The organism is Thomasclavelia cocleata (assembly GCF_900102365.1).
Classification (GTDB): domain Bacteria; phylum Bacillota_I; class Bacilli_A; order Erysipelotrichales; family Coprobacillaceae; genus Thomasclavelia; species Thomasclavelia cocleata.
Genome location: NZ_FOIN01000005.1, coordinates 57672 through 114202, shown reverse-complemented (window position 1 = coordinate 114202; position 56531 = coordinate 57672). Strand labels below are relative to the sequence as shown.

The 56531-nt window shown below is 27.0% G+C and carries 51 protein-coding genes, 2 pseudogenes and 1 CRISPR repeat array (1 of these 54 only partly in view); of the genes and pseudogenes, 10 read left to right on the top strand and 43 right to left on the bottom strand.

The features are described 5' to 3' along the window. Together BMW96_RS04040 and BMW96_RS04035 are read left to right on the top strand one after the other, a co-directional pair. On the top strand, positions 1–600 hold a 600-nt coding region (locus tag BMW96_RS04040), incomplete at its 5' end, for a PD-(D/E)XK nuclease domain-containing protein (RefSeq protein ID WP_177165810.1). A gap of 78 nt (positions 601–678) precedes the next feature. Then, the gene (locus BMW96_RS04035; protein WP_092352757.1) at positions 679–1197 is read left to right on the top strand and encodes a GNAT family N-acetyltransferase; all 519 of its coding nucleotides are present in this window, start codon (positions 679–681) and stop codon (positions 1195–1197) included. 47 nt (positions 1198–1244) lie between these two features. Here the strand turns inward: BMW96_RS04035 and BMW96_RS04030 are convergent, their stop codons facing one another. The 4 genes from BMW96_RS04030 to BMW96_RS04015 form a co-directional block, all read right to left on the bottom strand. After that, positions 1245–3470, bottom strand: coding sequence for a RelA/SpoT family protein (locus BMW96_RS04030; protein WP_092352755.1), 2226 nt, complete (start codon positions 3468–3470; stop codon positions 1245–1247). 43 nt (positions 3471–3513) lie between these two features. Next, positions 3514–4032 carry an adenine phosphoribosyltransferase gene (locus tag BMW96_RS04025; RefSeq protein WP_092352753.1) on the bottom strand — a complete coding sequence of 173 codons (519 nt, stop codon included), beginning with the start codon at positions 4030–4032 and terminating at the stop codon, positions 3514–3516. 73 nt (positions 4033–4105) lie between these two features. Then, a complete protein-coding gene (recJ, locus tag BMW96_RS04020; RefSeq protein ID WP_092352751.1) occupies positions 4106–5743 on the bottom strand; it encodes a single-stranded-DNA-specific exonuclease RecJ in 1638 nt (545 codons plus the stop codon). A gap of 37 nt (positions 5744–5780) precedes the next feature. Beyond that, complete coding sequence (locus tag BMW96_RS04015) at positions 5781–6071, bottom strand: post-transcriptional regulator (protein ID WP_092352749.1); 291 nt, start codon at positions 6069–6071, stop codon at positions 5781–5783. A gap of 67 nt (positions 6072–6138) precedes the next feature. Between BMW96_RS04015 and BMW96_RS04010 the strand changes: the two genes are divergently transcribed. Next, the gene (locus BMW96_RS04010) at positions 6139–7440 is read left to right on the top strand and encodes an oligosaccharide flippase family protein (protein ID WP_092352747.1); all 1302 of its coding nucleotides are present in this window, start codon (positions 6139–6141) and stop codon (positions 7438–7440) included. A 19-nt stretch (positions 7441–7459) separates the two neighbouring features. Here BMW96_RS04010 and BMW96_RS04005 read toward each other — a convergent pair whose 3' ends face one another. After that, complete coding sequence (locus BMW96_RS04005; RefSeq protein ID WP_092352745.1) at positions 7460–8458, bottom strand: C45 family autoproteolytic acyltransferase/hydolase; 999 nt, start codon at positions 8456–8458, stop codon at positions 7460–7462. A 337-nt stretch (positions 8459–8795) separates the two neighbouring features. Here BMW96_RS04005 and BMW96_RS04000 point away from each other — a divergent pair, with 337 nt between their 5' ends. Together BMW96_RS04000 and BMW96_RS03995 are read left to right on the top strand one after the other, a co-directional pair. After that, positions 8796–9488, top strand: a complete 693-nt coding sequence (locus BMW96_RS04000) for an iron-sulfur cluster assembly scaffold protein (RefSeq protein ID WP_092352743.1) — start codon at positions 8796–8798, stop codon at positions 9486–9488. Between the two features lie 15 nt (positions 9489–9503). Beyond that, the gene (locus tag BMW96_RS03995; RefSeq protein ID WP_092352741.1) at positions 9504–10502 is read left to right on the top strand and encodes a GGGtGRT protein; all 999 of its coding nucleotides are present in this window, start codon (positions 9504–9506) and stop codon (positions 10500–10502) included. Positions 10503–10598: 96 nt separating this feature from the next. Here BMW96_RS03995 and BMW96_RS03990 read toward each other — a convergent pair whose 3' ends face one another. From BMW96_RS03990 to BMW96_RS03935, 12 genes and pseudogenes are all read right to left on the bottom strand, one after another. Next, complete coding sequence (locus tag BMW96_RS03990; RefSeq protein WP_092352739.1) at positions 10599–11315, bottom strand: Fic/DOC family protein; 717 nt, start codon at positions 11313–11315, stop codon at positions 10599–10601. Further along, on the bottom strand, positions 11308–11493 hold the full coding sequence (locus tag BMW96_RS03985) for an antitoxin VbhA family protein (RefSeq protein ID WP_092352737.1): 186 nt from the start codon (positions 11491–11493) through the stop codon (positions 11308–11310). Before BMW96_RS03985 ends, BMW96_RS03990 begins: the two co-directional genes overlap by 8 nt. 368 nt (positions 11494–11861) lie before the next feature. Next, positions 11862–12839: an IS1380 family transposase gene (locus BMW96_RS03980; protein ID WP_092352735.1), complete on the bottom strand. Its 978-nt coding sequence runs from the start codon at positions 12837–12839 to the stop codon at positions 11862–11864. Between the two features lie 606 nt (positions 12840–13445). Next, positions 13446–13585: pseudogene (locus BMW96_RS14765) on the bottom strand (IS256 family transposase); the annotation flags it as partial. A 167-nt stretch (positions 13586–13752) separates the two neighbouring features. Further along, complete coding sequence (locus BMW96_RS03975; protein WP_092352734.1) at positions 13753–14349, bottom strand: hypothetical protein; 597 nt, start codon at positions 14347–14349, stop codon at positions 13753–13755. Positions 14350–14364: 15 nt separating this feature from the next. Then, a complete protein-coding gene (locus BMW96_RS03970) occupies positions 14365–14877 on the bottom strand; it encodes a matrixin family metalloprotease (protein WP_092352733.1) in 513 nt (170 codons plus the stop codon). Positions 14878–15062: 185 nt separating this feature from the next. Next, positions 15063–15434: a type II toxin-antitoxin system RelE/ParE family toxin gene (locus tag BMW96_RS03965; RefSeq protein WP_092352731.1), complete on the bottom strand. Its 372-nt coding sequence runs from the start codon at positions 15432–15434 to the stop codon at positions 15063–15065. Next, the gene (locus BMW96_RS14045) at positions 15418–15585 is read right to left on the bottom strand and encodes a hypothetical protein (RefSeq protein WP_169924276.1); all 168 of its coding nucleotides are present in this window, start codon (positions 15583–15585) and stop codon (positions 15418–15420) included. The genes BMW96_RS03965 and BMW96_RS14045 overlap by 17 nt, the downstream gene beginning before the upstream one ends. A 606-nt stretch (positions 15586–16191) precedes the next feature. Further along, complete coding sequence (locus tag BMW96_RS03955) at positions 16192–16482, bottom strand: PrgI family protein (protein WP_335755441.1); 291 nt, start codon at positions 16480–16482, stop codon at positions 16192–16194. Between the two features lie 128 nt (positions 16483–16610). Continuing rightward, complete coding sequence (locus BMW96_RS03950) at positions 16611–18752, bottom strand: tetratricopeptide repeat protein (RefSeq protein WP_092352727.1); 2142 nt, start codon at positions 18750–18752, stop codon at positions 16611–16613. A 729-nt stretch (positions 18753–19481) separates the two neighbouring features. After that, complete coding sequence (locus BMW96_RS14040) at positions 19482–20072, bottom strand: PBECR4 domain-containing protein (protein ID WP_257606872.1); 591 nt, start codon at positions 20070–20072, stop codon at positions 19482–19484. 576 nt (positions 20073–20648) lie between these two features. Beyond that, a complete protein-coding gene (locus tag BMW96_RS03935) occupies positions 20649–21044 on the bottom strand; it encodes a PadR family transcriptional regulator (RefSeq protein ID WP_092352723.1) in 396 nt (131 codons plus the stop codon). 206 nt (positions 21045–21250) lie between these two features. Here BMW96_RS03935 and BMW96_RS03930 point away from each other — a divergent pair. Together BMW96_RS03930 and BMW96_RS03925 are read left to right on the top strand one after the other, a co-directional pair. Next, positions 21251–22256: pseudogene (locus BMW96_RS03930) on the top strand (C39 family peptidase). 107 nt (positions 22257–22363) lie between these two features. Further along, a complete protein-coding gene (locus tag BMW96_RS03925) occupies positions 22364–22960 on the top strand; it encodes a hypothetical protein (protein WP_143050706.1) in 597 nt (198 codons plus the stop codon). A 158-nt stretch (positions 22961–23118) separates the two neighbouring features. On the opposite strand, the gene BMW96_RS03920 is transcribed toward BMW96_RS03925, so the two are convergent. The 3 genes from BMW96_RS03920 to BMW96_RS03910 all read right to left on the bottom strand — a co-directional run bounded on the left by BMW96_RS03920 (position 23119) and on the right by BMW96_RS03910 (position 25910). Next, positions 23119–23577, bottom strand: a complete 459-nt coding sequence (locus BMW96_RS03920) for a VOC family protein (protein ID WP_092352717.1) — start codon at positions 23575–23577, stop codon at positions 23119–23121. A 649-nt stretch (positions 23578–24226) separates the two neighbouring features. Further along, on the bottom strand, positions 24227–25027 hold the full coding sequence (locus BMW96_RS03915) for an ABC transporter permease subunit (protein WP_092352715.1): 801 nt from the start codon (positions 25025–25027) through the stop codon (positions 24227–24229). Next, positions 25020–25910, bottom strand: a complete 891-nt coding sequence (locus tag BMW96_RS03910) for an ABC transporter ATP-binding protein (RefSeq protein WP_092352712.1) — start codon at positions 25908–25910, stop codon at positions 25020–25022. The genes BMW96_RS03915 and BMW96_RS03910 overlap by 8 nt, the downstream gene beginning before the upstream one ends. A gap of 525 nt (positions 25911–26435) precedes the next feature. On the opposite strand from BMW96_RS03910, the gene BMW96_RS03905 reads away from it, so the two are divergent. After that, a complete protein-coding gene (locus BMW96_RS03905; protein ID WP_092352710.1) occupies positions 26436–26828 on the top strand; it encodes a polyketide cyclase in 393 nt (130 codons plus the stop codon). 280 nt (positions 26829–27108) lie between these two features. On the opposite strand, the gene BMW96_RS03900 is transcribed toward BMW96_RS03905, so the two are convergent. The 4 genes from BMW96_RS03900 to BMW96_RS03885 form a co-directional block, all read right to left on the bottom strand. Then, positions 27109–27765 (bottom strand): MmcQ/YjbR family DNA-binding protein, encoded by a 657-nt coding sequence (locus BMW96_RS03900; protein ID WP_092352708.1) that lies wholly within the window; start codon positions 27763–27765, stop codon positions 27109–27111. Positions 27766–27888: 123 nt separating this feature from the next. Next, positions 27889–29013: an aldo/keto reductase gene (locus BMW96_RS03895; RefSeq protein WP_092352706.1), complete on the bottom strand. Its 1125-nt coding sequence runs from the start codon at positions 29011–29013 to the stop codon at positions 27889–27891. 166 nt (positions 29014–29179) lie between these two features. Then, entirely contained in the window at positions 29180–29536 is a 357-nt protein-coding gene (locus tag BMW96_RS03890) for a hypothetical protein (protein WP_092352704.1), read from the bottom strand. Between the two features lie 98 nt (positions 29537–29634). Further along, positions 29635–32694, bottom strand: coding sequence for an ABC transporter ATP-binding protein/permease (locus tag BMW96_RS03885; protein WP_092352702.1), 3060 nt, complete (start codon positions 32692–32694; stop codon positions 29635–29637). Positions 32695–33193: 499 nt separating this feature from the next. Between BMW96_RS03885 and BMW96_RS03880 the strand changes: the two genes are divergently transcribed. Further along, positions 33194–34987 carry a flavin reductase gene (locus BMW96_RS03880; RefSeq protein WP_092352700.1) on the top strand — a complete coding sequence of 598 codons (1794 nt, stop codon included), beginning with the start codon at positions 33194–33196 and terminating at the stop codon, positions 34985–34987. 868 nt (positions 34988–35855) lie between these two features. On the opposite strand, the gene BMW96_RS03875 is transcribed toward BMW96_RS03880, so the two are convergent. The 4 genes from BMW96_RS03875 to BMW96_RS03860 all read right to left on the bottom strand — a co-directional run bounded on the left by BMW96_RS03875 (position 35856) and on the right by BMW96_RS03860 (position 40346). Next, positions 35856–36260: a hypothetical protein gene (locus tag BMW96_RS03875; RefSeq protein ID WP_092352698.1), complete on the bottom strand. Its 405-nt coding sequence runs from the start codon at positions 36258–36260 to the stop codon at positions 35856–35858. Beyond that, on the bottom strand, positions 36260–37579 hold the full coding sequence (locus BMW96_RS03870) for a M18 family aminopeptidase (RefSeq protein ID WP_092352696.1): 1320 nt from the start codon (positions 37577–37579) through the stop codon (positions 36260–36262). The genes BMW96_RS03875 and BMW96_RS03870 overlap by 1 nt, the downstream gene beginning before the upstream one ends. Before the next feature lie 72 nt (positions 37580–37651). Continuing rightward, complete coding sequence (locus tag BMW96_RS03865) at positions 37652–39073, bottom strand: amino acid permease (protein WP_092352694.1); 1422 nt, start codon at positions 39071–39073, stop codon at positions 37652–37654. Between the two features lie 148 nt (positions 39074–39221). After that, complete coding sequence (locus tag BMW96_RS03860) at positions 39222–40346, bottom strand: metallophosphoesterase (RefSeq protein WP_092352692.1); 1125 nt, start codon at positions 40344–40346, stop codon at positions 39222–39224. Between the two features lie 98 nt (positions 40347–40444). Between BMW96_RS03860 and BMW96_RS03855 the strand changes: the two genes are divergently transcribed. Then, positions 40445–40945, top strand: a complete 501-nt coding sequence (locus tag BMW96_RS03855; protein ID WP_092352690.1) for a nitroreductase family protein — start codon at positions 40445–40447, stop codon at positions 40943–40945. A 232-nt stretch (positions 40946–41177) separates the two neighbouring features. Here the strand turns inward: BMW96_RS03855 and hydF are convergent, their stop codons facing one another. The 15 genes from hydF to BMW96_RS03785 all read right to left on the bottom strand — a co-directional run. Continuing rightward, a complete protein-coding gene (gene hydF / locus BMW96_RS03850) occupies positions 41178–42365 on the bottom strand; it encodes a [FeFe] hydrogenase H-cluster maturation GTPase HydF (protein WP_092352688.1) in 1188 nt (395 codons plus the stop codon). A 2-nt stretch (positions 42366–42367) separates the two neighbouring features. Further along, positions 42368–43789 (bottom strand): [FeFe] hydrogenase H-cluster radical SAM maturase HydG, encoded by a 1422-nt coding sequence (hydG, locus tag BMW96_RS03845; protein ID WP_092352686.1) that lies wholly within the window; start codon positions 43787–43789, stop codon positions 42368–42370. A gap of 28 nt (positions 43790–43817) precedes the next feature. Further along, positions 43818–44876, bottom strand: a complete 1059-nt coding sequence (gene hydE / locus BMW96_RS03840) for a [FeFe] hydrogenase H-cluster radical SAM maturase HydE (RefSeq protein WP_092352684.1) — start codon at positions 44874–44876, stop codon at positions 43818–43820. 1 nt (position 44877) lies between these two features. After that, the gene (locus tag BMW96_RS03835; protein ID WP_092352682.1) at positions 44878–45123 is read right to left on the bottom strand and encodes a TM1266 family iron-only hydrogenase system putative regulator; all 246 of its coding nucleotides are present in this window, start codon (positions 45121–45123) and stop codon (positions 44878–44880) included. A gap of 324 nt (positions 45124–45447) precedes the next feature. Next, positions 45448–46455: direct repeats of the CRISPR family, unit length 30 nt; unit sequence GTTTCAATACATCTTATGTTGTTATTAAAC. Positions 46456–46779: 324 nt separating this feature from the next. Next, positions 46780–46914, bottom strand: coding sequence for a hypothetical protein (locus BMW96_RS14620; protein ID WP_257606870.1), 135 nt, complete (start codon positions 46912–46914; stop codon positions 46780–46782). A gap of 51 nt (positions 46915–46965) precedes the next feature. After that, on the bottom strand, positions 46966–47949 hold the full coding sequence (locus BMW96_RS03830) for a D-isomer specific 2-hydroxyacid dehydrogenase family protein (RefSeq protein ID WP_092352680.1): 984 nt from the start codon (positions 47947–47949) through the stop codon (positions 46966–46968). Positions 47950–48094: 145 nt separating this feature from the next. Next, on the bottom strand, positions 48095–48427 hold the full coding sequence (vapD, locus tag BMW96_RS03825; RefSeq protein ID WP_092352678.1) for a VapD family protein: 333 nt from the start codon (positions 48425–48427) through the stop codon (positions 48095–48097). Then, positions 48408–48722 carry a hypothetical protein gene (locus tag BMW96_RS03820; RefSeq protein ID WP_092352676.1) on the bottom strand — a complete coding sequence of 105 codons (315 nt, stop codon included), beginning with the start codon at positions 48720–48722 and terminating at the stop codon, positions 48408–48410. The genes vapD and BMW96_RS03820 overlap by 20 nt, the downstream gene beginning before the upstream one ends. Before the next feature lie 271 nt (positions 48723–48993). Beyond that, positions 48994–50136 (bottom strand): Coenzyme F420 hydrogenase/dehydrogenase, beta subunit C-terminal domain, encoded by a 1143-nt coding sequence (locus BMW96_RS03815; protein ID WP_092352674.1) that lies wholly within the window; start codon positions 50134–50136, stop codon positions 48994–48996. Then, a complete protein-coding gene (locus BMW96_RS03810; RefSeq protein ID WP_092352672.1) occupies positions 50136–51656 on the bottom strand; it encodes an oligosaccharide flippase family protein in 1521 nt (506 codons plus the stop codon). Before BMW96_RS03810 ends, BMW96_RS03815 begins: the two co-directional genes overlap by 1 nt. Beyond that, positions 51653–52729 carry a polysaccharide pyruvyl transferase family protein gene (locus tag BMW96_RS03805; protein ID WP_157796134.1) on the bottom strand — a complete coding sequence of 359 codons (1077 nt, stop codon included), beginning with the start codon at positions 52727–52729 and terminating at the stop codon, positions 51653–51655. Before BMW96_RS03805 ends, BMW96_RS03810 begins: the two co-directional genes overlap by 4 nt. 170 nt (positions 52730–52899) lie before the next feature. Beyond that, positions 52900–53904, bottom strand: a complete 1005-nt coding sequence (locus tag BMW96_RS03800; RefSeq protein ID WP_092352668.1) for a glycosyltransferase family 2 protein — start codon at positions 53902–53904, stop codon at positions 52900–52902. 123 nt (positions 53905–54027) lie between these two features. Further along, on the bottom strand, positions 54028–55011 hold the full coding sequence (locus BMW96_RS03795) for a glycosyltransferase (RefSeq protein WP_092352665.1): 984 nt from the start codon (positions 55009–55011) through the stop codon (positions 54028–54030). A gap of 16 nt (positions 55012–55027) precedes the next feature. Continuing rightward, a complete protein-coding gene (locus BMW96_RS03790) occupies positions 55028–56116 on the bottom strand; it encodes a glycosyltransferase family 4 protein (RefSeq protein WP_092352663.1) in 1089 nt (362 codons plus the stop codon). Then, a protein-coding gene (locus BMW96_RS03785) for a hypothetical protein (RefSeq protein WP_092352661.1) crosses the window boundary here: on the bottom strand, positions 56113–56531 show its end. It continues 862 nt past the right edge of the window; 419 of the gene's 1281 nt are visible here — the last part of the coding sequence; its start codon lies beyond the right edge, outside the window; its stop codon occupies positions 56113–56115. Before BMW96_RS03785 ends, BMW96_RS03790 begins: the two co-directional genes overlap by 4 nt.

The following is a 56531-nucleotide window of genomic DNA, read 5'->3' as shown; positions in this document are numbered from 1 at the left end:
GAAGATATGAATGATGATATATACAGTTTTTTATTGTATACAGGATATTTAAAGATTCAAGACAAGGTATATGATGATAGTGGAAAACAGATAACAGATACTTATAAGCTGGTTATACCAAATAAGGAAATAAAAACAATTTATGACAATATATTTATGAAATGGTTTGATGAGTATCAAAGAGTAAAAAGAAATACATTTATTAATGAACTGATTAATGGAAATGTTATAAATGCGATTGATTATTTATCAGATGTTTTGGAAAACAGTATCAGTTATTATGATAACTATGAAAGTTTTTATCATGGATTCATGATAGGATTCTTAAAAGCAGATGGATATGAAGTTAAATCAAATAGAGAAAGTGGAAAAGGGAGATTTGATATAGCGCTTATACCAGCTAGAAAAACAAAAACATGTATAGTTATAGAATGTAAACACAGTTTTCATGAAGATGATTTAATAGAGGATAGTCAAAAAGCGGCAAAACAAATAGAGACAAATGATTATTTAAAATCATTTGAAAGCAAAGGGTATAGACAGGTATTAGGGTATGGAATATCATTTTATAAAAAACAATGTTATGTTACAAAAGTATAGTTATCATAAAATATCATTTACTTTTACAAATGGTAATAAGTATAATGATAAATTAAAATTCACAAAGGAGCGTAATTGATGATTTTAAGAACAGAAAGATTATTAATCAGACCTTTCAAAGAAAGTGATATCAATGATTTATATGATATATATAGTGATACTAAAGTATGTAAATATTTGCTTCATGATGTATGGAATGAAGATAATAAATTAAAAGAATTTCAACAAAAACTTAAATATAATAAGTTAGAAGAAGGAAAAATCAATTTAGCCTGTGTTTTAGATAAAAAAGTAATTGGCGATATCTCAATTTGTTATACAGAGATGAAAGAAACTGTTGAAATTGGTTATACATTTAATTCTAGATATTCTGGTAAAGGATATGCTTATGAATCTGTTAAGACAGTTGTAGAATATATGTTTAAAAATTATGGAGTTCATAGAATTATAGCTAATTTAGATTCAAGAAATCTATCATCTGCTAAGTTGTGTGAAAGAATTGGAATGCGAAAAGAAGCACATTTTATAAAAGATTATTGGAATAAAGGGGAATGGACTGACAGCTATATATATGGGATGCTTGCTTCTGATTTATAATTAAAAAAGATTTCTCTTTTTAAACGGAGAAATCTTTTTTAATTAACTTAATGAATAACTCTTTTAACTTCAAATATACCTTGAATCTTAGTAATATTATCAATTGCCTGTTGTAACCTTGGGGCATCTTCCACTGAAATTTTAAGTTTGATAATAGCTTTCATGTCAATCACATCAGCATGAATATTTAAAATATTAATCTTCATTTGTCCTAATGATGTAATTACATCATTTAATAAATTAGTTCGATCCAAACCAACTATTTCAAGGTCTGCCTGAAACCTCATAGTTGAAATTGAAGCAAAATCCCAATAAACATCTATTAACCTAGATTTTATTTCCGGCACTTGAATATTAGGGCAGTCTTTACGATGAACTTTAATTCCTTGTCCCTGTGAAACAAATCCTTGAATATCATCCCCAGGAATTGGATTACAGCATTTAGACAATTGTATTTTTAAACCATCTATTCCTTTAACAACAACACCTGAATTGCTCCTTAATGACTGTTGTTTTTCATTAGCTTGATTATTTCTTTGAAGCATTTTAGAAATACTGTCAAAAAAACCACTCTTTTTAGGAACTATTCGATCAATCAAAGTCATTGCTGGTAAACTCTTTTTACCAATAAAATAAAGAATATCATCAAATGAGCGAGCACCAAATGATCCTAAAAAAGTTTTATAAGTATCTGGATCTAAATATTTTTTTTCATCTAACTGACGCTTTCTAAGCTCATCTCTTAAAATCTTACGACCTTCTTCAATTGCATCTTTTTTAGTTTCTGCCTCTTTAGAAGCAATAAATTGCCGAATTTTATTACGAGCACCAGCAGTACGAACAAATTTCAACCAATCCTCACTTGGACCTTGAGATTGTTTATTTGTCTTGATTTCAACTACATCACCAGTATTCAATTTAGTATCAATTGGTACCATAACATTATTAACTAAAGCACCTACAGCTTTATGCCCTACTTCTGTATGAATCCGATAAGCAAAATCAATAGGGGTTGAACCATTGGGTAATTCAACAATTTTTCCTTGAGGTGTTAAAACATAAACATTAGCTTCAAAAATATCCCTTCTCAATGAATCATAATATTCTTTTGCGTCACCATCTTTAATATCATCACTTAAAGAAATAAATTCTCTTAACCATTGTAATTTTTCACCAATTTCTTGTTGTTCTTTTTTAGAAGAATAACCTTTATTTTCTTTATAACGCCAATGAGCTGCTATTCCCAATTCTGCTAATTCATCCATCTCTTCAGTACGAATCTGAATTTCAAAAGTATTACCATCTTCACCAATTACAGAAGTATGCAAAGATTGATACATATTGGGTTTAGGCATAGCGATATAATCTTTAAACCTTCCTGGAATCGGGCGATAATGATCGTGAATCAAACCTAAGATACCATAACAATCCATCTTATCTTTAGTAATGATCCTTAAGGCATATAAATCATATAACTCATCAAAACGTTTCTTTTTAACAAACATTTTCTTATAAATACTATAAATAGATTTAGCTCTTCCTAAAATTCGATACTCATATTTATTTTCATCAAGCATATTTTTAACAAATTCCATCATTTTAGCAACAGATTCTTTTCTTTCTTCCTGTTTAACTGCTAAAAGATTAGAAATATCTTCAAAGGCTACAGGATCTAAATATGATAAACTTAAATCCTCTAATTCTGTTTTAATATCATTGATTCCTAAACGATGAGCAATTGGTGTATATACTTCTAAAGTTTCTCTTGCAATTCTTTTTTGTTTATGAGGAGGCATAAACTGTAATGTTCTCATGTTATGAAGTCGATCAGCAAACTTTATCAATATAACTCGAATATCCTTAGCCATGGCAATATAGATTTTCCGATGATTTTCAGCATAAACATCTAGTTCATCTTTAAAAGGCATTTTGCCAATTTTTGTAACTCCTTCAACTAATGTTGTTATTTCCTCTCCAAAACGTTCAACCATTTCTTCACGACTGACATGACAATCTTCCATTACATCATGAAGCAATCCTGCTGTAATCGTAGCTGGTCCAGTCTGTAAAGTTGCCAAAATATAAGCTACCCAAATCAAATGATTAGTATATGGTTCACCACTTTTTCGTTTTTGATCCTTATGCTTTTCCATAATATAATCATAAGCCTGATTTATTAAATTTAGGCTTTCTTGACTAGTAATATATTTACTACATACTTCTAGAACATCTTTTATTGAAACACTATCTCTTGCATTTTTGTATTCCATCATTTTAGCACCTCCCTTAATTATTAAAAAAGAGCTATGCTCTTTTTTAATATTTCAACATTGAATAAATATTATAACCTTCTAGTTTATCTCGTCCTTTTAATTCTTCCAATTCAATTAAAAAAGCAATACCAATTACTTCTCCACCTAATTTTTCTACTAATTTAATAGTTGCCTCAACAGTTCCTCCTGTTGCTAATAAGTCATCAACAATAATTACTTTTTGTCCTTGTTTAATACTATCAGCATGAATATGAACTTCATTAGTTCCATATTCTAAAGCATATGATTCACATACCGTTTCTCGAGGCAATTTACCTGGTTTTCTAACTGGTACAAATCCTGCATTAATACTATAAGCTACAGGACACCCAAACAAAAAACCTCGTGCTTCTGGTCCTGCAACAATATCAACTTTTGCCTCTAAACTATTTGCCCAAATAACAAATCGATCTATCGTTTCTTTAAAAGCATTATGATCTTTCATTAATGGTGTCACATCTCTAAAAATAATTCCTTCTTCAGGAAAATCTTTTATATTAGCTACATATTTTGTCAAATCCATTTTATATACTAATTCTCCTTTACAATTATGCGTTATGATATTTAATTATACCATTTTTATGTATTAAATAAAACTATTTAATAGCTTCAATAATTAGATTAACTGATTCCATATTATTATAGACATTAATATTAAATTTACCAATAACATTTATCTTTTGAACATCTTTATATTTTTCAAATATATCACCATGATTAAAAAACAATGCCTGTCCTCTTGTATTAGGTAAATCAAGATCAAAACGAAGATGTTTTCCATTTGATAATAAAATTACTCTCTTTACTGGTAAATCTTTTGCATAAAAATACATTTCCTCATTACCATTACCTAGTGGTTCTAACTGTTCTAATTGTTTTACACTAATTTGACTGATTTCATCACTTGAAACTTCTAATACACTAGTCAATGGTGGTTGATAATTTTCTAACTGATTATTTAAATAATCAGTTAACTTTTGTTTAAGCTTTTCAACATTATCAAACTTGACACTAAACCCTCCTGCCAAAGCATGTCCCCCATAACTTTCTAAAATATCTTCAACTTGTTTAAAAATATTATTTAATGATAATCCCTCAATCCCTCTAGCACTGCCTTTATAAATATTTTTATTAGTATCTAAACTCATTACAAAGCTAGGTCGATTATACTGACGAGTATATTTTCCTGCTACTAATCCAATCAATCCTTCATGAATCTCATTTTGATAACTATATAAAAACTGCTCATCTGAATTAAGTGTTGTTATAACATTTTGGTATTGTTTATTTGTCATTTCTTGTCTTTTAGCATTGATTTCAACTGCTTTTGAACTAACTGCTTTTAAAATTTCAATCGATGCATCTTGTCGAAAATATTTAACCAAATGATTTGGATTGATTAAATCACTTAATCTTCCAAAAGAATTGATTTTAGGTGCAATGATAAAACCAATACTTGTAACACTATACTTTTGATTATTGCCTAATAATAGTTCTAACTGAGTAAATTTGTTTTCTTTCATAAATTCCAATGCTCGTTTAACTAGAGCACGATTTTCATCAAGTAATGGCATCATATCAGAAATAGTAGTGATAGCGGCTAGACAAAACAAATATTTATCATGTTTTTTTAGTAAAGCACTAGCTAATTTATAAGCTACAAAACCGCCTGATATTTCTTTATACGGATAATCAGGAGAAATTTTAGTATGGATGATTGAAAATGCTTCAGGAAGTTCTTCTTCACAATTATGGTGATCAGTAATAATTACATCCACTCCTAATTCATTAGCTCGTTCGACTGCATCATAAGCCTTTACTCCATTATCAACTGTAATTATTAAACTATATCCTTTACTTGCAATCTGTTCAACTCGCTGACAGTTCAAACCATAGCCATCTTCTAAGCGATTTGGAATATGATATCCGACATCAACCCCTAATTGTCTAAATGCTTCTACTAAAATTGATGTTGCAAGTATCCCATCACAATCATAATCACCATAAATACAAATCTTTTCTTTATTTTCAATCGCCTCATAAATTCTTTCTAAAGTTATTTCTGCTTCAGAAAACAATGAAAAATCATGATAAATCAAACGATTAGATAACATTAATTCAATTTGAGATTGAGAATAATTCTTATAAGCAAAAATCTTTGCTAAAAGAGAATTTATATTGTATTTTTGCATATAGTGTTTGTAGTCCAAATCATTTATAATCTGCCACTCCATAAATACTCCTTTCAAATAAAAATAGTTGCTAAAGCAACTATTTTGAAATTAAATCTGTAAAATCATTTATACTCAAACGCGATGCTTCTTTTACAACTTGTAAACTCAAATAGTCAAATATTTCAGAAAAATCAAGACTCATGATATCATCTATTATTTCACACATAGGAATAGCATCTTTTTTTCGCCATTTACGTTCAAACAAATAATCCTTTATTTGCTGCTCAGTAATATTATGAATATTTTGTTGTTTAAAGTCACGGGCTTTTAATTTAATTAAAAAATTAAGGTCACGTTTATTAAATTTAAAATCGTCAATCGATTCCACATTCAGCCCTCCATTTCAAAGTCACTTACATATTATATGACAAATTTCATCAGAAAGGAAGTGCTTTATGAAAAGAAAACTAATAAATTCTTTTATCATTCTTTCCGCTAGTTCTGCCATTGCTAAATTATTCAGTATCCTTAATAGAATGATTTTAGCACGTCAATTAAGTAGTGAAGCAATGGCTTTATATATACTAGTTATGCCTACTGTTTCCTTATGTATCACCTTAGGACAACTTGGTATTCCTTCAGCTGTTTTTAGATTAGTTGCAAACCCTAAATACAATAATAAAAAGATTATTATATCTGCTTTTACTATCTGCCTTTTTACCTGTGTTATTGTAATGAGTACCTTATTATTTGCTTCAAAATTTATTAGTCATGATCTATTAAAAAATGAAGGTGCTTTTTATCCTTTATTATCCTTAGCACTATTCATTCCCCTTGTTGGAATCAGTGGTATTATTAAAAATTATTTTCTTGCTCGACAAAATGTTTTTCTTGTAGCTAAAGCTGGGTTTGTTGAAGAAATAGCTCGTTTAGCTTTTAGTTACTTTATGATTAGAAAATTTTCTTTTTTAGCTGATACCTATTTAGTAAGTTTTGCAACTTTTGCCATGTCTATTGGTGAACTAAGCTCAATTATTTACTTATCCACTCGTCTAAAGGATCACAAAATTACAACTTTTAATAAAAAAAGTATCGTTAATAACCTCCAAATAAAAGATATGTTAAATATCGCTATGCCATTAACAGGTTCTAGATTATATCATTGTGTTGTTTCATTTCTTGAACCAATTACATTAGTATTTGTTTTAACTAAATTTAATTTAAGTGAAAGTACTATTCACCAGCAATATGCAATCATTAGTGGTTATGTAATTTCTTTATTAGTTACCCCTACCTTTTTTAATAATGTTATTTATCGCTTATTTTTACCTATTATAACAGATGATGTAGTTTATAAAAAATTCTCAGCTGCTAAAAAACATATGTTTTTAGCATTACTTGGTAGTTTTCTAATCAGTGTCCCTTTTACTCTTATTTTTTATTTTATACCTGAATTCTGTTTAAAAATTTTATATAATACAACTAGTGGTGCTAATTATTTAAAATATATGGCAATTCCTTTCACAATCTTTTATTTACAAACTCCTCTTAGTGCTCTTCTACAAGCATTAAATAAAAATAAATTAATGTTTATTATCAGTATTATTGAATGTACTTCAGAAATAATTTTAGTTTATGTATTAAGTCATTATATAGGAGTCTTTAGTATTGCTGTTAGCCTATTAACAGGATTATTAATTACTCTAGTTATTAGTGCAGGTGCCTGTTATAAATATCTGTTTTGTACAAATAATTGAAACCCTCTAAAATGAGGGTTTATCTAAACTTAAATCTTTTATCTTCAACAAATTTCTTTCGAGATGGATTTCCTTCAACTCGATATATCTTTTTTTGCTTTAAATCATAAATTACTGACCAAACAGTATCTTTACCTGTTCTTCGTTCATATTGGCAAAGAAAACCATATTTTCCTGATAACAAATCAACTACATCATCAAAAGAATTAATTTGTTCTTTCAATACCGCTTTTGCTATTGTTTGATAACGTAATTCTCCATTCCAATCATCAATTTCATAGTTATTATACTTTTCCATTTTCTTTGTATGAAATAAATTAGTTGCCCACACTGTTTTACTATTACTAACTATTTCAGTTTTTTCAGCATTACACTCAATCAAAGCATTATTGCCACTTGTATCAGCTAAAATAAAAGTTTGACTTGATGCAATTGGCAATGTCTTAATTAATTCAATAACTTCATTAACAGTCTTACATTTTTCTAAAAATAATCGCAACATCATCCCTGCATTCAACCCAGGCTTTTTTACAGTTGGATAAACAGATGTTAATCCAACTGCTAAACCATATTCATTTATGCCATCTTCAATTTCTACACATGCTGTTGTATTACCATTAAAAGCATACGATTCATTGCTAAATTGATAAATACAATTAGTATATAGTTTTTCAATTTCTGTCAAAAAATCACTATTACGTCCTAATAATATCTCTTTCTGGTTTCTTAATACAAAACAAGAACAATGTATTTCTGGAATAATACAATACATACTAAAAAGAACAGAACAAATAGATTCAAATGAACATTCTTGACCATCTGCTATTCCTTGTATTTCTTCAACTACTTCAGGAAAATATTCTTGATAATATGGTAAACACTGTAATGCAAATTCTTTTCTTTCTTGTGTTAATTTAAATGGGACATTATCTAAAAATAAATGATTATTTTTAAATAACATTTTTCCCCACTTATACCCAATTTGGTAATGGGTTCCTTTAAATCTTGAATGATACATAATTTTTCGCTCCTTTTTAAAGAGCTACTGGTAACTCATAAATCAAGCATAAATCAATAAAATTTTATTGTCAATCAATTAAAATTCTTTATCTCACTAATATTAACATATTATTAAATACATATTTACTTAATAATTTATAATTACTAATATCATCAATCTTTCTCCTTGTAACTTTTAGAATATTCATTAGCTTTTGTCGAATTTATTAGATAATCGTTGATGTTTCATTGACTTTAACCCTGCTTTATTCTATACTTTATTCAGGTGATTTTAGTTCGCCTTAAATAGTGTAACTAGCTATTTATAATCGAAAACACGAAGGGAGTTAGAAAAAATGATTTATTCACATGAAGTAGAAGAAATGTGTTGTGTCAAACAAGGCGCTTCACATGGTTGTGCTCCAATTCCAGAAGAAGGAAAATGGGTATATTCTAGAGAAATTAAAGATATCTCTGGTTTAACACATGGTATTGGTTGGTGTGCTCCTCAACAAGGTGCCTGTAAATTAACATTGAATGTTAAAGAAGGGATTATTGAAGAAGCACTAATTGAAACTATTGGTTGTTCAGGGATGACTCATTCTGCAGCAATGGCTTCAGAAGCATTAGTTGGTAAAACTTTATTAGAAGGTTTAAATACTGACTTAGTTTGTGATGCTATCAATACTGCAATGAGAGAATTATTCTTACAAATCGTTTATGGACGTACTCAATCTGCTTTCTCTGAAGGTGGTTTACCAATTGGAGCTGGATTAGAAGACTTAGGAAAAGGTTTAAGAAGTATGACTGGTACTTCTTACTCTACAAAAGCTAAAGGTCCTCGTTACCTAGAATTAACTGAAGGTTATATCAATAGAATCGCTTTAGATGAAAATGATGAAATCATCGGTTATGAATTTACAAATTTAGGTAGAATGATGGATATGGTTAAAGCTGGAAAAGATGCTAATGAAGCAATCAAGGAAGCTACTGGTACTTACGGTAGATTTAATGATGCTGCTAAGTACATCGATCCAAGAAAGGAATAATAGGAGGGTACTAAAATGGCATTGTTTGAAAGTTATGAAAGAAGAATTGATCAAATTAACGCTGCATTAGCAAAATTTGATATTAAATCAATCGAAGAAGCTAAAGCTATCTGCGATGAAAAAGGTATTGATGTTTACGAAATCGTAAAATCAACACAACCAATCTGTTTTGAAAATGCTTGTTGGGCTTACACTGTAGGTGCAGCTATGGCTATCAAAAACGGAGATACTAAAGCAGTAGATGCTGCCAAAACAATTGGTATTGGGTTACAATCTTTCTGTATTCCAGGATCAGTTGCAGATGACCGTAAAGTAGGTTTAGGACATGGTAACTTAGGTTCTATGTTATTAGATGAAGGAACTGAATGTTTTGCTTTCTTAGCAGGACATGAATCTTTCGCAGCTGCTGAAGGTGCAATCAAAATTGCAGAAAAAGCTAATAAAGTTAGAACTAACCCATTAAGAGTTATCTTAAACGGTTTAGGAAAAGATGCTGCTAAAATTATCTCAAGAATTAATGGATTCACTTACGTGGAAACTCAATTCGATTATTTTACAGGTGAAGTAAAAGAATTATCAAGAACAGCTTATTCTAATGGTCCTCGCGCTAAAGTTAATTGCTATGGTGCTGATGATGTTAGAGAAGGTGTTGCTATCATGCATAAAGAAGGTGTAGATGTATCAATTACTGGTAACTCTACTAACCCTACTCGTTTCCAACATCCTGTTGCTGGAACATATAAAAAAGAATGTATTGAACAAGGTAAAAAATATTTCTCAGTTGCTTCAGGTGGAGGAACTGGGCGTACTTTACACCCTGATAATATGGCAGCTGGGCCTGCTTCTTATGGTATGACTGATACTATGGGACGTATGCATTCAGATGCTCAATTTGCTGGTTCTTCATCAGTTCCTGCTCACGTAGAAATGATGGGATTAATCGGTATGGGTAACAATCCAATGGTTGGTGCAACTGTTGCTGTTGCAGTAGCGATTGAAGAAGCTTGTAAATAATTACGGTTTTATACTAAAATAAGAAAAGTTCTGATTTTATCAGGACTTTTTTGTTTTTATAATTTTCAAAAAACAAAAAAGCGATTCCTCGCCTTTTTATTTCATCAATTTTTTCTTTGCAATTAATTTTTCTGCTTGTTTAGTTGTATAATACTTTTCTTTAGCAACTTTATATTCTTCTTTAATACTATCTTTATTAAAATATTGAAAATTTAATTCCGTTTCAAAAGCATCTTTCAAAATTCTCATAAGGTATTGTGGCTCATCATAAGTTGCCATAACCAAACTATCTCTTACATAAGCAGGATGTTCTTTTAAAAGTCCAGCATTAAACTCTATTCCTTGACTCAACAAAATTCTTTTAATAAATGTTGTACATGTTCTTGTATTTCCTTCTCGATAAGCATGTATTTCCCATATCCCTACCAACAAATCAAATGTTGATTTTAATGCAACATCTTTATCTTTCCAATCAAATTGACTTGCTTTATTTAAAAATTCTTCTAATCGTTTCTCTATTTCATTATGTTTTGCATATTCAACAGAAAGTCCAGATAATACTCTCTCTGATTTATACAAATCAACTACTCTGTATTGACCAGCCCACTCATAGAGATTACCAAATAAAAAACGATGAAGTTCATTAAAATGCTCTATCGAAATATCATTAACAATCTGTTCTGGTCGAAGTTCCAAAGATAGTATCTTTGTATTAGTACTTTCTCTTTCAAGTTCATCTAAGATATCTTTATCATGAATATCATATAAATTCCTGAGAACATTTGTTCCTTTATAACAATAAATATCATCCATAAATATACTCCAATTTATGAACTTTTTGATCTAATTCTTCCAAAGTGATTTTACCTAAAACAAAATCATCCAAAGCTTTTAAATATTTTTCATTTGGTAAATCAGTAGCAGTCAAAAGGATTCCTAAAGCATTATTAACTGCTTTTCTTCTTTTTTTCATTTCATCTAATTGATCCATTATAAAAAACTCCTTTCACTGATAATATATTGTCATTTATTTTGACTTTTATATTATACCATATTTTTGTTTACTTTATGATAATAAGAATATGTTTATTCAGCTCTGAAGAATAAATTTTTTTATTTAAGCAGATTTTCATGGAATCTCTTGTTTTTTTATCATTCATTCCTCTTTTTATTTTTTTCTCCCTTTTTGAGAGCATAAAAATCCTATCCTTTTTTTCACTTTTTTTGTACTTTTCAATGACCTTTCATATTATAATAACTGTAGATTTATTCTACTCAAATGATGATGAGAAGCAGATAAATCTTTTATGTCTTGGGCACTTAGAACTTTATTTCTAAGCGCTTCTTTTATCTCCTCACCTAATTTCCTCTTTCTTCATAAAATTTCATCACTTCTTTTGCTGATAAACTATCATCATTGGTCATAACACAATAAATGGTTGGCAATAATTCCTGTTGCTTTTTATCCATTGAGCCATATATTTTATATACTACTCTTCTTGCTTGGTTTGATTGACTTATAGTGTACTGAATTTCATCCATATATGGATGATCTTCTGTGTATGCTTGAAAATCAATGTTTTTATCACAGATATCATCAAATACAGCATTCTTTACACTTGCAAAACCCTTCACTCTAAAATAATAAATAATGTTTTTTTCTTCTAGATATGCCATATAATCTTTATTATAGAACGCACTATCTCCACGTAATCTTATTTTCTTGTTTTTAGTATTCAAATGAGCCAATAGTTCATCCATTTCTTGAATAAAACCATTTGATGAATAAGCTTTACCAGTACGTAGTTCACCACCTACCAATAATTTTGAATGAAATTCATTGATAATCATTGGATGATATCCTGTAGTATTATAATGATGAATTTTAGCTGCACCTTCTTGTTTTCCACCTGTTTCAGTTTTTGTTGAATCGACATCTAGAATAGGTTCATCAATATTTTGATTGATATAATCACATGCAAGTTTGACAAGATGAGATTTAAAATCCATATTGACCTGATTAGTCAGACGATCATAAAATCTAGAAACAGTTGGTTGTGAACATGCTTCAGTATAATGAGATAATAGAGGATCTTGAAGTAAGACTTTCTGATGATCCTGATTAAAATATCCTAAGATATTGCGAATGATTAATTGTTTGAAAATACTAGTATTCGAAAATTCAGGATTTTTTCTTAAATCATGAAAAGATAAGTTTTTGATGAAATCAAAATGGGAGAATTTATTGAGGAAAGAAAGCAATAAGATGGCACCACCATCACTAGAAAGATTGCCTCCGTTAAAATTTATATTGCAAAATGGTAATTTATAGTTCATAATATAGATGGTTCCTTTCTTTGTTTTTTGCTTAAAACTAATTATAAAGGAACCATTTTTATTTGTAAATATTTTCACCTTAAGGGTGTATTATAAAAGACGAATTTATTATCTATTATCGATAATTTTTCGTCTTTTTTGTTGTTCATATGAATTATTGAGGTATACGTTAATTCTTCCTATTTAAAGACTATTTTTGATAAAAAAAATAATTAAAAAAATTTTTCAATTAACACTGAAAAGAGCCAATATTATTTTAACTTTTATAAGTGCGATTATATCAAAATTAGTATATTATGTGATACAATACTGAAAAAATAAAAATCATTAAATTATCTAAGCACCAAAGACTACAGACAATTACTAGATTTTAATTAAAATATTTGGTCTAAAAATTTATCAACATCCACTTTATCAAGAAAAACATGTAAGTTTTTTATATTAATTTAATTTTACGTTATTAATATTTATTTGTTTCTATAGTATTATTTAAATGTAAAATGAATATATAATTCAAGCACTTATAGGCTGATCTAATGATCAGCCTTTTGAATATATAAAATCATTTACTAATATTCGATTTTTAAAACCGTCATTAATCATTAACTAATTTAATACCATTGACCAGTTTGCTATATGACTAGCTTCCCATTTTGTATTTAATTCTTTTATTCTTAGATATAGTAATTTGAATAGTGCATTTTCATTTAGAAACGTCCCTTTTTTTTGGTCACTTTCCTAAAACTTTAATTAACTGATTCTCTTTACACTTGTCATATACATGATTTTTTTACTGTTAAGTGAATAAGTTTTAGATTAACATATGCAATAATTATTATTTTCAGAATAATCAAAATCATCATAATCGCTCTAAAATAATTAGTATTAAATTATTTTCTCAAATTCGATTTATCTAAACTATTTTATTTGCATATTTATTTTGAATTTCTTTATGTAATTTATCAACAATACCTATACTCACTTCATCATTATTTTTCATTTTTAATTTATCACCATTAATTTCTGATTTACTTAATGGTACTTTACCTATAGTAACTGCTAATGGTATATAATAATTCCCATCAGATAAACTTAAATATAAAATATATTTATTACCCCCAATCATATTTGTATATCCAGCAATATGCAATGTTTTATTAGTTTTTTTATCGTATGCTTGATTTTCAAAAATTTTAATTTCTTTATTTAATTCGTTAACATCATTTTTGATAATTTCATCAATATTAAAAGAAGAATATGTATAAGCAACCTGATAAACTCCATTTTCATCATACAACACATTTGATTCTAATTCCTTGATTTTTGTTCCAATAACAATTAAATCACTTGCTTTTTCAAGTTCTTCAATGGTTTGATAAGAATCAGTTTTAGCATCAATAAATATATCTTCATGCTTTGAAGAAGTACTACTATCCTTACTATTGCATCCTGCAAGAGCTAGAAGCATCATCAAAGACAAACCAATTGTTAAATATTTATTTTTATTCATCTAAATCTCTCCTTTTTAAAAATTATATTTCGCTTTAATACCATTAATATCATCTGACAATGGATATGCTTTTTTGTTAAAACCTAATGCTCTCATAACAGATTTTGACTCATTTGAAGTTTGAGTATGCCCTAAACCTAATGCATGCCCAAATTCATGTACTACAGTTTCTTGCTGCACAATTGAACTAGCATTTTTAAAAGCTTTATAGTATACAATAGTAAATTTACCTATACTTTTATAAGTTGTAACACCATATGTTCCATTATCTATATCACTTATATTTACAAGAACATCTGATGATAATCCATTATTAAAAGTTGCAAACATTATTCCAGTATTTGTCCATTTTTTATAATAATTTAATGAATTTAAATAACCAGACGTATTAAAAACGTTGTATACAGTAACTGCTCTTGGATTAGTTACCCCAGTTTGCCAAAAGGTATAGGCGTTAAGATTTTTAGTGTTTAGTAATAATATAGCCAATACACTTAATATTATAAATTTTTTTCTGTTTCTTTTCATTATAGCTCTCCTCACTTTCTAATAAAAATTATAAATAATTAAATTTAACAATATATTATAAATTTAATTATTAATCAAAAAGTGAACATATGTAAAAATCATTTTAAATAAATAACCTATTAATTTCTGATTTTGAAAGTTCTTTTCCTTGAATCATTGAAATAAATTCTTCTTTAAATATTTTTTCATATGAGTTTCATTAACTTTTCTATAAACTTATCATATTTTTGTTGTATTTTTATATCCAATTTTTCTTTTAATTTGTTTATATGCATTTTAATTTCCTCCTTTTTGCAAAATAAAAGAGCAATTCTAAATATAATCAATTCATTTTTTATCTCATCTACATAATAAACAAAGATATAATTTCTAACAATCATCTTTCGATAATCATAACCGTATTGACGAAAAATAACACGATATGATTGTGAAAAACTAATTTCTTTTTTGAAATGAATTAAAATATTTGGATTTCCATATCCGTTTAAGTAAGATAAAATACTGTTTAAATCATCAATCGCTGAATCAGTATAAACAACTTTATAATTCAAGTCCATATTTTTTACTGAACATATTCCAAACTTCTTCTTCAGAATGTGTTCTTCCTTCTTCATAATCCTTTTCAGCTTCTTCTAATTTTTCTTCAATCGTTTTTGGGCGAATAACAGTTTTATTATCTAATGAATTAATATTTTCTAATGGTTTCATTTCTATCATCCTCCTTATAAAGAATATATCATTTTTTCTTAATTATATAAATAACAATTCATTTTTATTAATCAAAACTTATAAAAATCATTCCGTATTCATTCAAAATTAATACCATATTTTTTCATGATTTGCATAAATTCTTCATTATTCATCAAGATTTCTTTATCATGGTCTGATACTAAAAACGCATCTTTTATGATTTCTTTATGTTTATAATATGAAGATATAATTTGTGTACAAGCTAATATTACACAATAATCTTTTTTTCTTCAGACAAAATTGGATACTGACACAACTTGATAATTCTGATTTTCTTTTTCAAAAATAACTCCATAGCATATAATGAAAAATCATTGATCTTACTTTTATTTTCTATATCTTTGAATATACTTTTATCTAATTCAAAAACACCTGCTTGACTAAAATCAAGAGTAAATATTGTTAATTCACATTTTAAATTAATCAATATCGTCAAAATGAGCTAACTAGAAATTAGTGCAATGTGACGTTTTTATTAGCACTTTATACTAATGCTTTATGCCGAGAAAACTTTTGACAGGGAAATTGGAATAAATTAACTGTTATTTTAATCTGCTCTTATTATTAATAATATTTGAATAAATTTTTATCATATGATTCGCTGTCCTCCTTTATATGCCTTTCAAATACTGGTTTGAGTATTTGATAATAAATATTTGTCGTTTGAAATAATAATAACTCTCTATGAGTTAATATCAGTGAACAAATAGCCACCACAAAAATTTGTTCTGCATTCATACCCTGATAACGAATAAATCCTAAACCTGCAAATGGTACAGCTGACAATATGCATAACCAGCTTGTTATTTCCATTCCTAAACTATTAATGAATAGGAAATAGAATATAACAGCCATAATGCATGCTAGTACAGAAAAAAACATTGCCTTAAGGATAAACCTAAAACAATGCTTTCTGTATATTCTCTTATATCTTTATTAATTTTTACCTCCATTTGTTCTGACTCTCCTCAAAAAATAATTGCTTAAAATTTTAATTTATTATATTTTATATCGTTAATTAATAATTGAGTATCTAAAGTTTCTTTATTTTCAGCACCTAAAACTTCTTTTTGTACGTCATAAATTTTAATATACCATTCCAAAGCACTTTTATAATCTGATTGTAATATATTTATACTTGCCAAAAGTTGCATAGTTTCTATAGTATACCTATGCGTAGGCATTTTTAATTTTCTAATATTATATGCTTTGTTTAAATAAATTTGTGAATTTAAATAATCTCTTTTTTCAAAATAAACCTTTCCAATATTATGATTAGTTTGTGCTACATCTGTGTCATTCTTTCCATATTTCTCTAATCTAATTTTCCTTATTTCAAACAATAATTCTAATGCTTCATCATATTTTTTTAACACTACCTTTGACGATGCTAAAGTTCCAAGATTACGTAACGCATCTCGACAATACATTTCATCATTAGCATTATATATTCTTTGAGCCTGTTCTGACTCTTTAATAGCTTTTTCACAATCCTTAAGATTGTAATAAGCTAGTGCTTTATTACCATATATTCTTGCAGCTGATATATGCCATTGCCCAACTGTCTCACTTTTAATAACTAGAGCTCGATCATAAAAATCTATAGCAGTATTGTAGTCCTTTTGATTATCACAAAATAAAGCATAATTATTATAAAATATAGCTGACATATTTTGTAATATTTCTTTGTTCTCTTCAAAAAAAGGTAATGCCTTTTCGTAATATTTTTTTGCATTTCCAAAATACACATTACTTGCTGTACTTTGCCCCCATCTAAAATACATTAATCCCCTATTTGCATAACATTGAAATACTTCTTTTCTTAATTCAAATAAATTGCTAGCTTCTGCTCTTAATTCTTTATAGATTTTTGTTGCTTGAATATAATTATACTCTGCTTGTGCCCATCTATTCATTTCATCATTGACTAGTCCTAGATAATTATAACATAGGGCTAAACTTCTTTTATCGTTATTTCTTTGAAATTCTGGTATCAAAGACATTAAAATATTTTCAGCTTCTTTATTGTTATCTATCCAACAATACCAAAATCCTAATTCTAACTTCATCTTACACTTAATGATACTTTCTAACCTATCATCATTTAAAGCATCAAGACATAATTTAATAGCAGTTGTATAATCACCCTGCAGTGTATATTGTTTAGCAATATTATAATTTAAAGGATATTCATTATTTTGTCTCAAATCATTAGGAAGAGCATCATTTGCAAATTGAGAATAACTAACACTATAATCCCATTTCCCACGTTGTGTCCCAATGTATGCCTGAATTTCCATTCCAATTGTTGGTGTGTATTCTCCAACAAAAAAACCTGCTTGTGCTCCTGAATCAATCTTAAAACATCCTGTAGTAAGTTCTCCAATTTCATAAGTCTTATTTTCAAAAATTAAATGAGAATCTCCACATAGCCATAAAACTGTGATTTTCAATTCATTTATTATATCTTTAATAATTCTCACATCATTAAATTCAATTGTTTCCATTGGATGATGAGCTAGAATTATAATTGGATTATTATTTAAATCTCTGACTTTTTTTAAAATATCATATAACTCTGATGTACAAATCTTTAAACTACCTCTATCACATTTTTTTCCAGATGATATAGCTGTATTTAAATAAACAATATTAAAGTCATCAAATATTTGAAATCGATGTATACTACCACCAAAGAAGTTTTCCCACACTTTATTGTTTAACAACTTTGAACATTGCACAAAAAATTCAAATCTATTTTTCAACGTTATCTTATCTTTTGCTAAAAAATTCCCATTATACCTTTTACATATTTCTCTTAAATTTTCCTCATTATCATTTGTTATAAAATCATGATTACCTGGAACTATATGAATATGAGATGTATCATTTACCCCTACTGAAGAAGCAATTTCTTTTATAAAATCAGTTGCCTCTTTAGCCACAGTATTTAGATCTTGCCCATCTTGATTTTTAGCATTACGAAAATCACCAGTAAAAAATACTTCATCAACTGTTATATTATTCTTTTTAACAAATTCTTTAAAATTATCATGTAACATCTTTGTAGACGTTCCATCATTTACGAAATCAAAATGTATATCTGAAAAATGTAACCACCTCATATTTATCCCTCCTATTTTTATATACTTTACAAAATTTAACAAATATAATTATATCACTTTTTATATTTATTAAAAATATAAAATAAATATTTATAGTCCCATCATATCTTTTATAACTCTATCTGACATTTTAACAGTGCCTACAAGAACAAGCATATTAAAAATCAATTCGCCAATATATGTCCATAACATTGAAATAGCACTTGCTTCTGCATCAATACTTGGTGGTGATCCTGCAAACTTTGAAAAGATAATACATACATGTTAAAACAATAATTGCTCCTTCCATACATACACCCATATAACTTTTTAGAAAAGTAACTGCTACTGACTGGGTAATTTCTGAGGCTGAAGCAGATAATGGTATTGGCGAAATAGTCGTATACATATATAGTTTAAAGAAACGCCCATAGACTGTTAGTATAAGAACAAATGATAATATCGTAATGAATATTCCACCTAATAAGGTTACTGCCCATACGGGTATGCTTTCCAAAAATCCACAATCGTCAACTGCCTCAATAATTTAAATCTTTAAAATGTAAATTAAGTTCCTCATCCAATTGATTTCTTTTACTTAATTTTATAGTTCTTTGTTGTTCAAGTCTTTGAATTTCCTTTGTAATTTTCTTTATCAACTGCTTCAACTCCATTCCTTATTCATAAAAAAAGAACAACTTTATAAAAAGTTGTCCTTGTAATATAATTCTCATATCTAAAACTGATTTTCTATATTTTTTCATAATCATTCAATAAATTAACCGATACATTTTCATCAAAATCTTCATATATTGCTTTGAGAATTTGATAATCTTTTAAATATACTAATTGCGTATATTTTTCTTTCGAATCTCTCTTTTTTGAAAATATTGCAATGATTTTTTTCTTTTCATCAGAATTTGTTTGATTGTTATTTCGTAAACTTCTTGCATGATTATCATTTCCAGTAAATGCTACTACCATTTTATCTTTTGGACTTTCTATTGCAAGTGGAAAATCTACAGTATTTGTGTGAAGGTTAATTAATATAAGATTTGTATCTGCATTAGCGTATATAATCTTATTAATCTTTTTTATTCTAACGATTTTTTTTCGTATTGTTCCAAAATCATAATGCTGTTGCTCATTGATATTGTCTTCAACTAATGTTCCTTGAATACAATGATTATAGAAATCTAAATCATTTAATGAAGAACGAACACCAACAAGATGTGCAAAATCTTTTTTATTAAAACATACTTCTTTTGATTTTCCATCTTCAGTTACAATTAAAAAAGTATTTGGAACAAGATATTTTTGATATAGCCTTGCTCCTTCAATCGCATCTTTTTTTACTAGATTGATTTAATTCATGCATCAAAAATTCCCCTTTATAATAAAAAAGCAGACACGATTTGCCCACTTAACTGATATAAAAAAACAGGTTTTATCCTGGTCGCCAGGCTCATACATCTCTCGATGTATACTCGGACGAGATTATTTTTAAGACTATCTCTTGTCTACAACTTCATATCCCAGTTGCAAGGCTCATACATCTTTCGATGTATACTCGGACAAGGTTATTTTTAATTCTACCTTTTGAATTCGACTTTTTACGGTGCCTGTTCACCGAGAATGTCACCATTCTATTGTATAATATGTTATCATGTATCATATTATACACAATAATTATTACCCATTTTAAAGATAAATATATTTTTATCTCCAATTAAATTATACAACAAAAACAAATAAATTCAAGAATTATTCTTTGATACTAAATAAAATTTGTTACTATTCACTGTTAAAATTTATGTTGCAAAATGGTAATTTATAGTTCATAATATATGATGGTTCCTTTCTTTGTTTTTTTGTCAAAATTAATTATAAAGCAACCACTTTTATTTGTAAATATTTTCACCTTAAGGGTGTATTATAAAAGACGAATTTATTATCTATTATCGATAATTTTTCGTCTTTTTTGTTGTTCATATGAATTATTGCGGTAATATTATTTATACCTTTTAACATGTTATCGAAATCAATAACCATTGATTTAAATTTGTCTATTCCTGCGGGTTCAATATGGTAATAAACACGTACTTTTCGTGCTACTACTTTATCATAACAAGAGATAAACCTTTCATCTAATAATTTGTATAAGATGAGATGCATAGTACCATCTTTAATAACTATTAGATCATTAGAATAATTTTTAATTAATTTAGTTATTTCATATCCATAGCAATCCTGTTTTATTAAAATACCTAATAATAACATTTCTAATTTATATAAATTATTTTTATTTAACATTTACATCATCCTTAACGTTAAGTTACTTTTAGTATACAGTATATAAGATACAATACCTAGATTATCTATGTATTCTTGACTTTAGAATATATTATGTTACTATTAAATTATAGAAAGTGCATTCTAACAAAAAAAAGAACAAAGGGAATGATGAGAATAATGAAAAAATATTACTATTTACATTAACATTTTGTCTAACTTGTTATATGTTGCCAATCCAAAGTGTTAATGCATCGACTGATTTGACTGATAACTATTTAAACGATATTAAGGACCAAGTTTGTCTTCTAAGCAAAGAAATTGAAATATCTAAATTAAATAAGCCATAAAATACTTTTGGATATCGAAAATAATGAATCTTATGCTTTAATTATTACTGACAATAACGGCTATATTATTTCGGGGATTAAAAATAAAACAATTTCTGAATATTCATTAACGGAAAACTCAAATCCTTATAAAAATAATATGAATGACACATTATTATACTATGGTCCAATGAATTATTTGTTTAAGAGCAATGGCTCAATCGTAGATATTTATACTAATCAGATAATTTACCCTAATCTTCGTATGAGCAATATAACTGATAATAATATAGAAAATTTAAAAAAATTAAATACAGAATTTTTAAATAATTGTGTACCTGTGTCTTTGAAAACACGTGCATCTGGAAGTTGGGTTGGTGCATCAGAATCAAGATTTTCTAGATATAATGGTACAAGTTGGAGGAATACAAGTAACGTTTGTGGACCAACTGCTGCATCTATTATGATGGCATATTTTGATGATTATGTTGGATATGATGTGATTCCTGATAATGTACGTAAACAAAATAGCAGTTCACCAGGATCGCTTATTACAAAAATGGTTGCAGAGACACCTTTTGCTACATCTACAATACCTTCAACGGTTGCCACTGGAATACGAGGTTTTATCAGTAAATACAGTCCTAATAAATATATCAAAGCAACTAGTATGAGTACAAATCCTTTTTCTACAGTTAAAAGCAATTGTATTTCAAACCGTCCAGTTTGTGTAGGATTGTTAAGTTCCTTTGGTTCATCATACGGAAACCATTGGATTACTGCATATCAGTATAAAGAAACTGGTGTATATGTTGGCTATTATAAATGCATTGATAATTGGGGTAATTATAAAAAAGAAATCACTAGTTCTTGGGCTATGGGAGCGGTATCTCTTGGATATTAAAATTAATTAATATATAGAAATCTATGGAATTGTATAAGCAAGGAAAATTATTTAGAAAGGAGATTTCAATTCCGCTGTATACTAATGACAGTTTCCTTGACAAAAAAATGAGAAAGATAAATAAAATTTGTATTATTATATTAGTTTTAATCCTAATTTCTGCGTGTGGTGTACCACACGGATTAAGTGCTAAAACTGGTCGTGATGTTAATTGTGAATCTGAACTAGGAAATTTTTCAAAATATATGAACTTTGATAAGCTTTCGACTACTACCGATAATACATGCAAAGGTCAGGAAGTGAAAGTAAATAATAAAAAGGTTGGTATAACTTGTGGTAATATATTTACGATAACTAATGAGTTAACAGATTTATTTACCAATTATAGAATGCTTAATGCTGTAGATACTTTAGAAGATACTTTTGAATATGGGAGCTATAGCGTTAATGTAAAATATTATTTATATGAAAATATACAAGTGATCAATAGCGAAACTGAAAAGTCTAAAGAAGTAGAAGTTTCTGGTATAACAGCCCAATACAATATAAAAGTTGAAGATAAGTATATAAGTGGAATAGAACATGGTTTTGATTTAGATAAAAAATATGATAATTTTACCAAGCTATCTAAAACATGCTTAGATAAACTAAACTTGTTAATAATTGAAACACTAGATACTTATACTAAACTAAAAACTAGTTAATATCAGTATTTTGGAAAATGTGATTAAATAAAAAAAGGGTTTGAAATCTATTGTATTTAATTATCAATAGAATAAGAAACCTTTTTTTATTTTTAAGTGGATACATTATTCTAAAAAAAGAACAAACCATAAATATAATCTGCTCCATAAATTGGAAGTTATCTCATACAAGCCTTAATAAATTTCATAGGTACGTTCATAAATTCCGCAACCTGCTCTGGTGTCATACCACTATCTAAGAAACGCTTACAAACTATTTTCATATTTTCTCCAACTTCAACAATATGCTTGTCGGGATCATAAAAACGGACTACACGTTGTCCCCATGAATGTTCTATAATAGGGTGGACATATTCAATGTCATATTCTTTCAGCCTATCAGCAAACTTATCAAAATCATCTTCTTCAAAATAAATTTCAAAATTGTTGCCGCCAAAAGAAATATCATTTGTACCAATAAAATCTTTATATGTTTCAACTGTTTGCAAAGCCAATCCGCCTGTTAAAGTTTTATTTGCTCCAAAATCCATAATTACATGAAGCCCAAAAACCTTTTTATAAAACTCAACTGATTTTTCTATATCAGTTACTACCAACATAGGATTTTTAAATTTCATGTCGCTACCTCCATAACTTCTAAGTTTTCTATAATTATATTGATGATATTTTAAAATAACAAACAGAAAATTTAGATGTAATTTAATTATATCTAAATTTTTATTAATTGCTAAATCTGTATAACACATCCTATAATTCAAATCCATATTTTTTTATTAAACAATTGCTTTACTTCTTCAGTATGAGTTCTTCCTTCTTCGTAATTCTTTTTCTACTTCTTTTAACTTATCATCAATAATTTAAGAAAGAATAACATTATTTTTATCAACTAAATCAATATTTTTAGTTGATTTTATAACAATTAATTTTCCTTATCCATAGTATAGCATTTATTCCAACAAATAATAGTAAATACTTTTTTAAATAGTCCCAAATATACTGCATTAAAAAAATTTACAAATACTTTTATAATTCTTAATCCATTGCCCATCTTCCATTAAAACTTTTACATCTAAAAAATAATCGTTTAATGGAAATAATTTAATATCGCATGCCATCTCATTGGATATTCTATAAAATCCCTTAATAACATATTAATCTCTTTTTTCAGACACCTAATTAATAAATTTAAATCATCATTTTCATTAAAATAAAGTATATTCTAAAAAATCTTTAGAAGTGATTTATTTTTTTACAATATTAAGAATTTTATAAAGACATACTTTTCTTATTAAAAACAACCAATCCTAAAATATAACAAACAAAAGCTACAATACTTAAAATACCTAACATAATATATCCTTCACTATTACCAGCAATTAACCTTACAGGGTCAAATAAAGTTAATAATGTTATATATTTAAGCCACTCCATACTTCCTTGCATATTTGATAACATCTGAATCATAATAAAGATAATTGGAATACCAGAACCAAATAATGCAGCTAAGCGATATTCATTAAAAATACAAGAACACATATAACAAATACCAGATAATGTAAGTTGTAAAATTAATGTTCCAACATTAATAGTTATATATGCTCCAATATCTAATTTACCAGGAAACATTATTTCACTCAAAACAATCCCTAATATTGTACAATAACCTATTAAAATAAACACATTCGTGATAATAACTAACATTTGAGTAAACCATACAGATTTACGCTCAACACCACTACTAAGCAGATAACTCATCACTCCATTATCTACTTTTTTAACAATCAATCGTAATGATAACAGAACTCCAAAAATTAATGGAAATACAATCATAATCAATCCATATAAATAAGTAGAAAGAAAATCGATCAAATTCGTTGGAGTTCCACTCATTCCTATCATAGCCATAATTTCAGGCATGGTTTCTGCAAAAGTTTCTAATGCAGTTCCTAATTTTGGATCATACATCGTTAACATAACAGTTGTATACATAGTTAAAATCAAACTAAAAATAATTAAAATCTTATAATTTGATTTCCATTCTAATTTAAATAGAGCTTTATTAAACATTACAATCCCCTCCATAAAACTGCATAAAGATTTCTTCTAAACTTTGATGCACTATATCTAAACTAATAAGATTATATTTTTCTAAGCATCTTATTAATTCATTAATCTCATTTTTTATAATTACTTCAACAACATTATCTTTTATTTTCCTGAATGAAAACTGCTCATTTTTAAATTTATGAACATCTTCAATATTTTTAAATGTTATAATATAAATTTTCTGTTTTGTATTTTGTAATGCATCGATATCATCGATACTAACCATTTTTCCTTGTCTAATAATCCCTACTCGATTACATGTCTTTTCTACTTCTTCAAACATATGTGATGACATCAAAATGGTTTTACCACGCTTCTTTTCCTCATTAATTAAATCTACAAATTTATTTTGCATTAAAGGATCAAGTCCACTAGTTGGCTCGTCCAAAATTAAAACATCTGGATCATGCATAAACGCTACTGCTAAGCCAACTTTTTGTTTCATTCCTTTAGACATTTTTTTAATCTTACCATGAGGATTAAGATCAAAACGATTAATAATTTCTTCAGCCCGACCAAGATCCTTCATTCCACGATACTCAGCCATAAATTTAATAAATTGCATTCCTGTAATATTCTCCATTAAATTAATCTCTCCAGGAATATACCCAATCTTCTTTTGAATTTCGGCAATATCTTTACTACAATCTAATCCTTCAATTATACAAGTATCAATAGGTGGAATAATAAAACCCAAAAGATGGCGAATCGTAGTAGTCTTACCAGCACCATTAGGCCCTAAAAAGCCAAACACTTCCCCTTTTTCAATTTTAAAACTAATATCAAATATTCCTTTATTATTTCCATAATCCTTATTTAAATTCTTAATTTCAATTACACTCATAAAAACCTCCAATTTCATACCTCTTTATTATACATACATAAATATATAAATACATTTTAAATTAACAACAAATTTTATTCATAAACTTATCACTCTAAAAAAATATCTTTAATTAAATCCAAAATACTCTTTTTAAACTACTTTCATACTAACACTCTTAAAAACTATATATAATTTATTACATTAAAAATTTAAATTTTCTAACTTTTACAACAAAATAAGTAGTTAAATTATAATCATTTATACTAAATATGCCTAATCTTGCATTAATTATTTCTTTTCTTCTAATTCAATTATAACAAATTAGTATATTTCAACAACCTATATCTATTATTTATACTTTATACTATTTTACATAATTTTTAATATTATAAAGACAAATACATCATAATATATATAACAAAACACAATAAAAAACTGTTCTATATGTGTAAAATCACTATTGATATAATCTTGATTTCACCAGTGAATAAAAGTATGATTATAAAAACCACCATAATAATTAAAATAAATAGGAGAAAAAATATGGCTGTTGTTAAAATAAAAGCATTATTTCCAAACGACATCAAAATAGTATGGGATGTAGTTACATCATTAGAGAAATATCAATGGCGTAGTGATTTAAATAAAATCGAAGTATTAAATAAGTATCAATTTATTGAATATACAAAAGATAGTTTTGCAACCAAATTTACAATTACTGCCTTTGAGCCCTATCAACGTTGGGAATTTGATATGGAAAATAGTAATATGAAGGGACATTGGTCTGGTTCTTTCAAAGAAAATCACGGTCAAACAGAAATTTATTTTATAGAAAATATAACCGCAAAAAAGCTATTTATGAAACCATTTGTAAAATTATTTTTACAAAAACAACAAAGACAATATATTTCCGATTTGCAAAAGGCATTACAATAATCATTTATATAAATTGAGTTAGATAAAAATTCAACATCCAATAACAAATAAAAATGTACAGTGATTAGATACAAATAGTTACTAAAACACAATATTATTAAGTAGCTTTTAAGCGACAATAATTAAATTTTCATCCACAAACAACTGTTTTAAAATATCTTAAAGACAATCATAGACTTGAATATACTCATAAAAGTTTTAAAAATATATTTTTACTATAAAATCAAACAGTCTTCTATACTTACAAAAAATAGTCAGTCAAATAAATTTATTTGGCTAACTATTTTTTTAAATCAACAATCTCATAACTTTCATCTAAAAGATTTATTACACTATTTAAATCAATTGTACTATCAAGTAAGATACTTATCCAATATTTCTTATTCATATGATAAGCAGGAAAATAATGCTTAAAATCAATTAAATGCTCTATTTTAGCTGGTTTATTCTTCACATTTAGAACATCTATTTTTCCTTCTTTTTCAATTTTCAATGATTTATAAGGTATATTCATGATTAATGCATACCATTTATTAGTCTCATTAGTTTTTAAAGTAATAGAAGTTGGATCACTTTTCCAAGGATAATTAGGATTAGTATCATATTTCTTTTTTAAATATCTTAATAACTCTTCCCTAATATTAATACTTTCAAAACAATGACAAATAATATCATTAATCATTAATTCTACAGCTTCTTTAATTTTTTTACTATAACTTCCCCCAGCTTTTTTTATATAAAATGGTAGATATTCTTCACCATTAGCTTCAAATACTTTAACATCAAATGTATTATTACCAATAATAAACTTTACATAAAAATCAAAATTTTCTAAATCCTTTTTTAAACAATACCCATCTTTCATTTTAATAAAACCATAGTCACTTAAAGCCTTTTTGTTAACAGAATAATTATCAAATATATTATCAACTTTCATTTTTATTCTCCATAACTTATCTCATTCTTATTGAGTAAAAAATATTACTATAAATATAAAAGATAGAAATTAGTAAAATAAGACTAATTTCTACCTATAGAACATCTTTCTTAAATAATTCATCTATTTTTCAAAATGATTCGCAACTTCTTTAAGACCTTCAATAATATTTAAATGCTGTGGACAAACATTTTCACATTGACCACAACTTATACAATCACTTGCCTTACCAAATGTTTTAGTTAAATTATCATAATATTCACCTTGTGGTGTCCATCCCTTTTGGGCAACCTCTTGCAAATCCGCATTATATAAAGAGAAGTATTTTGGAATATTAATATTCATAGGACAACCATCTGTACAATATGCACATGCTGTACAAGGTATTTTAATAGTTGAATTAATAGCCATTACTGCTTGATCAATTAATTTATACTCTTCATCATTTAAAGGTTTAAGTTCATTCATATAATTCGTATTATCCAATAACTGTTCCATATTAGACATTCCACTTAAAACCATGATTACATTATCTAAACTGGCAGCAAAACGTATTGCCCATGAGGAAATTGACATTTGTGGTGAATAATCTTTAAATTTTTTTTCAACCTCTTCTGGAACATTAGCCAATGTTCCCCCTTTTACAGGTTCCATAACAATAACAGGCTTATGATGTTTAGTTGCTATTTCATAACATTTTCGTGATTGTACCCCTTCACTATCCCAATCTAAGTAATTAATTTGTAACTGAACTAATTCAAACTCAGGATGTTCTGTCAAAACCTTATCTAATAACTCTGGACCATCATGAAAAGAAAATCCGATTGTTTTTACTAATCCCTGCTTTTTCTTTTCTATTATCCAATTAAAACAATCTAATTTTTCATATGTTTCAATACTATGAGTATTAATATCATGCAATAAATAATAGTCGAAATACTCTACCCCTGTTTTCCTTAACTGTTCATTAAAAATTCGATCACGATCTTCTTTAGTTTCAATAAAACCAGCATGAAGCTTTGTAGTAAGAGTAAAGCTATCACGGGGATGACGTTTGACTAAAGCTTCTTTAGTCGCATTTTCGCTTGCAAAACCACAGTACATCCAAGCTGTATCAAAATAAGTGAATCCTCTTTCCAAAAAAATATCTACCATCTTTTTTGTTTGCTCTATATCAATTTTTGCTGGATCATCAGGATCTAAAGCAGGTAAGCGCATTAATCCAAAACCTAGTTTTTTATTATTCATATCTGTCCTTCCTTTCAAGATAATTATAATACCTAAAGTATACTTTAAGGCAAGTTTTTTTATTATTTTTTTAATGAGAATAAAAATATTTAAAAATTAATTATGTTATTTCTATACCAAGCTTATATTTAACATATATAAGTACTATTACTAAGTTTTTTATCTTTTAAATTATCAACAAAGGACTTACTATTAATAACGTAATAAAAATTATTGCTGACCATTTCCCAATATCTGCAAATAAATCATTTTTATTTTTTACTGCTAAAACTAGAGCAGGAAACAATAAAATAAATGAATAAAAAACAGTATAATGAATACTCTGTCCATCCCTTGTAAATGTAACTATAAAAAATGTATCTACAATCTGTTGCCCATGGCTATTACCAGACCATGTTGGGATATTAAAAAATTCCAATACTTTATCACCTATACAAAAATCTAATATATTAAAACTCCAAATAAAAGCAAATATAACTAAAAGTAATGATATCGTACCAATACCTATTTTTTTCTTTATCATATTATAATCTCTCTCCACTTTTTATACTTCAATTTTTAAACAACTTTACTAAAAACTTTGATAATAACAATTCAAATAAATAATAAACTCTTTTAAAATTATTCACTGCGAAGCGCTGTTACTGGATCTTCTTGTGCAGCCTTTTTAGATGGAATCAAGCCACCAATCATTGTTAAAATAACACTTAAAATTATCAAGATGAAAGCTCCACCAATCGGTAAAACAGCATTGACACTTGTATTTCCAGCTATCTCGTGAATTAATGCATTACCAGGAATCAGTAATAATAGTGTTATAACTATCCCTAAAACTCCAGCCAATAGACCAATAATAAAAGTCTCAGCATTAAAAACTTGAGAAATATTTCTCTTGGAAGCTCCAATTGCTCGCAATATTCCAATTTCTTTTTTACGCTCTAATACACTAATATAAGTAATTACACCGATCATAATCGAAGATACAATCAATGATATTGCTACAAAAGCAATTAATACATAACTAATTACATTGATAATATCAGTAACTGATGACATTAATGTACCAACATAGTCTGTATAAGAAATTACTTTATCTTCATCAACATTTTTAATATCATTATTATATTTATCTAAAATATTAATTACATTTTGTTTATTTTCAAAATCTTTAGGATAAATATTTATTGCAGTTGGCTTATTAAAATCCACATATCCTAAACTTTTAAGATTCCCATCATAAGAAGATACTTCTGAAGTCATCAGAGACATCATTAATTCTGTTAACTCTTCTTCGTTCATATTCATCTTAATTGCTTTAGCAAATGCACTTGTATCTATTTTAATTGCATCTTGCATACTATAAGCAAGATTATCCATTTGTTTAGTCATTTGTACATTTATCTGCTGTTGTAATGATTTACTTATTGTATCAGTATATTGAGCCATAACTATTTGTAATTGATTTTCAAACTGCTCAGTTAAACCACTTGTCTGTATAATTTTAATCATTTCATCTTGAAATAACTTTTGAACTTGCTCAGTTTGTAAAAAAGCTCTAAAATACTCATTTATTTTAGTTGGATCTATTAATTCATTTTCTTTTAAATACTCTTGAAACTGAGTTATAATAGCTTTAGTAAAACTTTCAATATTATCTTGTGATATATTTATTTTCATATCACTAAAAATATCATTCACATCTATTGTTGGTAAGATAGAAGAATCCAATTTAATCTGACTTAAATCCAAATCTTCCATAGAAAGTTTACTTTGATCAAAAGTAAAAGCACCCTTTAATATCCCTTCATCAACAGTAAACAATGAATTTAAATCTAATTGATTTTTATTTCTATCATTAAAATCTTTACCTGTAAAAACATCAATATTAGGATTGTCTAACTGTTTTTTGATTATCTCACTTGATGCTGCTTGTTTAATCACATGGGTAGTTAAAGCTGCAGGATAGCCGATTCCTGATTGTAACATTGTTGCAGTTGCTGAATCTTTAGGCTGAACAATCCCAACAATTTTAATATTTTCACCATTTTCAATTAAATTTTTCATATAATTTTGATCATCTTTTTTATCTTTATAAACATTATAATTACTATCATATTGATAATAATCAACAGCATTAACAAGTTTAAATTCAATTCCTAAAATATCCTTATATGAATAGGAAGTACTATTATCAGGAATTTCTACTGATTCTTCTTTTGAAAACTGTTCAATCATTTTATCAAGTTCTGAGTAATCACGTAATCCTAATGTATAAAGCATAAAATCATTAATATTACCATTTTTACTCAATACTACTACACACTCATTATAACTTTTAGGCCAGTTTCCAGCCTTTATATCATATTGATCTTTATAAAGATCTAGATTACTAGGCATAGGATAAAAAACATCTGTACTCATCATCGAAGATATCAAGCTATTAGAATTTGTTGAAGAACCTAACCCTAAAGATGAAAAAGATTTATCAGGATTTACCTGCCTAATATTTTCAGAATTAATAGTGTATATTTGTGGGGCAATATTATAGTTGTATTCAATTGCATTAGTATACTTTTTAATATCACTCTTTCCACTATCTAGATAATCTTTTAATGAAGTTAAATCATTAGAACCTATCTTAGAAAACATATTTGTTATCATCTGTGAAACATAAATTTTAGTATCATCTTTTTCATCTTTATCTTGATTTGAATGAACATCAGTTATTATCGATGTTATATCGAAACCAGTACTTTGAATTTGTAAAGGATATTCTGAAAGTGTTTCTTCTTCAATTGATTGAATATATTGATTTACTCCATTAGAAAGAGAAAGAATCAAAGCAATCCCAATAATTCCAATTGATCCAGCAAAAGATGTTAAAATCGTTCTTGCCTTTTTAGTTTTGAGATTATTAAAACTAAGTGATAATGATGTTAGCCATGACATTGATGCCTTACCCATATTTTTATGTTCAGCAAAAGATTGATTAGAAACATTAATTTTAAAAGGATTAGTATCATCAACAATATTTCCATCACGTACTTTTACAATTCTATTAGCATACTTTTGAGCTAATTCTGGATTATGAGTTACCATTACAACCAGGCGGTCTTTAGCTACTTTTTTCAGTAATTCCATAACCTGAACACTTGTATCACTATCTAGTGCCCCAGTTGGTTCATCTGCCAAAAGAATATCTGGATCATTTACTAATGCACGGGCAATAGCCACTCGCTGCATCTGTCCACCAGACATCTGATTAGGACGTTTATACACATGTTTTTCTAATCCTACCTGTTTTAAAGCATCAATGGCTCGTTTTCGTCGTTCACTTTTTGATATACCAGATATTGTTAAAGCCAGCTCAACATTAGCTAAAACTGTCTGATGAGGAATCAAGTTATAACTTTGAAATACAAATCCAATAGTATGATTTCTATAAGAATCCCAATCACGATCTTTATATTTTTTAGTTGAAATTCCATTAATAATTAAATCTCCACTATCATAATGATCTAGACCACCAATTATATTCAAAAGTGTCGTTTTTCCTGATCCACTTGGTCCAAGAATTGCAACAAATTCATTATCACGTAAATTTAAAGTGATCCCATTTAATGCTGTTTGATGCAAATTTCCAATAATATATTCTTTTTTTATTTTTTGTATTTGAAGCATTTAACTTATCTCCTTTTTTATATCATATTAATCTATCGCTTTATTATAAACTAAAAATATTTAATTTAAATAATATTTGTTCGCTAAAGGACATTTAATATTATCTACAACAATCAATTTTAACTCTTAAAAAAAGACTACCTTAATCAATATATCTTAACCTCTAATAACTGACAAACTCTCTAATTCTTTAATTTCTTTTATAATTCTATCATTTTAAATCTATATTTATCAATAAATAATTTAAATATATATTTTATATAAATAGATTTACTCAAATTAAGACACAAAACTTTTAATTTTATTCCCTTTTATTAAAATAATTAAATACTATAGGTACTAAAAAAATTTTATTCTTATTATAATATTATTTATATAATTATCCCATAATACTTTTGATGAAGTTTTTATTAATTAATAAGTAGAGCGAATTCATTGATTTAAAAAAAACAATGTACTATAATTTTAGTGAACTATTTAATAAGATAAGGAGAGAACTATGAAAATTTCAAAAGATATTCTTTATGTAGGAGTTAATGACCATAATGTTGACTTATTTGAAGGACAATATGTTGTTCCAAATGGTATGGCTTATAACTCTTATGTAATAATGGATGAAAAAATTGCAGTAATGGATACTGTAGATATTAATTTTACTCATGAATGGTTAGATAATCTTGCTGATGTTTTAAATAATAAAACACCTGATTATTTAATCGTTCAACATATGGAACCTGATCATTCTGCAAATATTCAAAATTTTATTAAAACATACCCAAATGCTACAATTGTGGCTAATGCAAAAACATTTGCTATGATAGATCAATTTTTTACTTTAGATGCATCAGTAAAAAGAAAAGAAGTTAAAAATGGAGAATCTCTATGTTTAGGTGAACATACTTTAACTTTTGTATTTGCCCCAATGGTACATTGGCCTGAAGTAATGGTTACTTATGACGCCAAAGATAAAGTTTTATTTTCAGCTGATGGTTTTGGAAAATTTGGTGCTAATGATGTAAAAGAAGATTGGGCTTGTGAAGCACGACGCTATTATATTGGTATTGTTGGAAAATATGGTGCTCAGGTACAAGCTTTACTAAAAAAAGCTGCTAATTTAGATATTCAAATAATCTGTCCACTTCATGGCCCTGTATTAAATGAAAATTTAGGTTATTATATTAATTTATATGATATCTGGTCTTCTTATAGTGTCGAAAGCGAAGGTATTGTAATTGCCTATACTTCTATTTATGGAAACACAAAGAAAGCTGTTGAACTTTTAGCTGCAAAATTAGAAGAAAAAGGTTGTCCAAAGGTAGCGATCCATGATTTAGCACGTGATGATATGGCTGAAGCTGTTGAAGATGCTTTTCGTTATGGTAAACTAGTTTTAGCAACCACTACATATAATACCGATGTTTTCCCTTTTATGAAAGAGTTTATTCATCATCTAACTGAAAGAAACTTCCAGAATCGTACAGTTGCATTAATTGAAAATGGTTCATGGTCACCTTTAGCTGTTAAAGTAATGAAAGAAATGTTTTCAGAATGTAAAAAAATTACTTTTGCTGATACTACTGTAACTATAAAATCAGCACTTAAAACTGATAGTATTGAAGCTATTGAAAAATTATCAGAAGAATTATGTCGTGATTATATTGCACAATCAGATGATAAGGCTAATAAACATGATATGAGCGCTTTATTTAGAATTGGATATGGTCTATATGTTGTAACCTGCAATGATGGTAAAAAAGATAATGGATTGATTGTTAATACTGTTACACAAGTCAGTGATTCACCTAATCGAATAGCTGTCAATATTAATAAACAAAATTATTCTCATCATGTAATTAAACAAACAGGAAAATTAAATGTAAATTGTTTATCAATTGAAGCACCATTTAGTATCTTTGAACGTTTTGGTTTCCAAAGTGGTCGAACTACTGATAAATTCATTGACTTTAAACCTCTATATTCTGATAATGGGCTCCCATTTTTACCTCGGTATATCAATGCTTTTATGTCTCTAGAAGTAGAAAAGTATGTTGATTTAGATACTCATGGAATGTTCATTTGTAAGGTAACTGAAGCTCGAGTGATGTCAGATAAAGATACAATGAGTTATACATATTATCAAGAAAATGTTAAACCAAAACCTAATACTGAAGGTAAAAAAGGATTCGTATGTAAGATATGTGGATATATTTATGAAGGAGATACGTTACCTGATGATTATATCTGCCCTCTATGTAAACATGGTGTTGTAGATTTTGAACCAATTGAAAATTAGATGTGTCATATAATGCATTAACTGCTTTAAATACTAAAACAATAGCACTTAGACTTCTTTGAGGTTTATGTGCTATTTTTATTTAATAGGATTACAGTTTCAATCATCCATACAATTATAATATATATCAATATAAAGTATCACTAAATCTTTTTACAATCATATACTAATTGACACTACAAATAACTGAATAAAAATTATACCATAAATAAAACAGATAACTAAAAATAATAAATCTATTTCAGTTACTGTTGTACTAAAAATTCCGTTTTTATATCCAAAAATAATTATTCAAATCATGCTTCCAGTTGTTATTCCCACATCAAAGTTTAAACTAAAATATCAACATTTTATTATTAGTACATCAATCGTGATTTAGAATTGTAAATTAAAAGAGTGAACTTTTTTCACTCTAAATCATAAGATAGAACATTATTTTCTTCGTCAATTTTTTCATCTATATAAACATCATTAAGATTATAATTTTTTAAATATCTTTACTTTTTCTTTATTTATCTGCCTATTAATACCATATATCTCATTTCCTATAAAATATTTTATTCATACAAACAATAAAAAAACTTAGTTTAAACTTGTAATTATAAATTTGAAAAATCTATCATTTCCTACCAATATAATTTTAGAATTAATATGCTCATAAATCATATTATTATTTAAATACATATTTTCTCCTAAATTATAACATAAACAAAAAACTGTGAAATTAGAATACATTCTTAACTTACACAGTCTTTTTACATTTTCTGACTCTTTTTTAAACCTTTCAAGATAATATAATTAATTTATAGAATATCTATAGTTAGATATATTTTAATCACAACTCACTTTAAATTACCACTTAATGTTTTTAATTTGCATTTATTTCTTTTTCAAACATTCTTTTATTTGTTAGTAAGGCTACTACTAAAATTGCAAAAGAAATATCAAATGGGCTTTTGAAAGTCATAATCACTATAAATAATCCTACAATAAAACCAAATATTTGAAAATAAAATGGTTTCACTGAAATACAATTAGTTTTAATTAGTTTATATTGGTTAATTGAATTATGTATTGTGATATAGAAAGCAACAATAGCAACTAAAATATCAATTGAAAAACTAATTAAATAATTATTAGTTAATAGCTCTTTTATAAATAATAATACTATATAACCACACATTGTTTGCCATAAGCCAGCAATCGTGTATCTCTCAAGTATTTCTTTCTTTTTTGTCTCAAGCTCTTTTTTAGTCAATTTATGTTTCTTCATTATTTAGTGACCTTTAATTCATGAGTACTTGTTTCTTCAAAATGACTATTAAAAAATTCTTCCATGACTTTAATCATATAATATGTATCCTTAATTCCAGCAGTTTCATATGATGAATGCATTGCTAACTGTGGTAACCCAATATCAACACTATTCATGGAAACATGTGCCATTGCAATATTTCCTAAAGTACTGCCACCTAAACTATCAGAACGATTTGCAAAAAATTGAACTGGAACTTTAGCCTGTTTACATAAACCTTTGAATACTGCAATACTAAGTGCATCACTAGTATACTTTTGTCCTGCATGAGACTTAATAACTACTCCCTCATTTAAATAAACACAATTATTTATATCTGTTTTTTCTGGATGATTAGGATGCAAAGCATGAGCATTATCCGCACTTAACATAAAACTAGAAGCTAAAGCTCGATAATAATCTTCTTCTGTTTTTCCTAATGCATTATTAACACGCTTTAAAACATCATATAAGAACGTTGAATCAGCACCCTGTTTCGTTCCAGAACCTACTTCTTCATTATCAAAACAAGCATATACATTAATCGATTTATTATTAAATCTATTTAAGAAACCTTGCAAAGAAGCATAGGCACATTGTAAGTCATCTAATTGTGGAGATGAAATAAATTCTTCATTAGCTCCCCAAATAGACGGTTCCATTCGATTATATAGATATAAGTCTGTACCATAAATATCATCTACATTAACCCCTAATTCTTGGGCTACTAATTTCTTTAAATCACCTGCCTTAGTATCACTACCACCAAATAATGGTAACATATCAATTTGTTTATTATAAGAATAACCATCATTTACTGTGCGATTCATATGAATTGCAACATTAGGAATCAATACTAAATCTCGATCAATATTCAAAAGCTTAGTAATATAGCTGTTATCATCTTGAATCAATACCCTTCCTGCTATTGATAAAGGTCGATCAAACCATGTTGCACACAACATTCCACCATAACCTTCAGTATTTAACTGTGTATACTTTCCTTTAATTTCAATCTCTGCATTTTCTTTGATTTTAAAGGTTGGTGAATCACTGTGTGAAGCAGCAACATTAAAACTATATTGATCTAGTTTATTTCCTATATTAAGAGCAATAATACTAGAATTATTTCTAGATATAAAATAACGTTTACCTGCCTCTATTTCCCATCTTTTTCCTTCTAACAGTTCTTCATAATCATTTTCCTTTAATAATTGTTTGAGATTATTAACAGCATGAAATGCTGTTGGACTCTTTTTAATAAAAGATGTTAATTCTTGAGATATTTTTTTATCCATCAACATTATCCTCCTTATTTTTGGTAATTTTATAACATATCCTTTAACAACTGTTAAAGGATATGTTCGTAATTATTTACTTGTTTTATTTCGTTTTGCAAGTGCTGGCATAATTGCTCCTAAACCAACCAAAATTATTGGTGTAATAATATTCATAGCGATTTCAAATGGAGTTCCTTTAAACATTCCTAAAGCACAACAAATAGCTGTAACTCCAAAGCACCACCAGCCAAAGAATTTTGCAAATACCTGATTCTTTGTAAAACGATATTCAGCAGGGAACTTATTAATTGCTTTACGTAAAGCAATATATGCTACAAATACCCATAAATAGCGAAGTGGCATACATACTGAATTTAATTGTGTTAAAAATTTTAAAAACGTAGTAACACTTTTAATTCCCATTGCAGGAACTAAAATTAGTGGTGTAACGATTACCACGACTAACCAAATTCCATTTACATATGCACCCTTGTTATTTTTCTTTAATAACTTTGTTGGAATAAACTGTCTTGCATCTTCATTATCCAATAATATTCTTAATGGTGCATCAATTGAAATAACTAATGTAGATAGTTGTCCCACCATATTACAAACTGCATAAATAATCATAAATGTATTACCAATACCATAATATTGACCTAATTTTTGGAATGACCAATATGCACCATTTGCTACATATGAATCAAAGTTTGCATTAATATCCGCTACATTGAACATCATCCCCATTGATACTGTACCCAAAATAGCACAAACAATAACCATAATTGCAAGTGTAATCATTCCTTTAGGAAATCCTTTAGATGGATTTTCTACTTTATTTACATATGGTGATATCTTCTCACAGCCCCCAACTGCAAACACCAGTATAGATAAAGATGTAAAATATTCTAATCTAAACGATGGAATTAAGTTTTTAAAACTCCAATCAATTGTTTGATAACCTCCATCAGGATTAAGTACTGGTGCTGCCATCATCAAGATAATAAATAATATTGACATAATAAACATCGATGAGCCTGCTAATGTAGCTAGAGACTTTAATGGGTTTAAACCTCTTGATGCTACCCAAGCAAAAAATAAGAAAACCACAAGAGTAATAACTTGAATTAATCTTATATCTAATGAATCATAAAACGATGAATCTTGAAAAAGAACCCAGCTAAAAGCCTTTAGTCCTCCTGATGCCTTAGATACAATATAAGGCATATGTACTACCCAATATGTCCACCCTGCATAATATGCAAGTTTTGGTCCCATTGTCTCATGTATCCATGAACTAACGCCACCCCCAGCGCTTTTAAATGCTGAACCTAATTCTCCAACCATTAAAGCATATGGTACAAAGTATAAGGCAAACATCATTATCCAGCTAAAAATTACCTGGACACCGTTAAAATACACAAAACCATTTACAACATTTCCAAATCCCCAAACTGTTGAAAATGCCATAAAGGCTAAGTTATACCAAACGATCTTTTTTGATTTTGACATAATAATCCTCCAAAACATTTATACTTGTAACAAAAAATATTTTTTGTACGTTTTTATTATAACAGACATTTTATATTTTCCTACCCTTTTTATATTATTACCTAAATATTTATAACTATTTCATTTTTATATAAAAACATCAGTTTTTCTACTGATGTTTAAACTGCAATTTTTTTAAATATCGATACTTAACCCATCCCACTGTATTATTTTTAATGACATATGCATATATTCCATATACTCCTACTAATTTAACTATGTCCCCTTTTTTTAAAGAAATTTGATAATCTATATAATCATCCAGGCAGTAAACTTTATCACTATGATGATAAAGAAATTCGTTTTTAATATTTAAAATTTTATTAGTGTTTATTTGTCTACATTTTGAAAAATTACTTTTCTCTTCTAATAGTTCAACCTCAAAATTAGGCCATGCAATTTTAACAGCTTCTTTTGATAAAGAATTAATATCTAGTAATACCTGGTATAGTGGTAATGGTTGAACATACTCTTTTGAAAAAGTATATGTGCCATTTTCACCAGTTATTATTAAAGCATTTAATTGACTGATTGACTTTACTCCAGTCCCCCCATCAATACTAATTACTCTTTTTTCATTATTGATTATGATTTCATTATTGATAAAATTTTCATACTGATTAGAGGTAGGTAAATGTCCAACAATTACATAATCATCTAAACAGTGGCCATCCATATAAAATGTTTTCATCTCAATCATTGAAGAAAGACTAGAATTTTGCCAATCTTCTCTTTTTTCAATTCCAGCATGAACAAAAATGAAATTATTAAAATGTAAGGTTGTTGGAAGAGTAGTAAAATAATTAAAATAAGGTTGTAAAAATTCTTTTACTTTTAATTGAATATATTCAGGCTGATCACTTTTTATATTTAATGATAACTTATTGATTGCTTGACGAATCATTCCTCCTTTACCAATATGATTTAAATAATTAATTATCTGTTTCGCATATTTAGGATTAGTAACCATTTCCTCAAGGGCATACTCACAATTTCCAAGAAGAACATATACTTTATCATTTTTCTCTTGTAATTTCATTAAATATTCAACTGTCTCAATTGCTTGATCACCCTTTTCAATAAAATCACCTACAACTACCAAATAATCATCTAAACAATATTTTGTCTTTTTCAACAACTGCTTAAAACGATCTAAATGACTATGAATATCACTAACTACAATACATCGATATTTTCCCTTAATCATCTTTTCAACATGTTTTACTTCCAACATTGATTTCACCTCTAAAATTACTATATCATAAATAAGTTATATTTAAGTTAAATATTTTATATATCTACGCTATAATATAATAAAAGTGAGGAAATATTATGTTAAAAGAAATTGAACAACGACAAAGCATTAGAAAATACAAAAATATTTTAGTAGAAAAAGAAAAAATAGTTGAAATTTTAAAGGCTGCTATGAACGCGCCAACAGCTAGAAATACCCAAGAATGGAAATTTAAAGTTATTACTAACAAAACTGCATTAAATGATATTGTTAATCTTTCTCCATATACATCAATGATGAAAGAAGCACCATGTGCTATTTTAGTAATTGCTGATTTAAATAAAGCTATAAGCATAGAATATGGTTTAATAAATTGCTCTGCAGCAATTGAAAATATATTAATTGAAGCAGTTAATCAAGGATTAGGAACTTGCTGGTGTGGAATTGCTCCAGTAGAGAAAAAAATTAAAGATTTTAAAAATTATTTTAAATTAACAGAAAACGAATATCCTGTAGGAATTGTTGCAATAGGTTATAGTAATGAAAACAAGCCATTAGTTGATCGCTTCAATCCTTTAAATATCACTTATCTAGAATAAAAAGGAGTATATGCAAGATTATTGAGAAAGTTGATTACTAGTATAATTAATATTTTAAATATATAATTACAATCAATTATATCAATACTTAATGAAAATAGTGGAAAGTTTATCTTAAAATAAATTTTCCTCTATTTTTATATTTATAATAAAAGCATAGAGATGTTGTCATGAACAATAATTCTCTATACTTCTTTGTTAAAATTTTCCCATTAATTTTAGTCTAATATCTTTAATACACAACCCGATCTAATATGCCATTTATATAGGCAATAAAAATACCATAGTTTGTCATAGCTATATGCTGTTTTTTAGCACAAACAACTCTAGACATAATATAACGCCGATTAAACATGCAGCCGCCACAAGTTATTACTAAATCATATTTCGTTAAATCATCAGGAAAATCAGTCCCACTAACAATATCAATACTAATATTAGGATAACTTTTTTTCAACATTCTAGGAATCTTTATGCGTCCAATATCTTCACTTAAGGGAGCGTGACTACAGCATTCTGCAATTAAGATATTTGAATCATTTGATAAACTTTCTATTTTTTTTACACTATCTATATAATAACCCAAATCTCCTTTATATCCTGCCATCAAAACAGAAAAAGATGTCAATTTAGTTTGTTTTGAAATATGCTCATCAACATATTTGAAAACTTGTGAGTCAGTAATAACTAAATCTGGTTCTATTTTTAATTTGTTTAAAGCATTAATCATCTGATCTGTGGTAACAGATATTACTTGACATTTCTTATCAAGTAACTCTCGTAAAACTTGAACTTGAGGTAAAATCAATCTTCCTTTTGGGGCCTGAATATCTTGAGGCATCACTAATAATACTAAATCTCCACTTTTTACAAGATTTCCTGTAATACTCTCTTTTTCATAATCCTTTGGCAAATTATTTATTAAAACCTCTTTTAGTTCTGTAATACCTTGATTAGTTATAGAACTGATTAGAAGTGGTTCTATTTTTGTGTATTCAAAAATAATCTTTATTAAATTATTATCTATACCTAAATCAGTTTTACTAATTACAAGGATAGTTGGAATATGCTTTTCTTTAAAATAATTATACCATTCTAATTCTTTTTCAATAATTTTATCATTGAAAAGAATGATTGCAATATCAATCTTTTCACTAACTTTTTTTGTTTTATCAATTCTTTGTTTGCCAAGTATCCCAATATCATCAAAACCTGCAGTATCTATTAATAAACATGGTCCCAATCCATGAATTTCGATAGCTTTATAAACTGGATCAGTAGTTGTTCCAGCTTCATTTGAAACAATTGAAACCTCCTGATTTACAAAAGCATTTATTAATGATGATTTACCACTATTTCGTTTTCCAAAAAATCCAATATGAAGACGATTAGCACCTGGGGTTTGATTTAATCCAGCCATAGTTAAAACCTAAAATCCCGTTTCCCTTCCTCAATCATTAAAAGACGCTCTTGGCAAATTTTTCTAACTTTATCACTACTAATATTTTCTAATTCTTTTTCAATTAATTGATTAGCTTTTTTCTTAGTATCTTCACTTGCATAATCTTGAAGATATTCTTTTAATGTCATCAAGGCATTAGGGTGACAACAATTTGATATCTGTCCTGATTTACACAATTGCATAAAACGATCACCTGTTCTACCTTCACGATAACAAGCGGTACAAAAACTTGGAATAAAATTCATAGAACACAGCCAATTAACAACCTCATCTAAACTACGATTATCACTAATATCAAATTGAGCAGAAGTAACTTCAGCATCACTTTCAGGTTCATCATAACCACCAACACTCGTTTTTGAACCCCCACTGATTTGCGAAATTCCTAACTGTAGTACTCGTTCACGAACCCTTTTTGATTCTCGAGTTGAAATAATCATTCCTGTATATGGCACAGCCATTCTAATAATCATAACAATTTTCTCAAAAATTTCATCACTAATTGCATTACTAAAATCATCTTTATCAATATCATCTGCTGGACATATTCTTGGTACACTAATCGTATGTGGTCCAACTCCTTTAGCAGCCTCTAAATGTTCAGCATGCATTAATAGTCCTACAAAATCATAACGATACATTTCCAGTCCAAATAATACCCCTATTCCTACATCGTCAATTCCACCATCCATTGCTCGATCCATTGCTTCAGTATGATAAGCATAATCATGTTTTGGTCCAGTTGGATGTAATGCTTCATAGTTTTTCTTATTATAAGTTTCTTGAAAAAGGATATACGTTCCAATTCCAGCTTCTTTTAATTTACGATAATTTTCTACTGTTGTTGCCGCAATGTTTACATTGACACGACGGATAGCACCATTTTTATGCTTAATGCTATAAATAGTTTTTATACTTTCTAAAACATATTCAATTGGATTGTTGATTGGATCTTCACCAGTTTCTAGTGCTAAACGTTTATGTCCCATATCCTGAAGTGCAATTACTTCTTTTTTTATTTCTTCTTGAGTTAGTTTTTTTCTTGCAATATGCTTATTTTTTAGATGATATGGACAATAAACACAACCATTTATACAATAATTAGATAAATATAGTGGTGCAAACATAACAATTCGATTACCATATAACTTCTCTTTAATCATTTTTGCAACTTTTTCCATCTCTTCAATTGCTTCAGGAATTTCACATTCTAATAATAACATTGCTTCACGATGATTTAATCCTTTACAGTCTTTAGCCCTTTCAATTAAAGAAAAGATCAATTCTCGGTTATCTTTATTTTTTTTAGCATACTCTATAGTTTCTAAAATTTCTTGATCATTAATGAATTCTTCAGCCTTATTTGATTTTACATTATACATTTTTTCTTCTCCTTATATTACTTAGGTATTACCCCTTGTAGTCAAATTTACAATAATCACCACGTTGATACACTACTTCATAACCATTGTATCTTAACGTTTCAATTAATTCTTTTAATCCCTCACTAGCCTCTTGACCTATTATAGCCTTGTTGTCATATAATAAATATTTTTCTCTAACTTCTTGAGGTGATAGATTTGGCATAACCACATTACAACCATGCTTTATTCCTTCAATTCTTCCATTAGAATCAAGTGTGGCTAATGCAGTAGTAGCTGGTAAAAGAACATCTTTAGTCATAATTCTAATAATACTTAAAATAAATAAAGTTTGATTTAACTTCCCATTCTTTAAATCTTTAAATGGTGTATCATGATGAACTAAATATGGTCCAACTCCAACCATTTCAGGTTTTAGTTCTTTAATAAATAATAAATCATTAACTAAGTGGTCTATTGTTTGATGATAACTGCCTACCATAAACCCACATCCAGTTTGAAAACCAATTTCTTTTAAATTATGTAAACATTCAATACGTTTTTTAAAAGACATACTATGAGGATGAAGCATATAATAATGGTCTTCATTATAAGTTTCATGTCTTAATAAATATCTATTTGCACCAGCATCATAATATTTTTTATAAGTTTCTTTACTTTTTTCACCAAGTGATAATGTAATAGCACAATCTGGATATAACTGCCTAATTGATTTAATTATATCAACCATTAATTCATCTTGGTAATATAAATCTTCACCACCTTGTAATACAAATGTTCTAAATCCTAACTTGTATCCTTCTTTACAGCTAAGTAATATTTCATCTTTATTAAGCCTATAGCGTACTGCTTTTAAATTACTTCTTCTAAGTCCACAATAATAACAATCATTTTTACAATAACTACTAATTTCAATTAAACCTCTAATATATATTTTATTACCAAATATTTTTTTTGTAATTTTAGCAGCTAATTCTTTAGCATATTCAAAGTCTTTTTGATCATAAGTAGATAATAAATGTTTAAATTCCTCAAAATCTAATTCTCCACTATAATTTAATTTATTAATTAATTCAATATTTTCCATCTTATACCTTTGAATATAGTGCTTTAACACTAACACCTTTAATCATTCCAATTTTACCAGAAATAGCACCAATTATATCATTTGGTCCATCTAGAATAACTGAAATAACTGAAACTTCTTTATCTTTATATGGAATCCCCATTCTTCCTATAATATATTGACTATATTCATGTAAGAGATCATTTATTTCGTTAGCACGTTCTATCTCATAAACAAATATACCAAGTATTGCTATTCTACTATTCATTTTTACCTCCTTATATAAAAAACCATCAGACAATACTAATGGCTAAACATAATAAAAAACATAATAAAAATAGTTTAACCTTTGACTTAGAATCATCCTTATCATTAGCTATAGTATATACATTCTAACACACTTTTAATGAAAACGTTATCATTTTGTTCATTTTTTTATAAAAGTACATACTAAATATAAGGTATATAAAAAAAATCTAATACAAAAATATTGTCATTAGAGCTTTGTATAACATATTTTTAATTAAAACTTAAACATCTTATGTTGTTATTAAACAATTACATACAACGGAGATAAGCAAGAGTTGTATTTGTTTCAATACATCTTATGTTGTTATTAAACGTGATATTCAAAATAATACAGTAAATAATTTTTCGTTTCAATACATCTTATGTTGTTATTAAACCATGATACTTATTAGCCTTAAGCAAAGCTCCACCTGTTTCAATACATCTTATGTTGTTATTAAACCATGATACTTATTAGCCTTAAGCAAAGCTCCACCTGTTTCAATACATCTTATGTTGTTATTAAACTTATAGCAGAAATCCCTCTTTTTATTATTAACGGTAGTTTCAATACATCTTATGTTGTTATTAAACCTATTGGAAAAATATTGCAAATTGCTGGTATGAAGGTTTCAATACATCTTATGTTGTTATTAAACTTTTCATCATTCATAAAAAGACTATCCTGCATATTCGTTTCAATACATCTTATGTTGTTATTAAACGTAGACTGTGTTTCTTCTATCCAATCACTAGAAAGCGTTTCAATACATCTTATGTTGTTATTAAACGGAAATTTATCAAAATTATTCTTTGTCTAAGACTAAGTTTCAATACATCTTATGTTGTTATTAAACTGTTAAAAAACGTAAAGGCAAAGACGCAGATGAGTAGTTTCAATACATCTTATGTTGTTATTAAACCTTTAATGAGATTACAAAGAATGTTGATAAATTGTTGTTTCAATACATCTTATGTTGTTATTAAACACCATCAATCTACTATGTTTCTTACTCTCACGTAGTTTCAATACATCTTATGTTGTTATTAAACCCAAAAACTATCAAATATATTTATGACAAAAATAGGTTTCAATACATCTTATGTTGTTATTAAACCGTCACCAGCACTAGCTTCTTTAACATATACTTCTGTTTCAATACATCTTATGTTGTTATTAAACATCATGAATGTACTATGTTTCTTACTCTTACTTAGTTTCAATACATCTTATGTTGTTATTAAACTTTTAACAGAATGGGACATATCAAACTTAGAACGCGTTTCAATACATCTTATGTTGTTATTAAACCCTAATAAATAAGCCACTTTTCATATTCTATTATACCCCAAAACCTTTATATATCAACACTTTTCTATTTTTTTACCAGGCAATTTTATTTTTTTATATTTTTCAGTCAAATTCCCTTAAGCTCTTACTCTCCCAACATTTTTAGAGGTTTCACTAATAAATTCACCTGGTAAAAAAATAAATTTATTGACAAATTATCTACTAAGTGATTTTGATAAAACTAAATTCCAAAACCAATCTTTTTTTAATTTAAAAGGCTGTATGATAAAGTCAGTTTGAAAAACTTACTTTATTAACAGCCTGAGAACTTTTAATTAAAGGTTCTTAATTACCACCAGGTCCATCCTGACGTTCTCTATTATCTGGATAATATTTAGTATTGTTATTAGTCCATTGATTGTTAACTGCAGTTTTTTGAGCCTCATTTGATTTAGACTGTTTTCTATTATTATTCTTCATTATTATCACCCCAATAATAGTTTGCTACAATTAACAAAAATTATTCTATTTTCAACAAATTCTAAATTTATTTTTCTTTTTATTATATGATGCAACAATACTTGTAATAGAATGTTCAACCATATCACTTACAGCTTGTTCTGTATAAAATGCCATATGTGGAGTAAGTAAAACATTTGGCATATCTCGTAAAATTGATAATTCTCTATTTCCGATATTTTTATATTTATAATCGCCATAATATAAGCCTAATTCATTTTCAATAACATCTAAAGTACATGCACCAATTTTGCCATTTTCTAAAGCATCTATTAGATCACTAGTATTAATTACACTACCTCTAGCTGTATTTATAATGATGACATTATCTTTCATTTTCTTAATTGTTTCTTTTCTAACTATATGATATGTATCTTTATTAGCCGGAACATGAAATGTTATAATATCACTTTGTTCAATAAGTTCATTTAATGTTACATATTTAGCATATTTTTTTATTTCTTCTTTAATAAAAGGATCATAAGCTATAATATTGCAATCAAAACCACTTAAATTTTTAATTACTTTTTGACCAATTGCACCTGTTCCTACAACTCCTACTGTCATATTTTCCAACTCTAAACCAATACTATCATTTAATGAATAATCCCAGCTATCAGCTCTTTTCATAATCATTTTCATTTTTCTAAGTGCCATTAATATTATCATTACAGTATAATTAGCAACACTAGCAGTTGAATATGTAACATTACTTACTTCCATATTATATTTTTTTGCTGCTTCAATGTCTATATGATCATATCCTATCGTTCTAGTTGAAATATGTTTCACTCCTAAATCATGCCAAAGTTTAATAATATCTTTGCTAATAACAGTAGTTATAACACTTACCCCATGACAATTTAATGCTAATTTAGCATTTTCTAAATTAGGTGTATCATAACATTTAATAATTTCAACATTATATAATTTACCAAACCTATCAAAATACTTACCTTCATCAAACTCACGATAATTGTATACAACTATTTTCATCATATTCTCCTATTACATTTATTTTGATCAAAAAATTACTATCTTCTATAGTTTATTACTTATTGATAAATTTGTATATAGTTTTATTTTATACTTATTAAGAAATAATCTATCATTACTCTATATATAATATAAAAACGAGTTATTAAAACTCATTTTCACTTGATCTGGTTTCATTTTCTATTTTTTCTAAAAAGCTATATTCTTCACCAACATTTGTTACATCAAACTGCATCACACTTTTATTTAACCAGTACCACTTCCTGGCCATTTTCCCAATTATATTCCTTGCTTCTGCCATGCTCATTGCACTGTTAGATACATATCCTGAATACTGACGATGTTCAAAATTACTTTTCAACAAAAATTTCTTTATATCCCGCCAGGCATTCTTATAACTTTTTGAAGGATAATATTGTTTTAGAAGATTATCATTTAAATCAAAATTTACTGCTTTTCTACCATGGATAGTTGGCATATCTTTCTTCTACTCGATAATATGATTCCAATGCATCTTCTCGATATTCTATCGTATCGCCTTCATAACGAAAATACCACTCATCTACTATTTTTAAAAACCATGTTGATTCTGGTAAATCCCATTGAGCAGTCATAAAAGTATTAAAATCTTTTTTATTTCCTTGATATACTCCTTTAGATATTTTTTTAATTCCTCGTTTTTCAAAAAAACGATCTACTTTTTCATAACATTCATCAATATTAATATTATTTTCTTTAGCTTTTTCTTCACTTAATACCATTTCCATCATCATCTTTATCACTCCCTATAATGTATATGATACCTAAATTGGTCTATTGCTGCAATATGATATTTTATCCTTCATTATTATATACAAAATAAAATGTGATATTACTTCTAAACTTCTTCATAATATGTATTTATTACTATCAATATCATACTTGTATAGTTTGGATTTGTAAAAATGGACTTATTCTCTCTTTATCATTACTAATGTTTTCTAATAATAGTATGTTATTAAGATTTTCATTTTATTGTTTCGTTTTTATTGATTCTTTATTTAGTCAATCTTTCAAAAAATTAGTAACTGATAAAATTTTATACATAAATATTTTTAAATATAACCAGATAGACAATTTAGTATATTTTTTAGAATATTTATCAAACTGATTATTAAATATATTATTCATATAGTTTTCCCTTTTTTCTGGTATATTTGCAGATTTAAAAAATGAAGGATTATATTTAATTGCCTCATTAATATCTACTTCCTGATATTTTATATCTTTTATAATCTTATTAAATAACTGTTTTCCTTTTTTACTGTTAATAAAAACAAGGGATATTCCCTTGTTATCATACATTTCTGGACATACTTCTTTTATCCCCCAAAAATCTGCTAGTGTTATATCACTGTTTCGATGTAATGATTTACTGTGACAGTTATAACATGATGGTCTTAAACATAAGTCTTTTAAAAATACTTTCATATATTCATTATTATTAAACAATTGTGTAAATTTATTTTTTTGTTTGATTGTAAAACTATAACTATCCCATCCTGTACTTTTATCTCTAAACAATATACTAGCATTTTTTTCTAAGCTAAATTGTTTCAGGTAATGTTTCCAAACCTTAGGTGATGGTACCCCATGACATACAATATCCTGACAGATCAAATTATCATATTTTTTACATAAAAAACATAATAATCCATCAATCTGGCATGGTGTCCCACTGAAATATACTAATTTGCCCTGATTAAGATAATTCTTGATTTTTAAATATGTATTTCCCAATTTGCTTTGAACATATTTAGATCCACGTAATTTACTTAAATCCTGCTCATTTGTTATTTCTATATGCTCAACTTCAAAATTTTGATTAAACGCAGCCCCAAAAACAATTCCATCATTATCAATAACATAAGATGCTAGTAATGTAAATATTCCACCTGATGAGCTTTCTTTTCTTATCTCTTCATTCTTATTATAACATGCATAAGCCTTGGGATTATTTTGGATACTCATATCATTTAAGATAGGACAGCTTTTTTTACATATTCCACACTTAATACATTTTTCTTTATCAGCTTCTGGATACCAGAATCCTTCTTCATCTACTTTCATTTCAATACAGTTTTTAGGACATATATTCATACAGGAATGACATCCTGAACATTTTGATTTATCTTTGATTTCAATCATTATCTTCTTCTCCTTAAAACCTTACTAATCATTCCATTAACCAAACCTTTTTCATAACTGTTTAATCCAAATAAATACATACAAATCAAATAAACTGATACATATATGCATCCTACAATAACAAAATCAATAACTGAATTTAAAGTTATTAATTTTAATGCTATTAATCCAGTCCCAAAACTTGCTAATACTGCTGGAAATAATTTAAAAATATTACCCCAAAAATATTTCATATCTAACTTAACTCGTGCCTGATAATACCAGTTCATTATAATAATATTTCCCAATATCATTGTTATTGCAGTTCCTAATGCTGCCCCAACTTCACCATATACTTTAGTTAAGGGAATACTTAATAATACATTTCCAATTGCAATAATAAAATAAACAACTGATCTAAATTTATGCATATTTTTTGCTCTTTGTATCTCAATTCCAAGATTTTGAATCAATGGTACAGTAACAGGAATAATTAAAAGTAAAGCAACATAATATGCATGCTCATATCCATTTCCTGCCCATATAGAAATAAAATATTTTCCAAATAAAATAAATCCAAATAATATCAATGCTAAAACTATAAACTGAATTCTTCCAACCCTAGTAAAAATATCTGTAAGCTGTCTGTTATCATTACTGTCAGCTGCAATCGTATTTATTCTAGGAATAAATACTGACGAGACTGATGTTGATAAACTCATATATATACTATTTATTTGCCCGCCAACTGCATATACTGCTACTGCAACAGTTCCACCAAACATACCTAAAATAAATTTATCAACACTCCAGTTTATTTGATCAACAATCATATTTAAAAAGATAAAAAAAGAAAATATCCATATTTCTTTTAATAATGAAAACTGAATATTTTTAAACCTAAATTTCATATTAATCTTTTTTCTACAGTAATATATATTCATGATAAATTTACCAAGTGTTAAAACAGTAGTAATAGTAACTAAACTAATTGATTTATAGCCCATTAAAAGTAATGGCAAAGTTAAAAAAGGATTCAGTACTGTTTGTAACAGCCCAATAACTCTTTGAAAAAAATAACATTCATGAGCAGTTACATATGAATCAAAAACACTTGATGGAAAAGTAACAGCTAAATTAAATACCATTAAAATCATTAATATTCTAGCAGTGTCAATTTCTGAACCTGTCAAACCCTGTTTAAATATCGTTTCAATATTAAATACTAAAATACTTCCTGATACAATACTAATTAAAGCAATAATTAAAAAAATAGTAATAAACATGCCATTTAACCTAGCAATACCATCTTCATCATTCTTAACTTTATATCTTGAATAAAACCTGACATAGGCACTGCCAAAACCAAAACTTAACAGACCCAAATAACTAACAACAGAAAATACCAGTTGATATAAACCATATTCACTCTTCCCCAATAATCGTAACATTATAGGGGTATATAAAATACTGATAATATTATGAATAAACATTGTTATATAAGACAATACTACACCCATTTTTAATTGATTTATTTTCATTTTTCATCACCAAAACAATTATCTAAAAATAAATTAAATTTTTTTCTTTCATTTTCTAAAATTTTATATGCGTTTGTATAATCATGATTAATTGAATATTCAATATAGTCTTTTTTTCTATGTTCATTAAGAGCAAATTTATTTAATAATGTTTCAATTCTAGAGTTCATTGATTCTAATTTATCTTCTCTTTCAAAAACATAAAATTGTGTATCAAATAAAATAGAAAATACACATGCATGAAATGAATCAGTACAGACTAATTTTGCATGATGAATTAAATACAAGAATTCACTTGGTCCACTTGTATATGCAATATCACTAGAATTCATTAAATCTATTATTTCATAATTATTTTCTTTTGCAATTCTGTTAATAAATGCTGTTCTTTCAACAGACATATTCCCTAAACAATAGACAACAACATAATTTTTATATGTAAAAAAATTAGGTCTTATTTCTAACTTTTCCCATTCATTTGCTGTAAGCATCATTGTTGGATCAATAAGAACCTCAATTTTTGATTTAGTAAATGGCTGCAATAATTCTTTTGCTTTATCTTCTCTAACAGATATATATTTAATATTAGGCAATGCTTTCTCAAAACTTTTAATATCTTTATCATTAAGCTTAGAAACACCAACAGAAGCACTTAATGATATCGATTTATCATAATCTATATCTTCTAACAAATCTAATCTTTTAGCATGGTGGAAACTACTATTCCAAACCTGATCACTTCCAACAAAAAAATAATTATATTTTTTATTTAAATTTTTATATTGCTTTGACTTATTATAAAATTCTTTAGAAAATTTAATATTTTTTTTATCAAATAATATAAAATTATATAATCTCATATCATGTTTTATATATTTTGCAAAAAAAGTTGAGTGATATAGCCCTGACAAATATTTAACCTTTCCTTTTATATATACATTCCCACTCTGATTACTATTCATCAATGAAATCACTTTATATCCTTTTTTTTCTAAAACATATTGAGTAGCATAGTTTTGTAGTCTATTACCATAATTATTAATATCTTGTATGGTTATTATTGCAGCTTTCATCATTTCCTCCAAAATATTACACTTTAAAATATCAAATATTTATAAATAATCAACAATTTTATAACTGTTTTTACATTTCATTTAATTATATTTCAGCGAAAGATATATCTAAAAATATTATATTTATATAATGCTGAAACTATAGCAATCTTCTATTTTGCATATTTTATCTATCTAAATGACGTACGTGATAATTTAGCAATCATATACAATAAATCTATCTGATGAAACATTATCAACTTTCCAATCAATATATTTCGTTTTCCAATAAGAGTCGTTTCTTTTATAACTGCTCTAACACGTTTATCATTTACCATATGTTTTATAAATGTTCTTCGTTCTTTGTTTTTTAGTATTGAATCTTTATTAAACAAACTATTCATACATACACTAACTTCTAAAATATAATTATTTGAAAAAAGGTTTATAGCCTTAGGACACCATTTTTTTATAACTGTAATGCAATAGTTATACATTGTATTTAACTGTTCAAATCGATTAATATTAAAACTAGTTGTTATACTTTCATTTTCCCTACTTACATAATGATATAATGCTTCTTTTATTATTTGAGCCTTTTCTATATGAGGATATATTTTCATGTTGAAAACTAGATCTTCTGCAAATTTTATTGACTCTAGAAATCTTACATTATATTTATCAATTATTTTCCTTGAGTAAACTTTATTCCATACAGGATAGATATATGAATACTGAAATAAATTTATAAAATCATTTTTTAAATCATTATTATTTTTATAAACTACTTCTTTTATTGAATTATTTTTTTCAATAATATAATTATTGTTTTTATACTTATCTGTGTAGTTTGCAAAAAAAATCAACTCTGAATTATTTTTTTCAATTTCTCCCTTTAAAATATTTAGTGCATTTATCTCAAAATAATCATCACTATCTAAAAATAGAATATAATCACCATCTGATTTATCTAATCCATAGTTTCTAGCATATGATGGTCCTGAATTATTTATCCTAAATAATCTTATTCTAGGATCAAATATCATTTTTTTACAAACATTATAAGTATTATCATTTGATCCATCATCAATAATAATTAATTCCCAATTATTATATGTTTGATTAACAATTGACATTATCCCCTTATCAACATAATTCTCTGCATTATAAACAGGCATTATTATACTAAACTTCATTTATTTAACTCCTCTAACTTATTAAAATCAATCATACTGCTTTAAAATAACCAATACCCATCTAATCTTTTTAATATTAATGATTCATCAAATTTATCAATTTACTTTTTATTCTTTTTCCAATCATTTTCCCATCCTAATCATAAATAGACATCTTAAAAAAAATATAAATAGGCTGCTACTAATACAATAAACTATTAACAGTAGTCGATAATGAATTCCTAACGTTTTATTTTTTATTCCTGTCTTGTATAAATCATTAAGTCTATCTAAAATATAGTTCTTTTCATTTATAAAATTATTTACTTTTTTCTCTAAACATATCGACCCTAGTTGTACAAAACACTCTATTATTTCATTTTTAAGTGCTAAATCAAGAAATAGTGGATACTCTTTTTTTATTATACTGCTGATAATTTGATAACTTTTTAAAACATCAAGATTCTTTTCACTAAATTTTTGATGAATAACAGAATCATTTCTTTGATAATAATGATACTTGCATTCATCTATATAAATACTTGATTTAGCGTTTTTAAATACTTCAATATTAAACAAACGATCCTCTGCTATATTTAATTTTTTAAAATTCTCAGTTATAATTTTCTTTTTATAAAGTTTATTCCATATTGCAGGAAAAAAGATATCTGCAGTTAAAACATTTATTACTCCTTCAGTATTATTTAACAATAAATTTTCTTTTCCTTTTTTTATTAAAACCTGTTTATTTTTACTGTTTATATAATAACTGCATTGAGCAATATCTGCATCATACTCAACAATTCCATTCATCAAGGTTTCATACATGTCTCTATCAATCCAATCATCAGAATCAACAAATGCTATATAATTACCGTTGGAAACTTTTATTCCATAATTTCTTGCATACGAAACACCTTTATTATCTATTGAAAAAACTTTTATTCTGTTATCTTGATACTGCCAACTTTTTGCTATAGTTAAAGAATTATCGGTTGAACCATTATTTACTAAAATAATTTCCATATTTTTATATGTTTGATTAACTATACTTTCTAAACATTTATCTAAATATTTTTCTACATTGTATATAGGAACAATAATTGAAATCATCTTTAAATTATCCATATCAATCTCCTATTAATTAAAGATTATTTAATAAATCAATCCACTGTTTCTTTATAAAGTCTAATTGAAATTTTTCAGTATCATTTAATGCATTATCAGAAAATTGTTTTCTTTTTAATTCACTATTTATCAAATATCTTATTTTCTCTGCCATCTCATTTAAATCAAAAGATTCAATTAAATATCCATTTACATCATTTAAAATAATTTCATTTGGACCAGCTTTACACTTAAAACTAATACATGGCAGTTTAAAAGTCTTTGCCTCTGTTAATACCAAACCAAAACCTTCAAATCTAGATGTCAATACAAAAATAGAAGCCTTATCATAAAAGCTGTCTATGTCCTCTACATTTCCCTTTAAGATAACTTTTCCATCTAATCCATATTTATGAATCTGTGTTTCTAATTTTTTTCTATCTTCTCCCTCACCTAAAATAATCCATTTCCATTCATCGTTATGCATTAATACTTCTTTAGCTACTTCAACTAACATATCAAAACCTTTTTGATATGTTAGTCTCCCTGCACTTAATATAATTTTACTGTTTAAATCATAATCATTATTTTTTTTAGTTAAGATAAGCGGATTATAAATTGTATATATATTATGTTTTATCTTCAGATTTTGCTTAAAATAATTTTTATCTTCCTTTGTAAGAGTAACTATTACATCCGAATATTTAGCTGCCAGTTTTCTTCCATAATCTCTTAATTTAACACCTAAATTTTCATAAAAATTAAAATGTTCCCAAGATACAATTTTAGTTTTATTAAATCTAGTAGCAGGAATTCCATAAATATCAAGGATTGTATCCACATCTATTAAGATATCTACACTGTTCTCTTTTAAAAACTTTCTAATTTTATATACAATTTTAAAAAACTCTTTTTTTCCGTTATAATCAGGTTGAGCAAATACTGTTGTTATCTTTATATTTGGTTCCAAATAAAAAAATAACTGATCATTTCTTTTGCAGATACTTAATATCAATATATTAAATTCATCTTTTCTTTTTGCTAGTTCGTTAGCGATAATTGACGTTACTCTTTCAGTGCCGCCACTTCTTGAAATATCTCCTTCTAAAAAACATATATTTTTCATTGTTTACTCCCTAATTGTAATCTTTTTGAAACGATTGCATCACTAGCTATAATAAAAAGTAAAATAAAGTTTGGTAAAAATTTATCCCTGTGTCGTAAAGCAGTTCCAGCATTGGATACCCCCCATGAATATATAAATGCTGATGATATTGCAAAAATCAGTAAACAAATGATGATATTTTTATTTTTTGATGTTAATTTTATTGCTTTAAATGAATAATAAATACTTATTGTATAAAAAAAAGCGCTAAATAAAAACGCTATAATATCATTTATACCTCTCCAATACCATGGCAGTGGTGAAGCTAAAAAGAAAAAAATCCTAAACGGACTATTAATAATCATTCCCAGCATTGTATCATCTGGTACAATGCTTATAGAATAGCCTGAACCACCACTATTCATTGATGCTGCTT

Coding starts and splice junctions, on each gene's coding strand:
- BMW96_RS04035 (WP_092352757.1), top strand. CDS start 679: ATGATTTTAAGAACAGAAAGATTATTAATCAGACCTTTCAAAGAAAGT.
- BMW96_RS04030 (WP_092352755.1), bottom strand. CDS start 3,470: ATGATGGAATACAAAAATGCAAGAGATAGTGTTTCAATAAAAGATGTT.
- BMW96_RS04025 (WP_092352753.1), bottom strand. CDS start 4,032: ATGGATTTGACAAAATATGTAGCTAATATAAAAGATTTTCCTGAAGAA.
- recJ (WP_092352751.1), bottom strand. CDS start 5,743: ATGGAGTGGCAGATTATAAATGATTTGGACTACAAACACTATATGCAA.
- BMW96_RS04010 (WP_092352747.1), top strand. CDS start 6,139: ATGAAAAGAAAACTAATAAATTCTTTTATCATTCTTTCCGCTAGTTCT.
- BMW96_RS04005 (WP_092352745.1), bottom strand. CDS start 8,458: ATGTATCATTCAAGATTTAAAGGAACCCATTACCAAATTGGGTATAAG.
- BMW96_RS04000 (WP_092352743.1), top strand. CDS start 8,796: ATGATTTATTCACATGAAGTAGAAGAAATGTGTTGTGTCAAACAAGGC.
- BMW96_RS03995 (WP_092352741.1), top strand. CDS start 9,504: ATGGCATTGTTTGAAAGTTATGAAAGAAGAATTGATCAAATTAACGCT.
- BMW96_RS03990 (WP_092352739.1), bottom strand. CDS start 11,315: ATGGATGATATTTATTGTTATAAAGGAACAAATGTTCTCAGGAATTTA.
- BMW96_RS03985 (WP_092352737.1), bottom strand. CDS start 11,493: ATGGATCAATTAGATGAAATGAAAAAAAGAAGAAAAGCAGTTAATAAT.
- BMW96_RS03980 (WP_092352735.1), bottom strand. CDS start 12,839: ATGAACTATAAATTACCATTTTGCAATATAAATTTTAACGGAGGCAAT.
- BMW96_RS03975 (WP_092352734.1), bottom strand. CDS start 14,349: ATGAATAAAAATAAATATTTAACAATTGGTTTGTCTTTGATGATGCTT.
- BMW96_RS03970 (WP_092352733.1), bottom strand. CDS start 14,877: ATGAAAAGAAACAGAAAAAAATTTATAATATTAAGTGTATTGGCTATA.
- BMW96_RS03965 (WP_092352731.1), bottom strand. CDS start 15,434: ATGGACTTGAATTATAAAGTTGTTTATACTGATTCAGCGATTGATGAT.
- BMW96_RS14045 (WP_169924276.1), bottom strand. CDS start 15,585: ATGAAACCATTAGAAAATATTAATTCATTAGATAATAAAACTGTTATT.
- BMW96_RS03955 (WP_335755441.1), bottom strand. CDS start 16,482: ATGGCTGTTATATTCTATTTCCTATTCATTAATAGTTTAGGAATGGAA.
- BMW96_RS03950 (WP_092352727.1), bottom strand. CDS start 18,752: ATGAGGTGGTTACATTTTTCAGATATACATTTTGATTTCGTAAATGAT.
- BMW96_RS03935 (WP_092352723.1), bottom strand. CDS start 21,044: ATGTTAAATAAAAATAATTTATATAAATTAGAAATGTTATTATTAGGT.
- BMW96_RS03925 (WP_143050706.1), top strand. CDS start 22,364: ATGAGAAAGATAAATAAAATTTGTATTATTATATTAGTTTTAATCCTA.
- BMW96_RS03920 (WP_092352717.1), bottom strand. CDS start 23,577: ATGAAATTTAAAAATCCTATGTTGGTAGTAACTGATATAGAAAAATCA.
- BMW96_RS03915 (WP_092352715.1), bottom strand. CDS start 25,027: ATGTTTAATAAAGCTCTATTTAAATTAGAATGGAAATCAAATTATAAG.
- BMW96_RS03910 (WP_092352712.1), bottom strand. CDS start 25,910: ATGAGTGTAATTGAAATTAAGAATTTAAATAAGGATTATGGAAATAAT.
- BMW96_RS03905 (WP_092352710.1), top strand. CDS start 26,436: ATGGCTGTTGTTAAAATAAAAGCATTATTTCCAAACGACATCAAAATA.
- BMW96_RS03900 (WP_092352708.1), bottom strand. CDS start 27,765: ATGAAAGTTGATAATATATTTGATAATTATTCTGTTAACAAAAAGGCT.
- BMW96_RS03895 (WP_092352706.1), bottom strand. CDS start 29,013: ATGAATAATAAAAAACTAGGTTTTGGATTAATGCGCTTACCTGCTTTA.
- BMW96_RS03890 (WP_092352704.1), bottom strand. CDS start 29,536: ATGATAAAGAAAAAAATAGGTATTGGTACGATATCATTACTTTTAGTT.
- BMW96_RS03885 (WP_092352702.1), bottom strand. CDS start 32,694: ATGCTTCAAATACAAAAAATAAAAAAAGAATATATTATTGGAAATTTG.
- BMW96_RS03880 (WP_092352700.1), top strand. CDS start 33,194: ATGAAAATTTCAAAAGATATTCTTTATGTAGGAGTTAATGACCATAAT.
- BMW96_RS03875 (WP_092352698.1), bottom strand. CDS start 36,260: ATGAAGAAACATAAATTGACTAAAAAAGAGCTTGAGACAAAAAAGAAA.
- BMW96_RS03870 (WP_092352696.1), bottom strand. CDS start 37,579: ATGGATAAAAAAATATCTCAAGAATTAACATCTTTTATTAAAAAGAGT.
- BMW96_RS03865 (WP_092352694.1), bottom strand. CDS start 39,073: ATGTCAAAATCAAAAAAGATCGTTTGGTATAACTTAGCCTTTATGGCA.
- BMW96_RS03860 (WP_092352692.1), bottom strand. CDS start 40,346: ATGTTGGAAGTAAAACATGTTGAAAAGATGATTAAGGGAAAATATCGA.
- BMW96_RS03855 (WP_092352690.1), top strand. CDS start 40,445: ATGTTAAAAGAAATTGAACAACGACAAAGCATTAGAAAATACAAAAAT.
- hydF (WP_092352688.1), bottom strand. CDS start 42,365: ATGGCTGGATTAAATCAAACCCCAGGTGCTAATCGTCTTCATATTGGA.
- hydG (WP_092352686.1), bottom strand. CDS start 43,789: ATGTATAATGTAAAATCAAATAAGGCTGAAGAATTCATTAATGATCAA.
- hydE (WP_092352684.1), bottom strand. CDS start 44,876: ATGGAAAATATTGAATTAATTAATAAATTAAATTATAGTGGAGAATTA.
- BMW96_RS03835 (WP_092352682.1), bottom strand. CDS start 45,123: ATGAATAGTAGAATAGCAATACTTGGTATATTTGTTTATGAGATAGAA.
- BMW96_RS14620 (WP_257606870.1), bottom strand. CDS start 46,914: ATGAAGAATAATAATAGAAAACAGTCTAAATCAAATGAGGCTCAAAAA.
- BMW96_RS03830 (WP_092352680.1), bottom strand. CDS start 47,949: ATGAAAATAGTTGTATACAATTATCGTGAGTTTGATGAAGGTAAGTAT.
- vapD (WP_092352678.1), bottom strand. CDS start 48,427: ATGCCAACTATCCATGGTAGAAAAGCAGTAAATTTTGATTTAAATGAT.
- BMW96_RS03820 (WP_092352676.1), bottom strand. CDS start 48,722: ATGATGATGGAAATGGTATTAAGTGAAGAAAAAGCTAAAGAAAATAAT.
- BMW96_RS03815 (WP_092352674.1), bottom strand. CDS start 50,136: ATGATTGAAATCAAAGATAAATCAAAATGTTCAGGATGTCATTCCTGT.
- BMW96_RS03810 (WP_092352672.1), bottom strand. CDS start 51,656: ATGAAAATAAATCAATTAAAAATGGGTGTAGTATTGTCTTATATAACA.
- BMW96_RS03805 (WP_157796134.1), bottom strand. CDS start 52,729: ATGAAAGCTGCAATAATAACCATACAAGATATTAATAATTATGGTAAT.
- BMW96_RS03800 (WP_092352668.1), bottom strand. CDS start 53,904: ATGAAGTTTAGTATAATAATGCCTGTTTATAATGCAGAGAATTATGTT.
- BMW96_RS03795 (WP_092352665.1), bottom strand. CDS start 55,011: ATGGATAATTTAAAGATGATTTCAATTATTGTTCCTATATACAATGTA.
- BMW96_RS03790 (WP_092352663.1), bottom strand. CDS start 56,116: ATGAAAAATATATGTTTTTTAGAAGGAGATATTTCAAGAAGTGGCGGC.